This is a genomic window from Mesobacillus persicus, assembly GCF_900109925.1.
Lineage (GTDB): Bacteria > Bacillota > Bacilli > Bacillales > Cytobacillaceae > Mesobacillus_B > Mesobacillus_B persicus.
The window spans coordinates 57,415-113,349 of sequence record NZ_FOBW01000015.1; the positions used below are offsets into that span (position 1 = coordinate 57,415).

At 39.8% G+C, this 55,935-nt stretch carries 64 protein-coding genes, 1 pseudogene and 2 other annotated features (2 of these 67 cut by a window edge); of the genes and pseudogenes, 26 read left to right on the plus strand and 39 right to left on the minus strand.

The window, feature by feature from the left end:
• On the minus strand, nucleotides 1-1,195 hold the 5' portion of the coding sequence (locus tag BMX30_RS18265) for a PAS domain S-box protein (RefSeq protein WP_244532653.1). Its footprint begins 980 nt before the window's first position; only the first 1,195 of its 2,175 coding nucleotides appear in the window; its start codon is at nucleotides 1,193-1,195; the stop codon falls past the left edge of the window.
• A 266-nt stretch (nucleotides 1,196-1,461) separates the two neighbouring features.
• Between BMX30_RS18265 and yhfH the strand changes: the two genes are divergently transcribed.
• From yhfH to BMX30_RS18285, 5 genes are all read left to right on the plus strand, one after another.
• Nucleotides 1,462-1,593 (plus strand): protein YhfH, encoded by a 132-nt coding sequence (gene yhfH / locus BMX30_RS18270; protein ID WP_090749008.1) that lies wholly within the window; start codon nucleotides 1,462-1,464, stop codon nucleotides 1,591-1,593.
• 99 nt (nucleotides 1,594-1,692) lie between these two features.
• Entirely contained in the window at nucleotides 1,693-1,815 is a 123-nt protein-coding gene (locus BMX30_RS24130; RefSeq protein WP_280139987.1) for a hypothetical protein, read from the plus strand.
• Between the two features lie 803 nt (nucleotides 1,816-2,618).
• Nucleotides 2,619-2,804 (plus strand): hypothetical protein, encoded by a 186-nt coding sequence (locus BMX30_RS18275; protein WP_090749010.1) that lies wholly within the window; start codon nucleotides 2,619-2,621, stop codon nucleotides 2,802-2,804.
• A 28-nt stretch (nucleotides 2,805-2,832) separates the two neighbouring features.
• On the plus strand, nucleotides 2,833-3,075 hold the full coding sequence (locus BMX30_RS18280) for a transcriptional regulator SplA domain-containing protein (protein WP_090749011.1): 243 nt from the start codon (nucleotides 2,833-2,835) through the stop codon (nucleotides 3,073-3,075).
• A 65-nt stretch (nucleotides 3,076-3,140) separates the two neighbouring features.
• Complete coding sequence (locus BMX30_RS18285) at nucleotides 3,141-3,620, plus strand: PaaI family thioesterase (RefSeq protein WP_090749013.1); 480 nt, start codon at nucleotides 3,141-3,143, stop codon at nucleotides 3,618-3,620.
• A 150-nt stretch (nucleotides 3,621-3,770) separates the two neighbouring features.
• Here BMX30_RS18285 and BMX30_RS23640 read toward each other — a convergent pair whose 3' ends face one another.
• From BMX30_RS23640 to BMX30_RS18300, 4 genes are all read right to left on the minus strand, one after another.
• The gene (locus tag BMX30_RS23640; protein ID WP_170843932.1) at nucleotides 3,771-3,929 is read right to left on the minus strand and encodes a hypothetical protein; all 159 of its coding nucleotides are present in this window, start codon (nucleotides 3,927-3,929) and stop codon (nucleotides 3,771-3,773) included.
• Between the two features lie 13 nt (nucleotides 3,930-3,942).
• Nucleotides 3,943-4,455, minus strand: coding sequence for a DUF3231 family protein (locus tag BMX30_RS18290; RefSeq protein WP_090749015.1), 513 nt, complete (start codon nucleotides 4,453-4,455; stop codon nucleotides 3,943-3,945).
• 149 nt (nucleotides 4,456-4,604) lie between these two features.
• Nucleotides 4,605-4,817, minus strand: coding sequence for a YozQ family protein (locus tag BMX30_RS18295; RefSeq protein WP_090749017.1), 213 nt, complete (start codon nucleotides 4,815-4,817; stop codon nucleotides 4,605-4,607).
• A gap of 108 nt (nucleotides 4,818-4,925) precedes the next feature.
• Entirely contained in the window at nucleotides 4,926-6,098 is a 1,173-nt protein-coding gene (locus BMX30_RS18300) for an MFS transporter (RefSeq protein ID WP_090749019.1), read from the minus strand.
• Nucleotides 6,099-6,226: 128 nt separating this feature from the next.
• Here BMX30_RS18300 and BMX30_RS18305 point away from each other — a divergent pair, with 128 nt between their 5' ends.
• The 3 genes from BMX30_RS18305 to BMX30_RS18315 all read left to right on the plus strand — a co-directional run bounded on the left by BMX30_RS18305 (nucleotide 6,227) and on the right by BMX30_RS18315 (nucleotide 7,969).
• Nucleotides 6,227-6,397 carry a XapX domain-containing protein gene (locus BMX30_RS18305; RefSeq protein ID WP_090749021.1) on the plus strand — a complete coding sequence of 57 codons (171 nt, stop codon included), beginning with the start codon at nucleotides 6,227-6,229 and terminating at the stop codon, nucleotides 6,395-6,397.
• A gap of 222 nt (nucleotides 6,398-6,619) precedes the next feature.
• Nucleotides 6,620-7,321, plus strand: a complete 702-nt coding sequence (locus BMX30_RS18310) for a Crp/Fnr family transcriptional regulator (protein WP_090749023.1) — start codon at nucleotides 6,620-6,622, stop codon at nucleotides 7,319-7,321.
• Between the two features lie 48 nt (nucleotides 7,322-7,369).
• On the plus strand, nucleotides 7,370-7,969 hold the full coding sequence (locus BMX30_RS18315; protein WP_090749025.1) for an SCO family protein: 600 nt from the start codon (nucleotides 7,370-7,372) through the stop codon (nucleotides 7,967-7,969).
• A 153-nt stretch (nucleotides 7,970-8,122) separates the two neighbouring features.
• Here the strand turns inward: BMX30_RS18315 and BMX30_RS24135 are convergent, their stop codons facing one another.
• Nucleotides 8,123-8,257 carry a hypothetical protein gene (locus BMX30_RS24135; protein WP_280139988.1) on the minus strand — a complete coding sequence of 45 codons (135 nt, stop codon included), beginning with the start codon at nucleotides 8,255-8,257 and terminating at the stop codon, nucleotides 8,123-8,125.
• Between the two features lie 300 nt (nucleotides 8,258-8,557).
• Here BMX30_RS24135 and BMX30_RS18320 point away from each other — a divergent pair, with 300 nt between their 5' ends.
• Nucleotides 8,558-10,174 carry an ABC-F family ATP-binding cassette domain-containing protein gene (locus tag BMX30_RS18320; RefSeq protein ID WP_090749027.1) on the plus strand — a complete coding sequence of 539 codons (1,617 nt, stop codon included), beginning with the start codon at nucleotides 8,558-8,560 and terminating at the stop codon, nucleotides 10,172-10,174.
• A gap of 44 nt (nucleotides 10,175-10,218) precedes the next feature.
• Here BMX30_RS18320 and BMX30_RS18325 read toward each other — a convergent pair whose 3' ends face one another.
• A complete protein-coding gene (locus BMX30_RS18325) occupies nucleotides 10,219-10,353 on the minus strand; it encodes a YuzL family protein (protein ID WP_211482086.1) in 135 nt (44 codons plus the stop codon).
• Between the two features lie 110 nt (nucleotides 10,354-10,463).
• Between BMX30_RS18325 and BMX30_RS18330 the strand changes: the two genes are divergently transcribed.
• The 7 genes from BMX30_RS18330 to BMX30_RS18360 all read left to right on the plus strand — a co-directional run bounded on the left by BMX30_RS18330 (nucleotide 10,464) and on the right by BMX30_RS18360 (nucleotide 17,199).
• Nucleotides 10,464-10,715, plus strand: a complete 252-nt coding sequence (locus tag BMX30_RS18330; protein WP_090749029.1) for a YkuS family protein — start codon at nucleotides 10,464-10,466, stop codon at nucleotides 10,713-10,715.
• 97 nt (nucleotides 10,716-10,812) lie between these two features.
• Nucleotides 10,813-11,592: a molybdate ABC transporter substrate-binding protein gene (modA, locus tag BMX30_RS18335; RefSeq protein WP_090749031.1), complete on the plus strand. Its 780-nt coding sequence runs from the start codon at nucleotides 10,813-10,815 to the stop codon at nucleotides 11,590-11,592.
• Nucleotides 11,593-11,599: 7 nt separating this feature from the next.
• Nucleotides 11,600-12,256 carry a molybdate ABC transporter permease subunit gene (modB, locus tag BMX30_RS18340; RefSeq protein ID WP_090749033.1) on the plus strand — a complete coding sequence of 219 codons (657 nt, stop codon included), beginning with the start codon at nucleotides 11,600-11,602 and terminating at the stop codon, nucleotides 12,254-12,256.
• Between the two features lie 227 nt (nucleotides 12,257-12,483).
• Nucleotides 12,484-12,936 (plus strand): cupredoxin domain-containing protein, encoded by a 453-nt coding sequence (locus BMX30_RS18345; RefSeq protein ID WP_090749035.1) that lies wholly within the window; start codon nucleotides 12,484-12,486, stop codon nucleotides 12,934-12,936.
• 419 nt (nucleotides 12,937-13,355) lie between these two features.
• Nucleotides 13,356-15,581, plus strand: a complete 2,226-nt coding sequence (gene pflB, locus BMX30_RS18350; protein ID WP_090749135.1) for a formate C-acetyltransferase — start codon at nucleotides 13,356-13,358, stop codon at nucleotides 15,579-15,581.
• Between the two features lie 80 nt (nucleotides 15,582-15,661).
• Nucleotides 15,662-16,402, plus strand: a complete 741-nt coding sequence (pflA, locus tag BMX30_RS18355; RefSeq protein WP_090749036.1) for a pyruvate formate-lyase-activating protein — start codon at nucleotides 15,662-15,664, stop codon at nucleotides 16,400-16,402.
• 212 nt (nucleotides 16,403-16,614) lie between these two features.
• On the plus strand, nucleotides 16,615-17,199 hold the full coding sequence (locus BMX30_RS18360) for a biotin transporter BioY (protein WP_090749037.1): 585 nt from the start codon (nucleotides 16,615-16,617) through the stop codon (nucleotides 17,197-17,199).
• Nucleotides 17,200-17,452: 253 nt separating this feature from the next.
• On the opposite strand, the gene BMX30_RS18370 is transcribed toward BMX30_RS18360, so the two are convergent.
• The 3 genes from BMX30_RS18370 to BMX30_RS18380 form a co-directional block, all read right to left on the minus strand.
• Nucleotides 17,453-17,659, minus strand: a complete 207-nt coding sequence (locus BMX30_RS18370) for a DUF6501 family protein (RefSeq protein ID WP_090749039.1) — start codon at nucleotides 17,657-17,659, stop codon at nucleotides 17,453-17,455.
• Nucleotides 17,660-17,712: 53 nt separating this feature from the next.
• A complete protein-coding gene (locus tag BMX30_RS18375) occupies nucleotides 17,713-17,937 on the minus strand; it encodes a hypothetical protein (RefSeq protein ID WP_090749041.1) in 225 nt (74 codons plus the stop codon).
• A gap of 415 nt (nucleotides 17,938-18,352) precedes the next feature.
• Entirely contained in the window at nucleotides 18,353-18,622 is a 270-nt protein-coding gene (locus BMX30_RS18380; RefSeq protein WP_090749043.1) for a hypothetical protein, read from the minus strand.
• A 273-nt stretch (nucleotides 18,623-18,895) separates the two neighbouring features.
• Here BMX30_RS18380 and sda point away from each other — a divergent pair, with 273 nt between their 5' ends.
• On the plus strand, nucleotides 18,896-19,030 hold the full coding sequence (sda, locus tag BMX30_RS18385; RefSeq protein ID WP_090749045.1) for a sporulation histidine kinase inhibitor Sda: 135 nt from the start codon (nucleotides 18,896-18,898) through the stop codon (nucleotides 19,028-19,030).
• A gap of 280 nt (nucleotides 19,031-19,310) precedes the next feature.
• Here the strand turns inward: sda and odhB are convergent, their stop codons facing one another.
• From odhB to BMX30_RS18460, 13 genes are all read right to left on the minus strand, one after another.
• Nucleotides 19,311-20,594, minus strand: coding sequence for a 2-oxoglutarate dehydrogenase complex dihydrolipoyllysine-residue succinyltransferase (odhB, locus tag BMX30_RS18395; RefSeq protein WP_090749049.1), 1,284 nt, complete (start codon nucleotides 20,592-20,594; stop codon nucleotides 19,311-19,313).
• A gap of 14 nt (nucleotides 20,595-20,608) precedes the next feature.
• Nucleotides 20,609-23,428, minus strand: coding sequence for a 2-oxoglutarate dehydrogenase E1 component (gene sucA, locus BMX30_RS18400; RefSeq protein WP_090749051.1), 2,820 nt, complete (start codon nucleotides 23,426-23,428; stop codon nucleotides 20,609-20,611).
• A 274-nt stretch (nucleotides 23,429-23,702) separates the two neighbouring features.
• Nucleotides 23,703-23,939, minus strand: a complete 237-nt coding sequence (locus BMX30_RS18405; protein WP_090749053.1) for a hypothetical protein — start codon at nucleotides 23,937-23,939, stop codon at nucleotides 23,703-23,705.
• 347 nt (nucleotides 23,940-24,286) lie between these two features.
• A complete protein-coding gene (mnmH, locus tag BMX30_RS18410) occupies nucleotides 24,287-25,360 on the minus strand; it encodes a tRNA 2-selenouridine(34) synthase MnmH (protein WP_090749055.1) in 1,074 nt (357 codons plus the stop codon).
• A 234-nt stretch (nucleotides 25,361-25,594) separates the two neighbouring features.
• Nucleotides 25,595-26,164, minus strand: a complete 570-nt coding sequence (locus tag BMX30_RS18415) for a hypothetical protein (RefSeq protein WP_090749057.1) — start codon at nucleotides 26,162-26,164, stop codon at nucleotides 25,595-25,597.
• Nucleotides 26,165-26,470: 306 nt separating this feature from the next.
• Entirely contained in the window at nucleotides 26,471-27,235 is a 765-nt protein-coding gene (gene trpA, locus BMX30_RS18420) for a tryptophan synthase subunit alpha (RefSeq protein ID WP_425283778.1), read from the minus strand.
• Nucleotides 27,222-28,445 (minus strand): tryptophan synthase subunit beta, encoded by a 1,224-nt coding sequence (trpB, locus tag BMX30_RS18425; protein WP_090749061.1) that lies wholly within the window; start codon nucleotides 28,443-28,445, stop codon nucleotides 27,222-27,224. The genes trpA and trpB overlap by 14 nt, the downstream gene beginning before the upstream one ends.
• Nucleotides 28,446-29,063, minus strand: coding sequence for a phosphoribosylanthranilate isomerase (locus BMX30_RS18430; protein ID WP_090749062.1), 618 nt, complete (start codon nucleotides 29,061-29,063; stop codon nucleotides 28,446-28,448).
• Complete coding sequence (gene trpC / locus BMX30_RS18435; protein ID WP_090749064.1) at nucleotides 29,060-29,848, minus strand: indole-3-glycerol phosphate synthase TrpC; 789 nt, start codon at nucleotides 29,846-29,848, stop codon at nucleotides 29,060-29,062. Before trpC ends, BMX30_RS18430 begins: the two co-directional genes overlap by 4 nt.
• A gap of 1 nt (nucleotide 29,849) precedes the next feature.
• Nucleotides 29,850-30,875, minus strand: coding sequence for an anthranilate phosphoribosyltransferase (trpD, locus tag BMX30_RS18440; RefSeq protein WP_090749066.1), 1,026 nt, complete (start codon nucleotides 30,873-30,875; stop codon nucleotides 29,850-29,852).
• A complete protein-coding gene (locus BMX30_RS18445; protein WP_090749068.1) occupies nucleotides 30,859-31,461 on the minus strand; it encodes an anthranilate synthase component II in 603 nt (200 codons plus the stop codon). The genes trpD and BMX30_RS18445 overlap by 17 nt, the downstream gene beginning before the upstream one ends.
• Entirely contained in the window at nucleotides 31,445-32,845 is a 1,401-nt protein-coding gene (trpE, locus tag BMX30_RS18450; RefSeq protein ID WP_090749069.1) for an anthranilate synthase component I, read from the minus strand. The genes BMX30_RS18445 and trpE overlap by 17 nt, the downstream gene beginning before the upstream one ends.
• A gap of 59 nt (nucleotides 32,846-32,904) precedes the next feature.
• Nucleotides 32,905-33,161: a binding site (T-box leader), on the minus strand.
• A 43-nt stretch (nucleotides 33,162-33,204) separates the two neighbouring features.
• Nucleotides 33,205-33,451: a binding site (T-box leader), on the minus strand.
• 90 nt (nucleotides 33,452-33,541) lie between these two features.
• A complete protein-coding gene (locus BMX30_RS18460) occupies nucleotides 33,542-34,195 on the minus strand; it encodes an MOSC domain-containing protein (RefSeq protein WP_139195415.1) in 654 nt (217 codons plus the stop codon).
• Nucleotides 34,196-34,316: 121 nt separating this feature from the next.
• Here BMX30_RS18460 and bcbE point away from each other — a divergent pair, with 121 nt between their 5' ends.
• The gene (bcbE, locus tag BMX30_RS18465; RefSeq protein WP_090749074.1) at nucleotides 34,317-35,576 is read left to right on the plus strand and encodes a bacillibactin exporter BcbE; all 1,260 of its coding nucleotides are present in this window, start codon (nucleotides 34,317-34,319) and stop codon (nucleotides 35,574-35,576) included.
• A 604-nt stretch (nucleotides 35,577-36,180) separates the two neighbouring features.
• Here the strand turns inward: bcbE and BMX30_RS18470 are convergent.
• Nucleotides 36,181-36,939: an alpha/beta fold hydrolase gene (locus BMX30_RS18470; RefSeq protein ID WP_090749076.1), complete on the minus strand. Its 759-nt coding sequence runs from the start codon at nucleotides 36,937-36,939 to the stop codon at nucleotides 36,181-36,183.
• A 274-nt stretch (nucleotides 36,940-37,213) separates the two neighbouring features.
• On the opposite strand from BMX30_RS18470, the pseudogene BMX30_RS18475 reads away from it, so the two are divergent.
• Nucleotides 37,214-37,579: pseudogene (locus BMX30_RS18475) on the plus strand (ester cyclase); the annotation flags it as partial.
• A gap of 59 nt (nucleotides 37,580-37,638) precedes the next feature.
• Here the strand turns inward: BMX30_RS18475 and BMX30_RS18480 are convergent.
• The 4 genes from BMX30_RS18480 to BMX30_RS18495 form a co-directional block, all read right to left on the minus strand.
• Nucleotides 37,639-38,439 (minus strand): DUF2935 domain-containing protein, encoded by an 801-nt coding sequence (locus tag BMX30_RS18480; protein ID WP_244532655.1) that lies wholly within the window; start codon nucleotides 38,437-38,439, stop codon nucleotides 37,639-37,641.
• Nucleotides 38,440-38,601: 162 nt separating this feature from the next.
• Nucleotides 38,602-40,482: a PTS fructose transporter subunit IIABC gene (locus BMX30_RS18485; RefSeq protein WP_090749082.1), complete on the minus strand. Its 1,881-nt coding sequence runs from the start codon at nucleotides 40,480-40,482 to the stop codon at nucleotides 38,602-38,604.
• Nucleotides 40,483-40,494: 12 nt separating this feature from the next.
• Nucleotides 40,495-41,409 (minus strand): 1-phosphofructokinase, encoded by a 915-nt coding sequence (pfkB, locus tag BMX30_RS18490; RefSeq protein ID WP_090749084.1) that lies wholly within the window; start codon nucleotides 41,407-41,409, stop codon nucleotides 40,495-40,497.
• A complete protein-coding gene (locus BMX30_RS18495) occupies nucleotides 41,406-42,158 on the minus strand; it encodes a DeoR/GlpR family DNA-binding transcription regulator (protein ID WP_090749086.1) in 753 nt (250 codons plus the stop codon). The genes pfkB and BMX30_RS18495 overlap by 4 nt, the downstream gene beginning before the upstream one ends.
• Before the next feature lie 328 nt (nucleotides 42,159-42,486).
• Between BMX30_RS18495 and BMX30_RS18500 the strand changes: the two genes are divergently transcribed.
• Both BMX30_RS18500 and BMX30_RS18505 read left to right on the plus strand, forming a co-directional pair.
• The gene (locus BMX30_RS18500; RefSeq protein WP_090749088.1) at nucleotides 42,487-42,963 is read left to right on the plus strand and encodes a hypothetical protein; all 477 of its coding nucleotides are present in this window, start codon (nucleotides 42,487-42,489) and stop codon (nucleotides 42,961-42,963) included.
• A complete protein-coding gene (locus BMX30_RS18505; protein ID WP_090749090.1) occupies nucleotides 42,960-43,454 on the plus strand; it encodes a hypothetical protein in 495 nt (164 codons plus the stop codon). The genes BMX30_RS18500 and BMX30_RS18505 overlap by 4 nt, the downstream gene beginning before the upstream one ends.
• A gap of 82 nt (nucleotides 43,455-43,536) precedes the next feature.
• On the opposite strand, the gene wrbA is transcribed toward BMX30_RS18505, so the two are convergent.
• On the minus strand, nucleotides 43,537-44,148 hold the full coding sequence (wrbA, locus tag BMX30_RS18510; RefSeq protein ID WP_090749092.1) for an NAD(P)H:quinone oxidoreductase: 612 nt from the start codon (nucleotides 44,146-44,148) through the stop codon (nucleotides 43,537-43,539).
• Nucleotides 44,149-44,390: 242 nt separating this feature from the next.
• On the opposite strand from wrbA, the gene BMX30_RS18515 reads away from it, so the two are divergent.
• Complete coding sequence (locus BMX30_RS18515; protein ID WP_090749093.1) at nucleotides 44,391-45,497, plus strand: FUSC family protein; 1,107 nt, start codon at nucleotides 44,391-44,393, stop codon at nucleotides 45,495-45,497.
• Nucleotides 45,498-45,502: 5 nt separating this feature from the next.
• Here the strand turns inward: BMX30_RS18515 and BMX30_RS18520 are convergent, their stop codons facing one another.
• Complete coding sequence (locus BMX30_RS18520; protein WP_090749095.1) at nucleotides 45,503-45,745, minus strand: hypothetical protein; 243 nt, start codon at nucleotides 45,743-45,745, stop codon at nucleotides 45,503-45,505.
• 176 nt (nucleotides 45,746-45,921) lie between these two features.
• Here BMX30_RS18520 and BMX30_RS18525 point away from each other — a divergent pair, with 176 nt between their 5' ends.
• Complete coding sequence (locus BMX30_RS18525; RefSeq protein ID WP_090749097.1) at nucleotides 45,922-46,533, plus strand: class I SAM-dependent methyltransferase; 612 nt, start codon at nucleotides 45,922-45,924, stop codon at nucleotides 46,531-46,533.
• A 344-nt stretch (nucleotides 46,534-46,877) separates the two neighbouring features.
• On the opposite strand, the gene map is transcribed toward BMX30_RS18525, so the two are convergent.
• The 3 genes from map to BMX30_RS18540 form a co-directional block, all read right to left on the minus strand.
• Nucleotides 46,878-47,618 carry a type I methionyl aminopeptidase gene (gene map / locus BMX30_RS18530; protein WP_090749099.1) on the minus strand — a complete coding sequence of 247 codons (741 nt, stop codon included), beginning with the start codon at nucleotides 47,616-47,618 and terminating at the stop codon, nucleotides 46,878-46,880.
• A 267-nt stretch (nucleotides 47,619-47,885) separates the two neighbouring features.
• Nucleotides 47,886-48,605, minus strand: coding sequence for a YebC/PmpR family DNA-binding transcriptional regulator (locus BMX30_RS18535; protein ID WP_090749100.1), 720 nt, complete (start codon nucleotides 48,603-48,605; stop codon nucleotides 47,886-47,888).
• A 442-nt stretch (nucleotides 48,606-49,047) separates the two neighbouring features.
• Nucleotides 49,048-49,254, minus strand: a complete 207-nt coding sequence (locus BMX30_RS18540) for a cold-shock protein (RefSeq protein ID WP_170843933.1) — start codon at nucleotides 49,252-49,254, stop codon at nucleotides 49,048-49,050.
• A 336-nt stretch (nucleotides 49,255-49,590) separates the two neighbouring features.
• On the opposite strand from BMX30_RS18540, the gene BMX30_RS18545 reads away from it, so the two are divergent.
• Entirely contained in the window at nucleotides 49,591-50,220 is a 630-nt protein-coding gene (locus BMX30_RS18545) for a LysE family transporter (RefSeq protein ID WP_090749104.1), read from the plus strand.
• Between the two features lie 178 nt (nucleotides 50,221-50,398).
• On the opposite strand, the gene BMX30_RS18550 is transcribed toward BMX30_RS18545, so the two are convergent.
• Nucleotides 50,399-51,757 (minus strand): amino acid permease, encoded by a 1,359-nt coding sequence (locus BMX30_RS18550; protein ID WP_090749106.1) that lies wholly within the window; start codon nucleotides 51,755-51,757, stop codon nucleotides 50,399-50,401.
• Nucleotides 51,758-52,063: 306 nt separating this feature from the next.
• Between BMX30_RS18550 and BMX30_RS18555 the strand changes: the two genes are divergently transcribed.
• Nucleotides 52,064-52,360, plus strand: a complete 297-nt coding sequence (locus BMX30_RS18555; RefSeq protein ID WP_090749108.1) for a DUF6509 family protein — start codon at nucleotides 52,064-52,066, stop codon at nucleotides 52,358-52,360.
• Between the two features lie 223 nt (nucleotides 52,361-52,583).
• Here the strand turns inward: BMX30_RS18555 and BMX30_RS18560 are convergent, their stop codons facing one another.
• The 5 genes from BMX30_RS18560 to ku form a co-directional block, all read right to left on the minus strand.
• Nucleotides 52,584-52,931 (minus strand): cytosolic protein, encoded by a 348-nt coding sequence (locus tag BMX30_RS18560; RefSeq protein WP_425283779.1) that lies wholly within the window; start codon nucleotides 52,929-52,931, stop codon nucleotides 52,584-52,586.
• Nucleotides 52,932-53,037: 106 nt separating this feature from the next.
• Nucleotides 53,038-53,535, minus strand: coding sequence for a metallophosphoesterase family protein (locus BMX30_RS18565; protein ID WP_090749111.1), 498 nt, complete (start codon nucleotides 53,533-53,535; stop codon nucleotides 53,038-53,040).
• A 35-nt stretch (nucleotides 53,536-53,570) separates the two neighbouring features.
• Entirely contained in the window at nucleotides 53,571-54,095 is a 525-nt protein-coding gene (locus tag BMX30_RS18570; RefSeq protein ID WP_090749113.1) for a hypothetical protein, read from the minus strand.
• Between the two features lie 191 nt (nucleotides 54,096-54,286).
• Nucleotides 54,287-54,475 carry a hypothetical protein gene (locus BMX30_RS18575; RefSeq protein ID WP_090749115.1) on the minus strand — a complete coding sequence of 63 codons (189 nt, stop codon included), beginning with the start codon at nucleotides 54,473-54,475 and terminating at the stop codon, nucleotides 54,287-54,289.
• A gap of 10 nt (nucleotides 54,476-54,485) precedes the next feature.
• Nucleotides 54,486-55,340 (minus strand): non-homologous end joining protein Ku, encoded by an 855-nt coding sequence (ku, locus tag BMX30_RS18580; protein ID WP_090749117.1) that lies wholly within the window; start codon nucleotides 55,338-55,340, stop codon nucleotides 54,486-54,488.
• Between the two features lie 152 nt (nucleotides 55,341-55,492).
• On the opposite strand from ku, the gene BMX30_RS18585 reads away from it, so the two are divergent.
• Nucleotides 55,493-55,935, plus strand: the 5' end (the start) of a protein-coding gene (locus BMX30_RS18585; protein WP_090749118.1) for a DNA ligase D. 1,393 nt of this gene lie beyond the right edge of the window; 443 of the gene's 1,836 nt are visible here — the first part of the coding sequence; its start codon is at nucleotides 55,493-55,495; its stop codon lies beyond the right edge, outside the window.

The window sequence follows — 55,935 nt, forward strand, 5'->3', positions numbered from 1 at the left end:
CATCCGTAAAGGCGACTATGGCCGACTGATCAATTGCAAATTTATAATCACTAACTTCCTTCAGTGTATCCTTTAAATTTGCTTCAGCCATTTTACGACTAGTAATATCCGAACGTATGGAAACATACTGATATGGCCTTCCCTTTCGATTGAGGAACGGAACAATCGTCGTATCTACCCAATAATAGGATCCATCTTTTGCTTTGTTTCGAATCTCACCTTTCCACTTTTTCCCTTTACCAATGGTAGCCCACATTTCTTTAAAAAATTCTTTAGAGTGGTACCCGGAATTTAGAATTGAATGGTTCTCGCCAATTAGTTCGGCTTCGGTGTATTTTGAAATCTCAACAAATTTATCGTTTACATAAGTAATGTTCCCTTTTGGGTCCGTAATCGCAACAATGGTTGAAACATTTAAAGCATCTGTAATATCCTTCAAATCCGTGTCACTCACGGCCAATCTTTTGCTCATCAATGCACTCGAAGTAATCAACCCACCTAGGATGATCACAGATACAAACAAGATAATATAGCCGATAAGCGATTCAGGGATCGTGATTCTATGGACCATTTCATCGTTAATCGAGTAAAGAGTCGTTGCTCGAGTGAGCAATAAATGCCCTTCAACAATAGCGCCCGTGGTTACAAGAGCCGTAAGTGGTTTTAGCCAGACATGACTTGACTGCGAAAAACTCTTTGCATAGAAAAGAATCCAAAATGAAAACAGAAAAGAACTAAAGACAAGTACTAATCCAACAATTAAGATGAACGGTTGATAACGAAAGCCTACATTCATCGAAAACATTCCAATAATATGGACGGCCACGATGGCTATGGTCATAAACAAACTACTCAAAAGTAAACTTCGAGTTCTTATTTCATCAACTGACAAGGATAAAAAAGCCATGGCAGTAAAGATAATCCCTAAAAGGATAGCAAGAATATTGATGGGTACTTGATAAGATGCATCACCAGTAACATTCATAGATAAAATACCGAAAAAATTTAAAACCCATATTCCAATACCAAGTGAAAAAGATGCACCTAAAAATAATAACCGTTTATTTTTAACAGAGGTCTTAATCAAAGTAAAAAGATCTAAGGCTGTATATGAAGCCATCATTGTTAGAAGTATAGCTACAACTAATAGGACAGGGTTAAATGATAATTCTAGTGTTCCCATTTTCAGCATCATTCCCCATTTAATTTGTATTTAGTTTGATTGTATGACAAACCAGGAAGGATGGAAAGTGAAATATATCAATTTTGTAAGAAAATCGCCACTTTAACACCTTGACAAAAAGAAGACATTCCCCTTTACCCTTCCACAGAAGCCCTTTAATTATATATTTTAGAATTTTTCAAAAAAGCCTACACAAATTTGTTTATTTTGTTTATACTGTACTATAACAGCATAACAGATAATAAATTGTATTATAAAAGATAAGGAGTGGTACAAAAATGATGAACCCAGTTGAATTTTTTAGATCCTTACCAAAGAAGGTTTGTCCAGAATGCGGTCAACACGTTGAGGAACAGGCTGAATCTTATTTAATGGAATGCGAAAGATGCCTTGCAAAAAAGATAGAATAGCAAAAACCCGATAGCATAGTGGCTATAGGGTTTATTAATCAAAGAAAGAAGCTCCGATAAATCGGAGCTTCTTTCTTTAACACCTTAGGAGACCCAACCATGGCACCAGCTAAACTTCCTAAGCGCCTTGGGATGATACCCTTCCGGATAATCACCTGGGCGGTTCAGCCGATGTATGCTGTTCCGCAGAAGAATGTCCATTCTTTTTCGATTCATTCCTGATCAAAAAGTATGAATTCTTCTTTTTTTACATGCGGTATAATCACCGCGAGACTCATTTTCCTTACCTGATTGTAGCCAATCGGTTTAGAGGGTGTTGGATTCAAATAGCTTTGGAGTCCGAATTAAATCGTTTCCGATTTTCGAAGGCACCTACTCAAAAGGTTCACCATACTTCATTCTAGTATTAAAAGGCTTCCTTCATGCTTCTACAACCCTTTCCTTCTAGCTAAACTTACTTTTTAGTTAGAAGTATTACTGCTTTTTAATCCCAAATACTATTTCTAAATTTCCCTTATGATGAAACCCCTTTTAAAAAGTTCATCACGATTTCCATTTAGTAACAGGATTCTTTTGGTTAAGAGCTAGCATTCTGACTATGGTACCTTGATAGGCAGGACTTTCACTCTTTTCCTTTTGGATTTTAGAGCATTGAAACGGTGCTTTAGTCACTGGAATTTTCTAATACTTGAAGAAAAGTACTTGCCTTAGATTAAAATCTTTAGCTAGGTGAACTTCCATAGCTTTTGATCACCACACTTGCAATCGCTTACAATACAGCAATAGAACAATGTTTCTTCGTTCACCATTACGGAACGAACAATGATGGTTGAGCCTCCTAAAGTGTTAAGTTATTTTGTTTTTCTTTACACTTTTATTATAACCCTTTTTATCCGTTATAAATGCCAGAATTGTTACAAAATAGTGAAATCTACCATCTTCATTTTGGGAAAACTTGAAAGGATATGGTTTCGAATATGCACCACTACAACGGTAAAGATTAACCATAGAAGGAGTTGTTTAATATGAAGAATAACGAAAAGCGAAAAGATCCTAAAGAGAAGGAAATGGCTCCTCCTAGTTCTTATGGGGGTATGTCCCCAAACGCCAGTAAAATTCCTGGGGATTCCATCGATGAGCACCGTGAGATTGAAACAGCAAACATCATGCTCACAGGTGATGAAATTAGGCAACAAAATGAAAATCTCTAATACCAAATAAAAGATAAGGAGGGAAACAATGGATACACTTGAACCAAATCAAATCAAATCAGGGGACGAGGTTTATGTCATTTACCGAAATCCCCATGTCCCAACAGTCGCGAACATTAAAGCAGCAGAAATTGTTCCACATCCAAGAGATGAAAACTCCCTAGCGTTATTCCTAAATGAAACGTTTCATGTCATCGAAGACGACGATGCACTATTTGCGAGCGAAGAGGCAGCGAAAAAGGCTTACGAAGACGTGTACGGATTAGAATAATTTAATATAAATAATTTTTCCTCCTTTTGAATATGTTAAAATATTCTAATAAAGGAGGGATTTTTTTGGACAAGATTTTACATGCGATTCAAGACGATTATGCCGATGATTACTCTTGGTGCTTTGGTTGTGGCCGTTTAAATGAAAGCGGTTACCAGTTTAGAACTGGATGGGATGGTAAAAGGACGTTAACCATTTTTGAACCTAATCGTGTACATATGGCAATCCCTGGTTTTGTATACGGCGGTGTTGTTGCCTCGCTAATTGATTGCCATGGAACAGGCTCCGCCTCTATTTACTTGCATCGAAAAAACGGTCATGAAATCGGTGATGGAATCGAGCCGCCAAGGTTTGTAACAGCGTCACTTCATGTAGATTTTAGAAAGCCCACTCCGCAGGAAGTAGTATTAAAAGCTTATGGAGAAGGGGTAGAAATCCATCCTAAAAAGTGGAAAATAGAAACTGAAGTGTACGCAAACGAAACGCTTGTGGCTACAGGAGAAGTCATCGCAGTTGTTGCCCCTAGTACTTTTCTAAACAAGTAAGGCGCCGATGTTAGAATAGTTATCAAGTATGTATAGATGTTTATATTTCCCATTTCCACCTCCTCTCAGACTGCAATCCATCATACAAACCAATACTTAAACAGAACAAAAGGGCTGTCACCATTGCGAAGTGACAGCTCCTCTTTCCTTCTATAGGTCGGATCTCATGCCAGGTTCTTCTTTACCACCCGTCTGGTTTCCAGTGGTCGCAGTGTATCCTACCCGATAAACAAAATCTTTCTTTTGTTTAAGGGCATTCGGCATCTTATACTGTGACTCATTGCTTTGAAATTCACCTTGTTTTGACATGGAATTCCCCTTCCTAACAATCGGTTTTATCAATATGAAGTGGCGGAGGGATGAGCCATCCTTTATCCTTCAGAAGCCTTAATGCCTTACCCGCTAACTGAGCTTTTTTCGCATGGAAATTCGCATACATCATCGCAATGTCTTCTCTAATGCATTGCCCCATAACGGTACTACAGCTGACAAGCCCAGCAGCCAAGTCCCCACTCACCTTAATGGCAATTTCCTGATCTAAAAACCTTGCACCAGCCGGAATATTTTCCAAACACGCTTCCGGACGTTCTGGGGGTGTTGGTGGTTGCCCTACACCATGATCTTTCAAAAGGGTTTCTATTTCTTCAATTTCTGGCTTACAAGTATCTTCGAGGACATCTTGAATCAATTTTTTTAAATCCTCATCCCCTGTATGGTTAATCAGTGTTTCGTACGATGCCACACAAGCCTTTGCTGCACTTAAATGCACCCATGTTGCATAGACCTCACCATAATGCATTGGCTCTTCTTTTGGATTTCCACTTAAAATGCCCATTAACATCCCCCTTAGTTTGAACATCAATACGCCCCTTCTCTGACGGTGGCAATAATATTATGCTATCGCTGGGAAGCTTTCATGTAAGGGAATGAGTGACAAATTTCTAAACAAGAAAAAACACCTTCAAATATGAAGGTGTAAAAGAATCATTCGTACCCTTTTCGGGGAATTTCTATTTCTTTCCCATCATCCGTATTATCAATCGTTGCCAAGATTTCTCCTTCAGAATAAACATCACTTACTTGTTCATGTGTCATCGCAAGCCCTGATGAAAGTTCATCTTGACGATCATAATCCTTTGTATGGTACTGGCGCCCCGCCAGTTTTAAGGATTCTTTGTTTTCTTTGTTATTAGCCATTCATCTGTTCCTCCTTTCTGCACCTACTGTTACTTTCTTCTTTTGCAGAAAAACCATACAGGGAAAATTATGATAACAGATGGTTTATTTTACTAAGGGCTGTACTCGTCAGGATATAGCATTCATTACTATTGGCTGTTTTTTCTCAAGCCTTATCAGCCACCCAGTTAGAATTACGCCAATAAAAGACATTGCACCAAAAAATAAGTACACAGCAAAGATTGAAAATTCTTCAAAAATCATGCCGCTTATAAATGTACAAAACCAGTTTCCGAACCCATTTCCAATTGCTGAATACAAAGTTACCGCTGTTGCTGTCATTGTAATCGGAGAAACCTCACGAACATACTGAATGCCAGCTGGAATAAATAAGCCCAGTGAGAAGCCTTGGATAATCGTTGTTGCATAAATTAAACCAATTCCTGGTTCTAAAAAATAAAACAACCATCTTACTAAAGAAGCCACTCCAGCTATTAGTGCCACTTGCAGCAGGCCAAGCTTATGAATCCAAGCTCCGGCTACCCTCATAAAAGGAATTTCTGATAAAACCGCAAGCAGAAACGCAATCCCTATGCCTGTATAAGTTCCCCCGCTATATTCAATAAACAAACTAAAATAAAAGTTATTCGCCAAATTCGGTCCAAATATTAAAAAGGTAATCAGTAAAAACACGACAAATCTCCGTATCGCCAATAAATCTTTCACTCCCGAAAAGAGGTTAACCTTTGTCTCTAATGGTTTCTCTCTTGGAAGCGATAGTGACAAGAACGCCGCAATCGTTAACACAATAAAAAAGGCATAAAAAATCACATCCGGAGAAAACTCTGAAAGCCATCCCATGACGAAGACGGCTAATCCAAACCCTAATGAACCGAAAAGTCTTATATTTCCATAATTCACTTTCACTCTGTTCGCATACTGAATTGAAATACTATCAGAGAGTGGAATAATCGCACTTTGAAAGACCCCTAAAATAATCGCAACAAACAAAAACCAATAATAGCCACCAAAAGCCAAGTACCCTAGACCTGCTATTCCTGCAATTAATGTGGTGATCATCAGTAACTTGTGATGAGCATTTTTTAAATCAGCCAATATGCCCCATATCGGCTGAAAAAAGATCATCATTATTGGACCAATGGAGAGTAAAGTCCCCACCTGGTATCCATTTAGATTTTGGACTTCACTAAAATAGACACTTAGCAGTGGAGAAATGCTCCCAACGCCGAAAAAAGTTAACAGATAAAACCATTTTAAATTAGTTAAACTCTTATTTTTCATGATATTTCCCCCAAAAAATCCCAACATAACGTCTTATTCTACCATTATTTTCTGGTTATGGAAAAACCATTTTAACCAAATTATATTAGTGAACTCGTTCAGTTCTAAGGTAAAGGGCGGTGTTATTAATGAAAGAAGTGATTTTATCATTATTTGCCGGACTTTTTGTAGGAATTCTCTTTAAGTTGATTAAACTTCCCATTCCTGCCCCACCTGTACTAGCTGGGGTAATCGGAATCGTTGGTGTTTATTTGGGAGGAATCGTCGGCGACTGGATACAATCCTATTTCCGTGGTTAAAAGATGGAAGCTTAAACAGATATTCTGTATAAGCTTCCATCTTTTATTTTTTTGTTGATAAAAATGAACGAAATGTGACGCTTCCATCTTGTTTTGCACAAATCAAAGAATGTTCATATTTTCTCTATTGACCTAGTGTAAACATTTCTTTTTAATGTACATAGATAACTTTGGCGCGCGAATTTTTCAAGGGGAAAAAGGAACTCGAAAAGGTGGGAGAAAATGGTCAACAAACAATATAAAAGTGCTCTTTCTTACGAGTTAGGGGAATTGTTAAAAAATACGAATAGAAAAGTAAAATTAAAAAAGGGCTTATTTTTATTCCAAGAAGGCCAACCAGCTAAAGAAATGTATATCCTTCTATCTGGAAAGGTACAAATTTCGAAGATGAATGCAGAAGGGAAAGAATTGACGCTCCGCTTATGTACCCACAATGATATAGTTGGCGAGCTTACCCTATTTACGGTCGATCCTCAGTATTTATTTAATGCAAAAATTGTAGAATCTGGAGAAGCAGCCGCAATTAACATTGAGGACCTTGAGCGAATCCTTTTCAGTAATAGCCAACTTGCCTATGAATATATGAAATGGATGAACGATCACATTCGTAAAACCATCACAAAGTTCCGTGATCTTGTCCTTAATGGAAAAAAAGGGGCACTTTATTCAACACTTATTCGTCTTTGTAACAGTTACGGCGTTCTCCGTGGAGATGGAATCTATATCGATGTATCCTTAACCAATCAGGATTTGGCTAACTATTGCGGTACAGCAAGGGAAAGTGTGAGTCGAATGCTAGGCGAGCTCCGTGATGAAGGAATTATTTCGGTAGAAAGAAAGAAGATTGTTGTTCATAACCTCAATTATTTAAAAGCAGAGATTGACTGTGAAAATTGCCCGATTGAGTATTGCAATATTGAATAAATACGGAGGTTATTTATTGATCAATAATAGAAACGGAGCTGGTCGCTTATGAAAAAAATCTATATCATCTGCAGTTTAATTGTCTTTATTGGCATCGCTTCCGGGATTTCATTTTTTGTGCTTAGGGATGCGAATGCGCAAATACCAGAGGACATTACCCTTGTTACTCACGAACAAGAAGACTATCGTTTCGGTGATGCAGATAAGAAATTAAAGCTTGTTGAATTTATTTATACTCATTGTCCTGATATTTGCCCAACCACCACTCAAAAAATGAAACTACTAAAACAAGACCTCGAAGCTGAGGGGGTTTACGGAGATAAAGTTCAGTTTATTACTGTGACAATCGACCCTTATCGTGATACACCCGAAGTCATGCACAAGTATATGGATGCTTTTGAAATCGAGGATGATGACCAGTGGTTAATGTTAACGGGAGATCCGAATAAGTTAAAGGAAGAGCAACAAGAAATTAGAGAACTCGCTGATACCTTCCAATTTCAGTACCGCGACCCAGGAAATGGCTTTTTTGTCCATACTACCTTCACGTATTTAATTGATGAAAATAACAAATATATTAAAAAATTTCCAATGGGCATTGAATTTAATAAAGATGAAGTATTTGATAAAATCATGAAAGAAATCTAACCATATTTTCCTGCTTAGGGCTGTGGATTCCTGCCCTGAAGTCCAATAAAGCAATATACATAAAAAAGGCGTGGGATGAAATGTCATCTCACGCTTTTTTTATTAAGTATAGAATGCAACAGAATCCCCAAACATCTTAAAGGGGAAGTTCAATTAATGTGAATTGACAGTCGGATGTTTCTCAGCCTGTTGAAGAGAGAAAAATTCAGACTTTGGTTTCGTAAAGCTGACTTTTATCCCTGACTCTCTCAGACGGTTCACAAAATCGACCAGCTGCTTTTTCGCCATCGCAAAAACCCCTTTAACTACCTGTTTGAATTCATTTTACATCATAAATTTGAAAAATGTGTGAAGATGAGCAAAAAAATTGAAAAAATTATCTGCTTCCATCATAATTTTTACTTCCTTATAAAATCCTTCATTTTAACAGACCCTCTTTTTCAAAAAATCTGTTTCACCCCCAGAACATGTATTCCCCCTTAAATTCAATAAAAAAACCTCTTTTATCATCAAGATTCTTCCAAACCATTCACGTTGTATCCGACAATATGGTATAATGCTTTGGATAATTATAAATGGAGGCTTTAAATGATTACAGTTAATAATGTGGGTTTACGATATGGTGATCGTAAACTTTTTGAAGATGTTAATATTAAGTTCACTCCTGGAAATTGCTACGGACTAATTGGTGCCAATGGAGCTGGGAAATCAACGTTTCTTAAAATCCTCTCTGGAGAGATTGAACCACAAGCTGGAAATGTTCATCTTACTCCTGGCGAGCGCCTTGCTGTTTTAAAACAGAACCACTTTGAATATGAAGAGGTAGAAGCGATTAAAGTGGTCATTATGGGTCACGCAAGATTGTATGAAATCATGCAGGAAAAAGACGCTATCTACATGAAAGCTGATTTTACCGATGAAGATGGTATGAGGGCTGCTGAGCTTGAAGGGGAATTTGCAGAGTTAAATGGATGGGAAGCTGACTCTGAAGCAGCCATCCTTTTAAAAGGTTTAGGGATTGGCGAAGACCTTCATGATAAGAAAATGGCTGACCTAGATGGTGCGGAGAAAGTGAAAGTTCTTCTAGCACAAGCATTATTTGGAAAACCTGATGTCTTGTTATTAGACGAACCAACAAACCACCTGGATATCCAAGCCATTCAATGGCTTGAGGAATTCCTAATTAATTTTGAGAACACGGTTATTGTCGTTTCCCATGACCGTTACTTCTTAAACAAAGTTTGTACTCATATCGCGGACCTAGATTTCAGTAAAATTCAAATCTATGTTGGTAACTATGATTTCTGGTATGAATCTAGTCAATTGGCATCTAGATTGACACAAGATGCGAATCGGAAGAAAGAAGAAAAAATCAAAGAACTCCAAGCGTTCATTGCCAGATTTAGTGCAAATGCATCTAAGTCAAAGCAAGCAACATCTAGAAAAAAACTACTAGATAAAATCTCACTTGATGATATTAGACCGTCTTCTCGCCGTTATCCATACGTTCAGTTTGCGATTGAGCGCGAAATCGGCAATGATTTACTTCGTGTAGATGGTTTAACGAAAACCATTGATGGGGTTAAGGTACTCGATAATCTTTCATTCATCATGAATAAAGAGGATAAAATCGCTTTAGTCGGTAGCAATGAGCTGGCGAAAACGACTTTATTTAAAATTCTTATGGGTGAAATGGAGCCGGACAGCGGTAGCTTTAAATGGGGGATTACAACCTCTCAAGCCTACTTCCCGAAGGATAACTCTCAATACTTCGAAGGGTCTGATCTAAGCTTAGTTGACTGGTTAAGACAGTTCTCTCCAAAAGATGATAGCGAAAGTTTCCTTCGCGGATTCCTTGGTAGAATGTTATTTTCAGGTGACGAAGTATTGAAAAAAGCAAGTGTACTTTCCGGTGGAGAAAAGGTACGCTGCATGCTTTCAAAAATGATGTTATCAGGTTCTAATGTTTTATTACTTGATGAACCAACCAACCACCTTGATTTGGAGTCAATTACGGCATTGAACAACGGGCTAATCAATTATAAAGGTTCCCTGTTATTCTCTTCCCATGACCATCAGTTCGTTCAAACGATTGCCAATCGAATCTTTGAACTAACTCCATCCGGATTGGTTGATAAACAAATGACTTATGATGAATACCTTGAAAATCAGGAGATTCAACAGCAAGTTGCAAAAATGTATTAATGGGAAAGAGCTCGGATTTTTTGTTCCGAGCTCTTTTTTATTACCTAGTCTTGTTTCTGCTTATTTCTAGATGATGGAGCCTTTACTTTTCCGGTTTCATGATTGGTCGTTCCCTGTCCTTCTACCTGTGAAGAGTTCAGTCCAATAGTTGCTGGGTTCGCTTTACGTTTAGACATCATTTACACACCTCCCTACTTACTTTTCACTTTCTAACAATGTATTTATACAAGTGAGTAACGAATAATTGTTTCCATTCAAGGAGACCTTAGAATCGGAGGAGGTGTTACATATGACGAAAGTTGGCGTAGAGCAATCCCTTAGCAATGTCTCAGCAGCACTTCGCGAAAAAGGATATGACGTTGTAGACCTTAAGCAAGAGAACGATGCCCAAGGCTGTGATTGTTGTGTTATTAGTGGACTAGACTCAAATATTATGGGCATGCAAGATACTATAACTCAAGGATCTGTTATCGAAGCAAATGGCCTCTCAGCAGATGAAGTTTGCCAGGAAGTTGAACAAAGGTTTGGCAGACAACAATAATTCTTTAAAAACTGCCCACTGGGGGCAGTTTTTTTATTTGGACTTCGTTATAATAGGAAAAGTATCAATATTAAACGTTCAAGGATGAATATATTAAATGAACAAATTACTTTCTATATTTAGCTTCTTCCTGTTCCTTGCTCTATCTGGCTGTTCACCACAGACACAAAACAATGAACAAATTGAAATAACAATCTCTGCAGCAGCTAGCCTGACGGAGGTTCTTTCAGAGCTTGAGGTGCTGTATGAAGAAGAAAAAAATCATGACATTAACCTACTATTTAATTTCGGTGGCTCAGGTTCATTACAACAACAGATTCTCCAAGGGGCACCCGTTGACCTATATTTTTCAGCTGCGGAAGATAAATATAACCAACTCTTAGAGCGCGGCTTAATTGATGCGGACTATAGTAGTGATTTTATTTCAAATGAACTAGTATTGATTACTCCTACTGGAACTTCAAATGAAATGAGGGATTTTTCAGACCTTGTCTCAGATGAAATATCACGAATTGCTATCGGGACTCCAGAAACAGTCCCGGCCGGTCAATATACGAAGCAAGCTATGGAAAACATGGGGATTTGGGACAAGCTATCAGGAAAAATCATTCCCACAAAGGATGTTAGACAGGTCCTCTCTTATGTAGAAACCAATAACGTCGATGCGGGCATTGTTTATAAAACAGATGCTCTTGTATCAAAGAAGGTCAAAATGGTTACAACAATTGACACCAGCCTCCACAATCCAATTGTCTATCCTGTGGGTGTCCTCAGTACCAGTACACAAAAAGACGAGGCGATTAACTTTTTTAATTACCTTCAAACCGAGAGTGCTATTGAGATATTTAAAAAATTCGGCTTTGAATTAGTAAGGTAGGCTTATCATGAATATTCAATTTTGGTCTCCCGTCCTCTTGTCACTGCAAACAGCGGCTGTCGCATTGATAATTGTCGTTATTTTAGGCGTCCTTCTGGCAAAGTGGATGATCGCGAAAAATTTCAAAGGAAAAATTATCTTAGAAACTTTATTATTACTTCCTTTGGTGCTCCCCCCTACCGTTGTAGGCTTTTTACTTATCATTATTTTTGGGAGAAATAGCTGGATTGGCTCTTCTCTTGAACAGCTCCTAGGGCAACCGATTATGTTCACCTGGCCGGCTGCCGTAATCGCGGCTTCCGTAGTTGCCTTTCCAATGATGTATCAATCGGCAAAGACCGGGTTCCTTTCAGTAGATAAAGGAGCCGAAGAAGCCAGTCGTATCGATGGTGCTAGTGAATGGCAAGTGTTTCTCTTTATCACCTTGCCATTATCGATAAAGGCACTTACCGCTGGGGTGATTTTGAGCTTTGCACGTGCACTAGGTGAATTCGGGGCTACGTTGATGTTTGCTGGGAACCTCCCTGGTAAGACACAGACCATGCCGACAGCTATCTATGTCGCATTTGAATCTGGGAACATGGAGTTAGCTTGGCTATGGGTGAGTGTAATTATGGTTATTTCCTTTTTCATGCTCCTTGCAACTAGATTTCTACACTCTTGATAGGGCGTCCATAAAGAGTGATTCAGTTCCGTGTATTTTTCAAAATTCCAGTGGTACCAATAGGTGCCGAACAAAAAACTCGTCCATTTTTGGCGAGTTTTTTCTATGATGACAATACCTCGTCCACCTCGTTATTCATTCCAAACTTCGGTCCACAAAATAGTAGACAAGTTTTACCTATGGGTGCGCATATGATAGACCAAGGACAAGTTAGAGGAGGTGAGTCGATGCGTTTTTATATAATCAAAAGGCAATATTTATATTTGGCAATCATCTTGGTAATTATGGCAGCAAGTGCCTCCTTATGGTTTCTGCGCTCTCCGGATGCGAAGACCGTTGCGACCCCGGAGGTTGTGGAAAATATGCGGGAAGTTCATCTAGTTACAGGTGAATTTAAAACGGTTACAGAAGCGGGAAAGGAAATTGAATCCTATCGCTGGGATCCAGGAGTCGTTTTTCTTGAAAAGGATGAAAAAGTAGCTCTTAAAATTTACGGCATCAATGGGATGGAGCACCCTTTTGAAATTGAAGGGACCGACATTAAAGGCACAGTAAAAAAAGGGGAAGAAACAGTTGTTCCACTTCAATTTAAAAAAGAAGGAGTCTATCGGTTAATTTGTTTAACTCATCAAGATAAAAACAACAACGGACCTATGATTGCTTATATTGTGGTGGATTAACCAATTGCTAATCCTTCACACCACCTAACATCATACTTACTACACAAAAACAGGAGCTCTTTCCTGTTTTTTGTGTTTTTAATCACTTCTTTTCACAAAAGGTTCATAACCAGCTTAAAACCGTGCAAACATTGTTTGTTATAATTTAGTTATATCAACAGGCATAAGAAAGATTAGCCTTATACTTCTATATAACAGAATTAGAACTCCAGTAAACAATTATAGTACAGATTGTATTTATTACTCATTATCAAAAATAAAAACCCTTTAATTTTCTACGTTGTTCATAATTTCACAGAATCGTCACAGCAAATCTGTTTCATCCGTAGTATGATAAAAGTGTAGCAACTGTTATATATTTAAAAAACGTTATTTCGAGGTGAAGTGAAATGGTAAAAACATTAGTTCGAGAAGAAAAAATGGAACAATGGAAAGGTTTTACAAGCGGAACATGGCAGAAGGAAATCAATGTTCGTGACTTTATACTCAAAAACTTTACACAATATAACGGGAATGAAGAATTCCTAGCTAGCGCAACGGATGCAACAAACGCTCTATGGAAGCAAGTGATGGAATTAACGAAAAAAGAACGCGACAATGGTGGTGTCTATGATATGGATACCGAAATTGTCTCAACGATTACATCACACGGACCTGGGTACCTTGATCAAAATAAAGAAACCATTGTCGGCGTACAAACAGATGAGCCATTTAAGCGCTCCATGCAGCCTTATGGTGGAATTAGAATGGCAAAAGCTGCCCTTGAGTCCTATGGCTATGAGTTAAACGAGGAAGTTGAAAAGATTTTTACTGATTTCCGTAAAACGCATAACCAAGGTGTATTTGATGCCTATACAAAAGAAATGATCCTTGCCCGTAAAGCTGGAATCATCACAGGCCTTCCAGATGCTTACGGCCGTGGCCGCATCATCGGCGACTACCGTCGGGTTGCCCTTTACGGTGTTGACTTCCTTATGGAGCAAAAGAAAAAGGACCATGAATCCACTAGCAGTGTGATGACGGAAGACACAATCAGACTTCGTGAAGAAATCTCTGAACAATACCGTGCGTTAAACGAATTAAAGAAACTTGCTGAAAGCTACGGCTTTGATATTTCAAAACCAGCGACAAACGCAAAAGAAGCATTCCAATGGGTATATTTCGCTTACCTAGCTGCGATTAAAGAACAAAATGGTGCAGCAATGAGCCTTGGCCGTGTATCTACCTTCTTAGATATTTATGTTGAGCGCGACATTGCAAACGGTACTATGACAGAGGAAGAAGCTCAAGAGCTTGTCGACCATTTCGTCATGAAGCTTCGTCTTGTTAAATTTGCAAGAACACCTGATTACAACGAACTATTCAGTGGTGACCCAACTTGGGTAACAGAATCGATCGGTGGTATGGCACTTGACGGACGCGCACTCGTGACAAAGAGCTCTTTCCGTTTCTTGCATACTCTTGATAATCTTGGACCAGCTCCAGAGCCAAACTTAACGGTCCTTTGGTCTACTCAGCTTCCTGAGAACTTCAAGAAGTATTGTGCGAAAATGTCAATCAAAACAAGCTCAATCCAATATGAAAACGATGATATCATGCGTCCAGAATACGGCGATGATTACGGTATTGCTTGCTGTGTATCCGCTATGGAAATCGGTAAACAAATGCAATTCTTTGGCGCCCGTGCCAACCTTGCAAAAGCTCTACTTTATGCAATCAATGGCGGCGTAGACGAAAAACTAAAAATTCAGGTCGGACCTAAATTCCAACCAATTACTGCTGATGTATTAGATTATGATGAAGTAATGGAAAGCTTCAATAATATGATGGAGTGGCTTGCAGGTCTCTACATCAATAGCTTAAACGTCATTCATTATATGCACGACAAGTACAGCTATGAGCGCATTGAAATGGCGCTTCATGATACCGAAGTTTTACGTACAATGGCTACTGGTATCGCAGGACTAAGTGTTGTTGCGGACTCTCTAAGTGCCATCAAACATGCGAAAGTAAAAGTGATCCGTGACGAGAACGGTCTTGCTGTTGACTTTGAAACGGAAGGCGATTTCCCTAAATACGGTAACAACGATGATCGCGTTGACAGCATCGCTGTTGAGCTTGTTAAAAACTTCATGAAGAAGTTACGCAAGCATCCAACATACCGTGGGTCCATGCACACGATGTCTATCCTTACGATTACTTCTAACGTGGTCTATGGTAAGAAAACAGGAAATACTCCTGACGGACGTCGTGCAGGCGAACCATTCGCACCAGGTGCCAACCCAATGCATGGTCGTGATACTAAAGGAACCCTTGCTTCCCTATCTTCTGTAGCGAAGCTGCCATACGAATATGCACTAGATGGAATCTCTAATACCTTCTCAATCGTACCAAAAGCACTTGGGAAAGAAGAAGAAGCTCAAACTAGAAATCTTGTAGCTATCCTTGACGGTTATGCTGCCAAAACTGGACACCACTTAAACGTCAACGTCTTTAATAGAGAAACTCTGTTAGACGCGATGGAGCATCCAGAAGAATATCCACAATTGACCATCCGTGTTTCTGGATATGCAGTTAACTTCATCAAGCTGACTCGTGAACAACAGCTTGACGTCATCAACCGTACATTCCATGATACGATGTAACAGATCAAAATAATTCACTTAGGAGTCCCTCCCCCACCGATAAGGGGGGCCTCCTAATTTTTTGAAAGGGGTTTTTCATCATGATCGGAAACATTCATTCTATCGAAACATTAGGCACAGTGGACGGGCCAGGTATCAGATATATCATTTTTACACAGGGGTGCTTACTTCGCTGTCAATTCTGCCACAATGCCGATACGTGGGAAATCGGAACCGGTAAACAGATGACTGTTTCCGAAATCATCGATGATTTAAAAACCTATCTTCCTTTCATCGAAGCATCAGGCGGCGGAATTACCGTCAGTGGCGGTGAGCCTCTTCTACAAATTCCGTTCCTGATTGCCCTCTTTAAGGAATGTAGAAAGCTTGGAATTCATACGACCATCGACTCCTCTGGAGGTTGTTATTCAACAAACGCTCACTTTCAAGAGCAATTCGAGGAATTATTGGAGTACACCGATTTAATTCTGATGGACTTGAAACATATAGACAAAGAAAAACATAAAAAATTGACAGGATTGACGAACGAACATATTCTAGCGTTTGCCCGTCACCTCTCCGATAAAAATGTACCTGTATGGGTCCGTCATGTGCTAGTACCAGGAACAACCGATGCCCCAGCGGATCTCGAACAGCTCGGAAAATTCATTGGTACTCTCAAGAACGTTAAAAAGGTAGAAGTCCTTCCCTACCACAAGCTTGGGGTTTACAAGTGGGAAGCTCTCGGACTTGAATATCCATTGAAAGATGTAGAGCCACCTTCCGAAGCTTCAGTGGAGCAAGCATACGAGCTACTAACTGCTGAAGTCGAATATATTTAATTTCTGACAGTAGGGGTCACAACTTAGTTGTGGCCTCTACTGTTTTTATGTAGGCTTACTTTCTCACCCTTTGGCAGCTCCTACACTCAAACTCAAAATGTAACCCTATTAAAAAATAAGTTGACATATTTTTCAGTTAACAGTAAAATTCTAATATGTTAACCTATTAAATTTTAAGTTTACTTAATACTGACAAAGGGGGAGAAACAAAAATGACTTCAGACAGACTCAAACTAAGAATGATGATTGTCACAGCTTTGTTTGCAGCAATTATTGGTATTCTTGCACAGCTAACCATACCGTTGCCACTAGTTCCGATTACAGGGCAAACATTAGCCATCGGCCTAGCTGCCACGATTCTTGGAGCTAAGTTCGGAACGCTATCGGTTCTTCTTTACATATTAATCGGCGCTGCGGGCATCCCTGTGTTTGCCGAAATGTCTGCCGGACTATCTGTTCTAGTTGGACCTACTGGTGGGTTTCTAGTCGGATTTATCCCTACCGCCTTCTTTATTGGCTGGATGCTTGAAAAAACAAGCTTTACTTTTAAAAACGCAATGATCGCCAATACCATCGGAATGCTTATTACCTTAAGCTTTGGCACATCCTGGCTAAAGGTTGCCGCGGAGTTATCGTGGAGTGCAGCATTTATGAGCGGGTTTGCACCTTTCATCATCGTTGGGTTGATTAAAGCAGCATTGGCTTCATGGGTTGGCGTAACGGTTAGGCAGCGACTCGCAAAAGCGAACCTTCTCTATTCCGTTCAAGAGCCAAGAAATCTTTCAAAAACCGTATGACTAGCTAGCCATGGAATTCTTCCATGGCTTTTTTGATGAAACTTTTTCTCCGGTGATGATTGTGACGATATCCCTAAATGCTCCAGCAGCTCTCCCTCTATATTGGACAGTAGGTGGAGTGTTCTTAATTTTCCAGAACCTCCTATCAAGAAAGCTCTATAAATTAAAGCCGAAAGATTTAAAGACACAAACAGAGTAAATAAGAAAAGGGTTCCGAATCGTTCGGAACCCTTTTCTTATTGATATTCCCCTATTACTTAGCTTCAATAAAATAATCTTTATAATAGCCTCCAACTTTTCCGGAGTTATCGATAATAAAATAAAACTCTTCTGTTTCATTCTTCACTTCATATTCTTTTTCTGGAGTTAAAACACGGTTCACAATGTATTTATTTGCATCTGTGTGCACACATTTCACCTTTTTTAATGTTTGACGATCTTGCCAGTTTAAATGAATCATTCTAGACACTCCTTTATACTCGTTAACATATAGTATAAAGAAGATTGCAGCACCTACGCAACTGTATTTTCCTTAGTGCCAGTTCTACTTGCCCCACTTATTTCACGAATACCGACAATCCCTGCCTGCTCAAAGGTAAACATCTCACCAGTTAGGATATTTTTAAGAGTTAGATAACAAACATCACAAATCTCATCCATTCTTATAAACCGTAAAAAGGAAAAGTGAGTGCCTCGATAAACCACTTCATAAACTCCATCCTCAGTAAAAAGGTTCATATTCGATCCCTCTTCTCCAAATTTTCCTTCGTTAGTTGTATGGTTCTTTACCACAATCCTTGCTTGTTTTAAACCTGTACAAGCCTAAAAGAATGAAAATCGGTCCCAAATTACTATTTTTTTTTTAAAAAGCTGTATTATTCCGTTATATTTGGTCTTTGAATCGCACAACAGATACTAGGAGAATATTTCTCCATGTCTTCCCTAGTTCTATTTAATGTTTGTCCTCTGAAAGGAGTGCTATGTTTGATATGAATTGATTCTAATAAACTATCGATTGATTCTCAGAAGTTATGCATTGATTATCTGAAGAAATGGATTGATTATCGGAAGTTATTGAAAAAAATCGTGACTATTTTGTGACAGCCCCTTTTTCCAAACAACAAAAAAAGCCCAGACAACTTTCATCCAGACTTTAAACGATTGGGTGCTTTTTCTCTTTTTGTATATTTAATTTAATTGCGACGTTAATAGCTACTAAAATTGGAATCGCTGCTGCAATGGTAAACCCAAACGCATAGCTAGGGATTCTATCTTTCAATACTCTATCGATAATCTCAACACCTAAAAAACTTATCCCAATTCCATTCCCATCTACCTGATCCAGCACCGTCCATAATTCAATGCCTTTTCCCAAAAACAGGAGGCCGAACATAGATAATAGAACAACTAGAAACCATTTCATTCGGTCTACCCCCTAGCTAACAATATAACCACTATATATATATCATTATTATAGTCATAACCCCTCTGGATTCCTATAGTTGTCACAATATGTTCACATCTATTGTGAAAGTTATGTAAACAGTAATATTTTTAGATATTTCATGTAATCCAGCCAATAAAAAATTATAAAAATGATAAATAAGGGTTTTCAAAACCTGTGTAAACCTTTACAATGAACCTAAACTTAATAAATTTAGAAAATTCATTCCATTCTTACTGAGGAGGACTGCAAATGAAAATTATGAGCAATGAACAATTGGTGGTCTCATATCGTGATGCATTAAAGTCAGAACAGGACAAGGAATGGGCAAGACTTTTAAAGGATGAAATTTCTAGACGAGGATTAAAACCATTTAAAAACCGTTAATTCTAAAAACCAACTAACGATCTGGCCGCATTTGCGGCCTTTTTTATCGTCAGGAAATTATAAAAGTTAAGGGTGTGGATAACTGTGTTCGTTTTCTGCATCCAGCTCCAGCGCCTAGCCCCTCGGGTCATAAGCCAATCCGTCAAGAAGGTTAAAGAGCAACCTTCTGGCCGGCTCGTCTTATGCCTGTCGGGGCTGTTCAAGGCGCTTGCGCTTTTGTTCTTTCCACGAAACCCCAACAAAAAGCCCCAGCTATAGAAGCTGGAGCCTTTCTATCTTATTAACTTCCAAACAATAATGATTCAGGGTCTTCAATTAATTCTTTCACCTTTTTCAAGAACGTAACAGCTTCTTTCCCATCGACAATCCGATGGTCATAAGAGAGAGCAATGTACATCATTGGTCTATTTTCCATCCGTTCCTTATCAATTGCGACCGGACGAAGCTGAATCGTATGCATTCCTAGAATCCCAACTTGCGGTCCATTTAAAATTGGAGTTGAGAGTAATGAACCGAAAACACCACCATTGGTTATTGTAAATGTACCACCTTGAAGATCCCCTAAAGAAAGTTTATTGTCTTTTGCCTTCTCGGCAAGTTCGACTAGGTTTCCTTCGATCTCTGCAAAGTTCTTACGGTCTGCATCACGAATGACTGGAACGACCAGACCTTCATCTGTAGAAACCGCTACCCCGATATCATAGAATTTCTTCATTAGAATCTCATTGCCTTGAATCTCTGCATTCAAATAAGGCGTCTTCTTCAGGGCTGCGACAACTGCCTTGGTAAAGAAAGACATGAACCCGAGACGAACATCGTTCTCCTCATAAAAACGATCTTTCCACCTTTTACGCAATTCCATAACAGCTGTCATGTCGACCTCGTTAAAGGTGGTTAGCATCGCTGAGTTTTGTTGAACCTCGACAAGTCTGTTAGCAATTGTTTGGCGGCGGCGCGACATTTTTACACGTTCTACTGGTTTGCTAGAATCGGCTGGTACTTTCTCAGCCGGTTGTTTGTTTTGGGACGCAGAAGCTGCTGGTGCTGCGGTGGCTTCTGACTTCACTTGTTTCGGATCATAATTGGATACGTCCTGCTTACGAACCCGACCTAGTGGGTCAACAGCTGGTACTTGACTTAGGTCGATTCCCTTTTCCCTCGCCAACTTCCTCGCGGCTGGAGAAGCAATAATGCGTTCATTGCTCTTTGTATCCGAATCATTATTTTCTTGCTGTACGTTTCCGCCAGATTCCGATTCTGGCTGAGGTTGTGCCTCGGCAACCTTTTCCTTCGAATCATCAGTTGGTGCGTCGCTTTTTCCGCTAGTTCCACCTTCGTTCACAACGGCAATAGTTTCTCCAACTTGCACGGTATCGCCTTCCTCAGCTTTTAATTCAGCTAGAATGCCGTCATGCTCCGAAATGATTTCAACATTGACTTTATCCGTCTCAAGTTCTACCACATATTCCCCTTTGCTTACATGATCGCCCGGCTTCTTCAACCACTGGGCGATTGTACCTTCCGTAATTGTTTCTGCTAGTTCTGGAACCTTGATCTCTGGCACCTGTGTCCTCTCCTTTACTCTCTGGTTAATGCTTCCCCAATAATACGAGCTTGCTCGATCTTATGAATATCTGGTTCTCCTTCAGCTGGACTAGACCTTCTCCGGCGACCAATATAAGAGACCTTCAACTTACCTTCTAGAGTTTCATTGATACGAGGCTCAACAAAGGTCCATGCCCCCATATTTTTCGGTTCTTCTTGAATCCAGCAAACTTCCTTTAAGTTAGGGAATTGCTCGAAAATTTCCTTTAGATTTTCAAATGGAAACGGATAAATTTCTTCGATTCTAAGAATCTGCAGCCATTCATATCTCTCAGACTCAACTTTAGCCGCTAGATCAATCGCAATCTTCCCTGTGCATAAAACAACCTTCTCTACCTTATTGGGTTCAGAACCTAAACCAGGCTGTTTAATAATCGACTGGAATTCCCCATCGCTAAATTCTGCAGGGCTAGATGCCACACTTGGGTTCCGTAACAAACTCTTTGGCGTCATCAATACAAGAGGGCGCACGGCCTCTTTTTCAAGAATCGCTGCTTGCCGTCGTAAAATATGGAAATATTGAGCAGCCGTGGTCAGGTTAGCAACGGTCCAATTGTTCTCCGCTGCCAGAGTTAAAAACCGTTCAAATCGACCACTTGAGTGTTCAGGACCTTGCCCTTCATATCCATGAGGAAGTAGCATCACAAGACCTGATTTCTGACCCCATTTTGCCCGACCTGCAGCAATAAACTGATCAAAAACCACCTGGGCCGCATTGGCAAAATCTCCATACTGAGCTTCCCATAAGACAAGTGTTTCCTGCGAAAATACGTTGTAGCCATATTCAAACCCAAGCACACCTGCCTCCGAAAGTGGGCTATTATGAACCGCAAAGGAAGCCTTTGCATTCGGTAAAGTGTGTAAAGGAGAGAAATGGTCACCTGTTTCTCGGTCATGTAGAACAATGTTACGGTGCGCAAATGTCCCTCTTTCAGAATCCTGACCAGAAAGTCTAACTGGCGTACCATCCGCAATAATCGATGCAAATGCAATTGACTCAGCAAGTGCCCAGTCGACTTTCCCTTCTCCACTGAAAGCTCCTTGCCTTCTCTTTAAAATACGCTCAAGCTTTCCAAACACTTTAAAGCCTTCTGGCCAATTAAGTAGATCTTCGTTCATTTGATTGAGCTCACCAATGGGAACACCCGTCACAATCCTTGGTAAGCCTTTTTCAACGATTTCCGGGACTTCCACTTCACTTAAGTCATGATGATTATCTGTCGGGACTTTCTCAAAGGCAGCTGATAGTTTCTCAAGAACCGCTTCTTCCATTCCCTTTATTTCTTCCTCTTTCAAAACTTTAGCTGATTTAAGCCTCTCTGCGTAAACTTCCTTTGGAGTAGGATGCTTATGCACCAATTTATACAAGCGTGGATTCGTTGTCATCGGTTCATCCATCTCGTTATGTCCGTACCGTCTATAACCAATCAAATCGATTAGGAAGTCCTTACCAAACTTAGCTCTATATTCGACAGCAAAAAGCGCAGCCATTACACAAGCTTCAGGATCATCGGCATTGACATGGAGAATTGGAATCTCAAAACCTTTGGCTAAGTCACTTGCATATCTCGTTGAACGCGAATCAGTGGACTCGGTTGTAAAACCAATCGTATTATTCGCGATGATATGGATAGTCCCACCGGTGTTATAACCATTTAATCTGCTTAAATTCAAGGTTTCAGCGACAATCCCCTGACCTGGAAAAGCTGCATCCCCGTGGATCAAAATTGCCATAGCCTTTGAAGGGTCTTGTACTGGATATCCAGCTTCTTCCCTTTTTTCCTGAGCTGCTCGTGTAAACCCTTCAACAACAGAACCTGCAAATTCTAAGTGACTCGGGTTATTCGCTAATGTTAAGCGAACGTTTGCAGTGTTCTCAGTTCTAATTTGGCGGTCCAAGCCTAAATGATATTTCACATCACCCGTCCAACCAAAGTTAATGCCAATCGACCCTTCTGATGGTACAAGCTCCTTGTTTGGTGCATGCTGAAATTCAGCGAAAATCATTTCATAAGGTTTTTCAAGGACATGCGCCAAAACGTTTAGACGTCCCCTATGGGCCATCCCAATATTGACCGTTTGGACTCCATCTTTGACTGCTCCTGATATCACCTCATCAATGAGCGGTACCATTGCGTCAAGACCTTCAATCGAGAATCGTTTTTGACCGACAAAGGTTCGATGTAAAAACTTCTCAAATTCTTCCACTTCGGTTAAACGCTTTAATAAAGCAAATCGTTTTTTATTATTTAGAGTAGGAATCAATTGACCATTTTCAATTCGTCGACGAAGCCAATTTTTTTCCTCTTCATCATGTACTTGATGGTATTCAAATGCAATCGTACTAGTATATACCAACTTTAAATGCTCAATCGCCTCCGCACCATTTTGAATATTTGGTGGTGCATCTGGACAAATAAAGTTAGCTGGAACTTTTTCTAAATCTTTTTGCGTAAGCCCCCATTTTTCAAGTTCCATTCGCGGATCCTTTTTGGGAGTTTCTAAAGGATGAACGTTAGCAGATATGTGTCCATACCCTCGAATATGGTCCGCCATCCGAATGGCAGCAATTATTTTTTCAGTATTGCTTTCTTGCAATGCACCACCGCTTGATTCTTCAGGTGGTGCTTCCGTTTCAAAGGTAGGAACATTTCCTTCATCAAAATATTCCTTTACTTCAGGATCAATCGAATGAGGATCCTCAAGATACCTTTCATATAATTCAACAATATACCCTAAATTTGGACCGTGAAAACCAGACAAGCTTCCTCGACTGGTGTCAGGTTTACTCATAGAAATTTCCCCTACCATTTCGTATAAAGTTGATCGCAGCATCCCCACTGTAAGCAAAAATATGAATAATGTTAAAATTCAGGGGATAACCGTTTTCATAAGCCATTTTACCACTGCTCCACTTGAATCACAAAGGTTTTGAACTTAAACATAGTGAAAACCTAAATACGATTAATTCTTATGGTAAAAAAGCTTTATGAAATTTAAATAATATTAGGCTGATAAACCTACTCTACAAAATAAAATCCCGAACAATATGCTCGGGATAAAGGGTTTAAAAGTTTATAAGATTTAGATAAAGGCTTTTCGGCGTTTGGGATTCATTCCTTTTTTCAACTAGGGATGCAATCATTACATCCATGTGTTCAGAAGGGGCCTCCATATGGCCGCAGCTAATTGTTTTTTGAAAACGAGCTCCAGCTACAAAGACATTGACTCCGTCATCCGTCATAAATCCAAGATTCTCTTCATGGACGGAAAAGCGGTGGTGACAGTTTTTTGATTCGCGCATTTTCTGTTTTCAATCCTCCTAAAAGGTAAGTGATATTTTTATTATATACTAAAAATTCCGACTTTTTATGTTACAATTTCTTGACTTTTAACAGGGTCTATTTAACTTTTCTATGATATCGCTCCAGGCACTTAGTATAAAAAGGCTGTTTTCGTAAAGTTTGTTGCTAAAATCCTAAAGCCGATTTTAGCGTAAGGACAGTTAGTTATTAAGGCTTGAATTCGTTTGCAAGCTCTTTTCTCATTAGTGATTACTAGTTTTGCACCTTAAAAGCAACAAAGTTTGAGAAAAGAGCCTACAAAAAAGCGTAGAGCATCACTTGCCCTACACCTTGACATCAGTCTTGATTATTCTGCCTTTACTTTCGCTTCCGCAACTTGAAGCTTTTCGAGATGCTTGGCAATTTCAACCGCTGCCAAAGCCGAATCCTCGCCATTGATTTCGGTGAAATCCCCTGAGTAATCTTTAATGGTATGGTTGTACCTTGGATCATAATAATGCTCTAGTAAAATGGAAATGACCGTTTTGTAATCCTTGTTAAAGGTAGCCACTTCGATTGATTCGATAAGCTCAGGTTTCTTTAAGCGTTTTTCAATCTTCTTTACTTTTTCCAAAACTTGATCTTGAAACCATTGCTCTTGTTTATAAGGTGAAACATATTCATTATAAATTCTATCTACTCTATTTTGTAGGGAACATTGAATTAAAAAATGGATCCCTGTTCTTTTTTGATCCATCATGCAATCATGCTGTGCTGCTCGACCAATCCGCTTGCTTTCGGCTTCAACAATATAATAGTTTGACCCCTTAAGTTCGTGTAATCGATTGAATAATAAGGCATCAAAGGTTTTTTGGTTATGTCCGTTTCCAATTCCAATGGTACCAAACAGGGACCCTCGGTGATTCGCCATCTGCTCTAAATCTACTACAGGATACCCCTTCTCCTGTAGATTTTTTAAGATATCGGTTTTGCCCGTCCCCGTTAGTCCGTGTAGAATGACGACCTTTTCCGGTATCAATGTATGCAGGTTTTCAAGTATATACTCACGATAGGCTCTATAGCCACCGTCAAGTCGAACGGATGGAACACCGGAAAGTTCTAAAAACGAAGCAACTGATTTGCTTCGTGACCCACCACGCCAACAATGAATCACAGGCTTCGCTCCTGTATTCTCTATATCTCGGATTTCATTAAGCAAAGTGGGTAACTTAGGAGAAACAATTTCCATTGCTCGCCATTTTGCTGCCTGACTTCCGGCCTCTTTATATAAGATGCCAATTTCTTCTCGCTCTTCATTCGTAAATAAAGGAATATTCACGGATCCAGGAATGGAAGCTTCTTCATGTTCAATTGGCGCACGTACATCGATTGGCAAATATTCCTTAGAGCGGATGAGTTCCTCAACTGTAATGTCTAACATATATACATCAATCCTCCAGGGGAGTAAAAAGTCTCCGCTAAACTCTACTATTTTACACCTATACTGAAAAGATTGCAAGAACAGGCTCCACTTACTGAAGGACGCCGAAAAATTCTAGATAGTCTATATTAGGGTACCGAAAATCGGGCCCCACCCAAAAAGCACATAGCCATGATGACCAGTAATCGAATAAAAGGACGTTGTTCAATAGCACTAGTAAAATAAATTAGAACTTTAACACAGATGAACACCCGTAAGTTGGCTCATTGACCGACAAAACCTCTTCCATTCTTTTGGAAAAGAGTCTAACCCTTCCCTTACGAATGTCTCTCCCTTCGTTTCTAAGACAACAGACCAACTCGTCCCATCCACAATGATTCCATCTATTTGATAATCCTTTTCCCAGTCCCAAATATGGAGAGAATAAAGGTCCTTTTTAAACTCCTCTACACTACCCAGCTGTTTAACTGTCGATCTTGGTACTCTACCTTTGAGATTAAAGTGCCATTCAAAAAAAGTAAATGTACCTTTAATAAAATCTACAGTTACTTTTACTTCAGGTCCGGGATACCCGCTTAATTTAAAGGTTAATTTCACTGGATCCCTTTCAGGACGAATCGACACTAGATCTCCATTTAACATAAACCATTCTCTTTTAAGGCCTATAATAGATTCTAGGTGGACAATGTCTAAATCCTCATCTCGAGTGATTGTCATTAGTTTATTCATTTCTTCCCAAATTAAGTGAATCGTAGCCGGTCCTCTTTTTTCAAGGATCATGATAATCGCTTCATAATAATTCATTGCCGTTCACTTTCCTTCTATACTTTCTTCTCTCTTAATAGATTCGTCAACACGTATCTGCAATTTTAAGTTAAGTATAATTAATCGCCTAGAATCTAACTGTAACAAACTGCACGTTTTACACGAAAACTTACCGTCTAATTTCGACATTCTCCTCTTATTCCTTGCGCTTTAGCAAAGAATCTTGTATGTCTTTGTCTGTTTATGCGCTTTCCCGAGAAATAATGTTAAAATTAATCCCACAATTCATTTAAATTCAGACAAAAACAGCCGGGGTTTCTTCCCGGCTGTTAATTTAGGATTATTCTATTTTGCAGCAGCAATTAATTGTTTGATTTCTTCTAAATTGTTTTCATGGAAAAGCTCGACAATTTTACTACCGACAATAACGCCGTCACAATGCTGGTTCATCTCACGAACATGCTCCGGTGTCGATATCCCGAAACCTGCTAAGACAGGAAGTTTGCTGGCCTTCTTGACTTTTGCAAGAAAGCTCCCTAACTCGGAATGGAATCCCGACCTAGCTCCTGTTATCCCAGCAACCGTTACGGCGTATACATAGGCATTCCCTTTTGAAGCAATCTTTTCAATCCGCTCTTCGGGGCTTGTCACTGTCACTAGTCTAATCAGCTCTATTCCCGCTTTCTCTAAGGAAGGAGCAAATAGGTCCTCCTCCTCAATTGGAAGGTCTGGGATGATGCAGCCATCAATTCCGGCGAAAGCGCACTTTTCAGCAAATCTTTCTACGCCAAAGGCAATGACTGGGTTCGTATAGGTCATTAAGATAAGCGGAATGGTGATTTCTTCCTTGAAAGACTGAACCTCCTCCAAGACTTGTGTTAACGAAACACCAGCGCTCAAGGCGCGAATACCTGCCTGTTGGATGGTTGGACCATCGGCCACAGGATCGGAAAACGGAACGCCAATTTCGACGGCATCCACTCCATTTTCCTGTAAAAATAGCAATTTATCTTTTAGTGTCTCAAGGCCGCCATCCCCAGCCATAATGTATGGAACAAAGGCTTTTTGGTTCATCCCTTGAAAGGCCTTCTGTATTCTACTCATGTAAATCTCCTCCCAGGCGCTCTCTTATCGTCTGTACATCTTTATCCCCACGGCCAGATAAGCAAATAACGATTCCTTCTTCCTTGCTCATAGTTGCCGCCAACTTGACTGCATAAGAAACAGCATGGGCACTTTCAAGAGCAGGGATGATGCCTTCTAGCCTTGACAACAATCGAACACCATCTAGTGCCTCATCATCCGTGATGGATTCATAGTTTACTCGTTTAATATCATGTAGATAGCTGTGCTCTGGACCAATCCCTGGATAATCAAGTCCGGCAGAAATGGAATGAGCTTCTTGAATTTGACCATCGTCGTCCTGAAGCAAATACATCATCGCGCCATGCAAGATTCCGGGTTTGCCTTTTGTGAGCGAAGCCGCATGTCGGTCTGTATCCACTCCTAGTCCAGCGGCTTCTACTCCGTACATCTTAACAGTTTCGTCATTGACAAAGGGATGGAACATGCCCATTGCATTACTTCCACCACCGATACAGGCGACAAGCGCATCAGGGAGCTTCCCTTCCTTCTCGAGAAATTGATCCTTTGTTTCTTTGCCAATTACGCTCTGGAAATCGCGGACGATTTTCGGGAAAGGGTGTGGGCCCATCACTGAACCTAAAATATAATGCGTATCGGCCACATGTGTTACCCAGTAGCGAAGCGCCTCATTTACGGCATCCTTTAATGTGCCGCTCCCAGAGCTAACACTGACCACTTTCGCTCCTAAGAGTTCCATACGGAAAACATTTAATTGCTGCCTTCTAATATCTTCTTGGCCCATAAAGATGACACAATCTAGGTTTAACAAGGCACATACGGTTGCCGTCGCTACCCCATGCTGGCCTGCTCCCGTTTCAGCGACAATCTTTCTTTTCCCCATTCGCTGTGCAAGCAGCGCCTGGCCAATAGTGTTGTTGATTTTATGAGCACCTGTATGGTTTAGATCTTCTCTTTTCAAGTAGATTTTTGCACCACCAGCATACTTAGTGAGATTTTCAGCGTAGTAGAGGGGTGTTTCTCGCCCGACGTACTCTTTCAACAATTCATTTAACTTTGCATGAAATTCGGGGTCAACCTGAGCTCGGTCATACTCTTGTTCTAATTCAATGACCGATTGCATTAATGTTTCAGGCACATATCGACCACCGTAAGGTCCAAAATGCCCCTTTGAATCTGGAAGTGAATATACTGGAGTTTCTGTTTCTGCTTTCACCTATTTTTCATCCTCTCTAGTTCCTTTAGCTTCTCTTATAAATACACTGATTTTCGCTAAGTCCTTTTCTCCCTCCGTTTCCACCCCACTACTCACATCGACCATAAAAGGATGTACGGTTTGTATCGCCGTTTTGACATTTTCGGGATTCAAACCACCCGCAAGGATGACTCTGTTGCGTACTTCAAGACCAGCAGCCAGTTCCCAATTGAATTTCGTTCCGTTTCCCCCTTTATAATGCCCTGGGGGACTGTCAAGCAAAATATAATCAGCCTCGATCTGACGAATTCTGTCGATATCTTCTTCTGTCTTGATGCTAACAGATTTAATTACTTCTTTGCCCTGTTTTCGATACAGACTGGTCTCTTCCTCCCCATGAAGCTGGATATGAGTAAGACCTGCTATTTCAGCGATTTCAGCAATTTTCTCTGGAGTCTCATTCACAAATACGCCAACCTTCCAAATCCCCTCAGGTAGCTCTTGGATGATTTCTCTTGCTTGCTCCGCATATATTTGCCTTTTGCTTCGCGCAAATACGAATCCAAGAGCATCGGCGCCTTCGTGTGCCGCATGCAGTGCTGCTTCAACTGTTTTAAGCCCACAAATTTTCACTTTCATCGTTGACTCACCGTTTCTAATGGAATTTTAAAATCCTCAAACGCCCTCTGTAGGTTGCTTGCCGCCATAAATGTTTCGCCAACTAAAACCCCATTCGCCCCCGCCTTGGCGGCGCGTCGAACATCCGCTTGCGTTTTCATTCCGCTTTCACTAATTAAGAAAGCGCCTGATTGCCGAACGATAGGCCCAAGCTTTTCGGTTGTCTCAAGCTTGACTTCAAAGGACTTTAGATCGCGATTATTGATCCCTATTAAATTCGCTCTAACCGCTAGCGCCTTTTCAAGGTCCACCTCATCATGAATTTCGACAAGTGCCTCTAGGCCGATTTCATTCGCATATTCGAATAAATCATACATGTCTTGTTTACCAAGAACAGAAGCAATCAATAAAACCAAGTCAGCACCAGCTGCCTTTGCATGACTGATTTGCTTTCGTTCGACGATGAAATCCTTACAGAGAATCGGTAGTTCAACAGCAGAACGCACCTTTGCTAGATCCGCTAACCTACCTTGGAAGTGGCGGTCCGTTAGAACAGATATCGCCGACGCACCGTTGCTTGCATAAAGAGCTGCTTGTTCAGCAGGATCCAAGTTTGCATTAATGATTCCCTTTGACGGGGAAGCCCGCTTAAACTCTGAGATAATCGCCATTTCTGTTGCGTTCATCAGTCCGTCAATAAAGGAACGCTCTTTTTTAAAACCACGAATCTCTTCACGAGACAAGTCTTTCACTTCTTTTATATCCTCACGCTTTTGAGCAATAATTTTGTCTAAGATGGTTGCCATTTTATATCACCGCTTTCTTATACTGGGCACTCTTTTCAATTAGGTAATGAAGCTTACCAAGTGCAGCGCCAGAATCGATGCTTTCGATTGCACGGAAGACGCCCTGTTGAATGGTTTCTGCTCTTCCAGCAGTAAAAATCCCAATACCAGCGTTAAGTAACACGGTATCGCGACAAGCACCTTTTTCTCCTTTGAGGACATCCAATAGGATGGCTGCATTTTCCTTTGCATCCCCACCAACAATTTGGCTATTATCGACAACGGAAAGGCCAACATGTTCTGGATGAAGCGTTTCTCTCGAACGAACCCCGCCGTCTAAAATAACCATTTGATTTTCCCCCGCAAGGGATGCCTCATCCATTGAACCGGCCCCATTAAGAACAACCGCTCGCTTACGCCCCAATGTGTTCAAGACATCAGCAAAGATGTCAAGCATATCGCCACGATTGATTCCGAGAAGCTGATAATCAAGTTCCATCGGATTGGTCAAAGGTCCGATGAAGTTAAAAATAGTCGGGATTTTCAATTCTTTTCTTACTTTCATAATCGACTTAATCTTCGGATGTACATGGGGAGCAAACAGAAAAGCAATGCCGTTATCCTCAAGAATTTCTTCTGTTATTTCTGGAGGTAAATCCAAGGAAACACCCAGTTCTTCTAATACATCCGCACTTCCTGTTTTACTTGATATACTACGATTTCCATGTTTTGCCACCGTTATCCCCGCTCCAGCCATTACAAAGGCTGACGTGGTACTAATATTAAAGCTTTTCGATCCATCTCCGCCGGTGCCGCAATTATCAATCATATTTGGTAGCTTCTTGGAGAACGAAAGGGAATTTTTTCGCATTGCTTGAACAATCCCAGCGATTTCGTCAACTGTCTCACCCTTGGTCTTCAAACCAATCATGAATGCGGCGATTTCACTTTCTGAAATCTCGTCTGTGAAAATTTTCCCAACCGCTTCTTCTGTCTCCTGCTGGGTTAAGTTTTCCTGAGCCGCTAATTTTTCAAGATAAAACTTCATAAATACCGTTCTCCTTTCTGGTTTCAATTAAAAAGTTTTCTAATAACTTTTTCCCTTCCTTTGTCCCGATTGATTCAGGATGAAACTGAAGACCGTACAGTGGGTAATCTTTATGTTTAACTGCCATGATCTCCTTATCATCGGTAGCAGTAGCCAACACCTTTAAATCGCTTGGTACGGAGTCCTTCTCGATCACGAGTGAATGATAGCGCATGACTGAAAGACTTTCCTGGAAAAACTTAAACAGCGAAGTCCCGTTATGAGAAATTTCCGACACTTTACCATGCATAATTTCTCTCGCGTGGATAATGTTTCCTCCAAATGCATACCCAATCGCTTGATGACCAAGGCAAATTCCGAGAATCGGCACCTTTGAAGCAAAGCTTTTAATTAACTCAACACAAATTCCTGCATCTTCTGGTCGCCCAGGTCCTGGTGAGATGATGATTGCCTCTGGTTTCATCTCCTCAATTTCGGTTATCGTAATCTGGTCATTTCTCACAACCTTAGGTACTTTGCCAAGTTCACCCAAGTACTGGTAAAGGTTATATGTGAAAGAGTCATAATTATCAATCAATAGAATCATTAGCTGCCTCCCTTAATGCCCTTAATTTATGGGCCGTTTCCTCGAATTCTTTTGCTGGGTCAGAGTCATAAACAATCCCAGCCCCGGCCTGTATATAGGCTTTGTTGTCTTTAATCACCATCGTTCGAATCGCTAAAGCAAAATCCATGTTTCCGCAGGCAGAATAGTAACCAATTGCTCCGGAATAGACCCCTCTTTTGATGTTCTCAAGCTCATTGATAATCTGCATCGCACGAATTTTCGGGGCACCGGATACCGTCCCTGCAGGAAGGCACGAAGCCAACCCTTCTAAAGCCGTCATTCCCTCCTCAAGCTCTCCACTTACCTCTGAAACGATATGCATCACATGCTGATATCTTTCTATATTCATGTATTTATCGAGTTTGACCGTCCCAATTTTACAAATGCGACCAAGATCATTCCGCCCAAGGTCCACAAGCATTCGATGCTCAGCGAGTTCCTTTTCATCATGAATCAAATCTTTTGCAAATGCCTCATCTTCCTCTGTTGTTATCCCCCTCGGCCTTGTGCCAGCAATCGGATTGGTCATAATTTCAGGCCCCCTTGCTTTTACAAGACTTTCAGGCGATGCCCCAGCAATCGAATAGTCACCATAATCCAAATAGTACATATAAGGTGATGGATTATTGACTCTTAATTTCCGATAAAATGTGAACGGATTCCCAGTTATATTTGCCTCTAATCTTCTTGAAAGGACAACTTGAAAGATATCCCCAGCCTCAATATACTGTTTCGCCTTCAAAACCATGTCTTCATATTCATGCTTCGTGAGGTTCGATTCAAATTCAGACAACGCGAACGTGTCATCGCTGCGATATTCCATTTCTCTTCTTAGCTCTTGTTTCCGCCTTTCGATCCTTTGCTTTAGTTCTCCCTCGGCAATCCCCTGAAGCGGTATACCTACAATAAACACTCTTTCTTTTAAGTGATCAAAAACAATGATTTCATTAAAGAGCATTAAATGAGCTTCAGGCATGTTTAATGGATCTTGATTTTCCGGACCAATTTCCTCATAGTCCCGAATGATGTCATAGCCGATATAGCCAACAGCTCCACCGATAAACGGAATTCCAGGAATCTCCTCAATTTCAGGAAGGTAATTCTTGACCACATCGATGACTCTATCTTGTTTCGTTTGTTCTCCAGAAGGCCCGTGAACCGTAACACTCCCTCGATGTCCTTTTATTTCATAGACCGGATCAGCACCAATAAACGAGAACCGCCCCGACTTTTCATGTTTTAAAGAGCTTTCTAGCAAAAACTTCTGCTTTCCTGAAATTTTTTGATAAATGGCGATTGGTGTCAGCGTATCCCCTTCAATCTCCTCGACTATTGTTCGTGCCGCCTGGTTATTTAAGACCATGTAAACCCAGCCCCTTTCGAATAAATAAAAAAAGTCCCCTATACGCACGTAAAGTGCATATAGAGGACGATTACGTTTGACCGCGGTGCCACCTCAATTGAAACCACTTCTGGTTTCCTCTTTTCAGGTACAAGAATGCAATTTTAATTAGCATTTATACCCTATCCTTTTAACGGTGGAATTCCGTGCCTCCCTACTAAATGTTCAGGATGCCTCTTGCAAGCCCATTCCAATGGCCCTTTCGTACCGGTTCACAGCTCCTCCGGCTCTCTGAAACGAAATTGGCCAATGTACTCCTCTTGCGCAACGATTTAGCTAGTTATTTTTTTATAAAATAAAAAACGGGTCTCTCTCCTATGAATAAGGACGAGAAACCCGTGGTGCCACCTTTTTTAGCCGAAAAATCGGCTCGCTTAACGGTATCAAAGCTACGCGCTTGAATACCTGCCTCTTGTAACGATGAGGCTGTTCGCCAGAGCCTACTGCCTAAAGGGTTCGGTCTAGAGCTCAGAAGTCCATTCACTGTAACATCCATACTGGTTTGCACCAACCACCAGCTCTCTGAAATTTCCGTTCCAGTTACTTACTCTTCTTCAACGCCAACTGCATTATTATTGTCTTTAATGATATGTAGAAATCCACAGAATGTCAATCATATTTTTGATAATTTTCGAATATTCGTTTAATGCAACCGTTTTACCTTGCTAAGATTTTATTAAATCGTCCTCTCCATTCATCCGACAACGCCTTCAGCTGAAGCATTTCTTCGATTGCAGCAATATTTTCCTGTTCATGAAACAAAATTTGATTTCCTCTTAGAATTGAATAGTTCTCTTGAACACGATCCAGTAATTTAATTTTAGCATCGGCAAGGATGTTACCTTCTTCAATCACTCTAAAAAAATAGCCAGTAAGACTTGTTTCGACAATCCTGTTTAATAAAGGGTTAATCCCATTGTGCTTAGAAATGGTTGAACATGGCACTCTTCCTTGTGTTACCTCAATAACAGCCTCCCCCAATTGAACTACATCACCAATATACATTTCCTTTTCAGTCATCCCAACCGTGGTGATATTTTCTCCAAAAGCGGGGATTGATAACCGTTGTCCAAACTCTTTTTCCCATAATGTGTAATGCTCATAGGGGTAAAGGCATACCGCCCGATCTGGTCCCCCATGAGCTTTTGTATTGGCTACACCATCTGAGGCAAAGCCAGCTTTTGAAAGATAGACTTCTGCTACCTTGCTTTTTCCGATGGCAGATTGCTCAACTTGATCTTTCCATACGTATTCTTTTGGTTCTCCCACATTTAATTGAATTAAGGTCGCTTTCACAGGACATCCCCCCATTATCATTCATTTTAACTTGAATCCAAATTCTTTCCAACGGGTTTTTCCATAAAAAAGAAGTGCTTTTTTCTCGCCTTTTGGCTAACTCTATAAACAGTATGAATTAAAAGGCGGGTATGAGATGAATTACGTGGAAAAATTGTTCACTGGGTCTGAAGAAAAATCTTCAAAGAAAAAATCTGGTACAAGCAGTAAGAAATGGGCAATTTTATCCATTTCGTCGATTCCATTAGTTATGACGCTAGGTAATTCCATGTTGATACCGGTATTGCCCATACTCGAAAGAGAAATGAGGATCTCCTCATTTCAATCCAGCTTAATTATTACTGTTTATTCCGTTGTCGCCATCTTCCTCATTCCGATTGCAGGCTATTTATCCGATCGGCTAGGGAGAAAAAAGGTGATTATCCCTAGTTTGATGCTAGCAGCAATAGGGGGATTGATAGCCGGATGGGCTACGTGGCAAATGACAAACGGCTATTGGCTAGTCCTTGTTGGCCGTGCACTTCAGGGAGCAGGGGCCGCAGGTTCTTTCCCAATTGTTTTACCACTTGTGGGGGATATGTTTAAAAATGAAAAAGATGTGAGCAGTGCCTTAGGCGAAATAGAAACCTCCAATACGTTAGGAAAAGTCCTAAGTCCTATACTTGGATCGTTTTTAGCTGGTATCATATGGTTTTTACCTTTCTTTTCTATTCCGGTCTTCTCTGCCATTTCTATCATTTTAATGATATTCTTGGTAAAAAGTCCGAAAAAGAAAGAAGAAGAAGCCCTCCCATTTAAAGATTTTTTGAAAAAGATTAGGATGATTTTCACAGAAAACGGTCGTTGGCTATATGGAATCTTTTTTATCGGAGTTATTCTGATGTTTGTATTATTTGGCATTCTCTTCTACCTTTCAACAATCCTTGAAACCAAGTATGGAATTAAGGATATGAAAAAAGGGTTATTTCTTGCATTGCCTCTTGGAGCACTTTGCCTTGCTTCATTCATTACTGGGAAAGTGATTAAACAGAATCAAGTTCTAATGAAATGGATTTCTTTTAGTGGGTCGCTCCTGCTTGGTCTTTCCATCGCGATCCTTGGATTTTCTGATAAGCTTTGGTATCTCATCAGTGTCTTTCTAATTGGGGCCATTGGTATTGGCATTTCTCTTCCACCTCTTGACTCACTAATTACAGAGAGCATTGAAAAAGAAGAGCGTGGAACGATTACCTCCATCTACAGTTCGATGAGGTTCGTCGGAGTCGCAGCTGGACCACCTATCATTGCAATCATGATGAAGAATTCCGAGCAAATGTTGTTTTATTTGTTAACGGGATTAAGCTTAGCGGCATCAATTGTTACTTTGCTTACAATCAAGCCTACTAAAAAGGGCTAAGAACAAAAGCGAACGGGTTCCGTTAACTATCGCAAACATTAAAAATGTAATGCAAAATGACCTTCAAATTGTATGGTAATTTGGAGGTCTATTTTGTGATATAACGGAGATTTAGATCATTAGCTGCAAAATATACTATTACATACAAAATGATATACATAAAAATTAAGATTGGTCTCTGCTTTAATTAGGTCGTTGTTTTGACAGTGTATGAAAATAAACGGAAGAATTCCGGCTAAATTGGGAAATCCGCATATTTCCCTTGAATTAAGCGGAGTTTTTCCGCTTATATTAACCAAATCTTTGAATTTTGTCTTATTTATAGCAGTTAACCGGAAATCCTCCGCTTATTTTCGCTTTTTTAGCTTCCTCTATATCAATAACCGGAAATTCTCCGCCTATTAAGATTCTACCTACACAAAAACCACTACGAAGAAGGGGTAAATCGTTTTAAACTTCTTAAAAAGCGAAGTAGCAAGGGAATGACCCCATGCTGTTTATCATGTTTCCCCCTGTATTTTATAGTGTAAAAACGATTATATTTCGGGTTGCATTTTCCTAACAAAAAGCCCCACTCCTTGATGAGTGGGGCTTTCATGATTGGTTACAAATCCTCAACGATTCTGGTTAAAGCGTCATTGAACTGCTTTGGCTTCTTTGTAATAATTTGATGAGCCACTTTTTTTATAACTATCGTCTTAACACCAGGTACATACTTTTTATATATACGAATATGCTTGTTTGTAAAATCTCTTGCACCATAGAATAAGTAAAGAGGTACAGCTAACCCTTGTAGCCGGTCCAAGCAGCTAAAATGTAAAGAGTCATGATAACAGTGATACCATGTATTTCGATTTACCTTCATCATGTGATGATAAATCATATCCCTAATATCCTTTTCATGTGTATGCGCCGTGGCAATTCCTTTTGCCAATAAATGCGGATGACGTTTTACCATATACATTCCGGCAATATGCTCATATTTTAAAATATAAGAATAAACCTCAGGAAACCCACCACATAAAACCGCTGCGCTAGTTCTTTCAGGATATGTCAATGCAAATTCTTGTACAACATTACCACCTGATGAATAACCGCAAATTACCGCCTTATCAATCTGCAAATGATCGAGCAGAGTTAAGATTTCCTTCGCATAATCACTTGTGGAAAAGACGGTTTTGTCCGTTTGTGTATCCCCATGTCCACCAAGGTCAGGCATGATTAAACGAAACCTATCCCCTAGTGGTCGCTGATAATGGAAAACCTTCCGTCCCATCGCAGGAGGGTGAATCATAACGATTGGCTTCCCCTCCCCAAAATCATCGTAATACATTTTTCCGTAATCCAACTGACAAAATGGCATCTTTGCGGCACTCCCCTTAGAGTCATTTCCGATTTGATAGTGTATAAAATTATCATGCCACACAGGGTTTATTCCATCCCAAAAAAACCAAACTCTATCCTAATGATTCAGTTCCCAATATATAAATTTTAGAAAACCAAAAAACTTTTCAGAAATTTGTTAAAATTGAAGCACAGAACTTAACAGATATTTGAAACTATATAGACGATGAAAAAGGAGATAAAGAGATGGTTAGTTTCGAGAAAAAAATGATAGCGGAAAATGGTTCAGCGAATATTTTACAAAGGGAAATCTAGATATTCTAGATGAACTTACTGCAGAAGATTTTGTTTATCATTCAAGAAATGGTGAAAACACAAGTGATAAAATGAAGGAATTCATGAAATGGTATCGCTCGGTCTTTCAAGACGATGAGTGGGTCATCGAGGATATAATAGAGCAAGGACGTTACACGGGCTGGATGACATACATAGGCGGTTGGTTTGATATTCCGTCAGAAAACCAACGTGTTAAAGAAACGGGGATTATGATTTTTGCTTTTGAAAATGGAAAAGTCAAAGAGCTTTGGTGTGAGAACAGCGATGCAGCTATTTTATTTGAACTAGGCGCATTAAAAAGAAATACTCATGAGGTATTTTAGAAATCCAAGCGAGGCCTTAGCAAAAAGTTTGAGCTTGGGAAAATCCCAAGCTCTTCTTTTTAATCCGCTTCAACTCGAGGTTTCCCTGGATCACAGTTCGGTCCTTGGCTTCCGGTTGATTCTGCGACCTTCGTTAGGTAATAACATTCTTCCCGATACATATGGTCCGCCATCAATGGAGCGATGGCCCCTAGTACCTTGTGGCTCAATTGCATTTCCTCGATCTCATCTAGAAACCCCATAAACAATTGCATCTCAAGTGATACCTCGGTATTCATTCTTTCTAATGCAGGAAACGAAGAAAGATTGGTCCGTAAAAACCCTGCCATCTCGACCGCTTTCAGATAAAAGGCCTCAAAATGCTTTGTATAAGTATCACTAGTTTCTTTTAATTGCTTTTCCGTCCGGTCAAGATTATCTGAAATGGCCCCGGCATGACCAGCCGCATCGAGCAGCCACACTAAATGATGATGCAACTCATGAAAGATCGGGGGCACTTGTGATTTCTTTAAGTATTCCAGTACTTGAAGATACTCTTCCACCTCATTTACCATATGATTAATAAAGCTTGCGGTAAATTGAATCGTTACTTTCCCCAATAACATTTTCTCAATAAGCTCTAATTTAAACGCCCGAATCTTTTTCGCTTCTTCATCGGCTTTTTTGCTCAATTGAACAAGATCCGTTGTATCAACACTTTGAAGCAGCCGATCAAAGGTATAAATGAAATAAGTAGCCATATCGATTTCCTTTTTCTCACTAGGAGCCAACGCATCACGAATAAACCGACCGTGATCCCCTAAAACCTGTAGCCAAAAACGATGTTCAAACTTAGCTGCACTCTCAAAATTCTTAGCCAATTCAAGTCTCCTCCTTTTCACCTTCATAAAAGAATATGGTCGGTATCACTAATTATGCCAGCAAACTGGTAGAACCCTGGAAGGTGCCAGGCACCTTCCAGGGTTCTTCCATAAAAAAGAGTGCCAATGGAAAACATTGGCACTCGCGACGGATTACATTTTTTATTTTTCTACTGGCTTTTTCAACAGACCTAGCATAATAGCTGTTACGATTGAACCTATCACAATCGCTAACAGGTACATCAACCAGCCACCTTCTACTAATGGGACAACAAATAGTCCACCATGCGGTGCTCTTAGGCTGATATCAAACATCATTGTTAATCCACCTGCTACAGCCGCACCGACCATTGCCGACGGAAGGACACGTAATGGATCCGCTGCAGCGAATGGAATCGCACCTTCAGTTATAAAGGAAAGACCCATAATATAGTTCGCTTTTCCAGCATCACGCTCTTGCTTGTTAAATTTAGTTTTGAATAAGGTTGTTGCAATCGCGATTCCAAGTGGTGGAACCATTCCGCCTGCCATAATCGCAGCCATCGGCTCATACACACCATTTGCTAATAAACCTGTTCCAAATACATAAGCTGCTTTGTTGACAGGACCACCCATATCAACCGCCATCATTAACCCTAAAACAGCACCAAGCAATACTGCATTCGCTGTTCCTAAACCAGATAACCAATTTGAAATCCCTGTATTCAACGCCCCTACAGGTTCATTAACAAAGTACAACATAACAAAACCAGTTAACGCTATACCAAATAGCGGATAAAGAAGAATGGTTTTTATTCCTTCAAGTGAAGCCGGTAAGCTAGCAAACAGCTTCTTCAATCCAACAACTAGATAACCAGCAAGGAAACCTGCCACTAGACCACCTAAGAAACCTGCTCCACCTGTTGCCGCAAGCAAACCACCAACCATACCAGGTGCAAACCCAGGTCGATCGGCAATACTCATCGCGATGAAACCAGCAAGAACTGGAACAAGCAATCCGAACGCACCTGCACCGCCACCAATATCCATCAATGCTTTTGCAATTGGATGGAAGGACGGATCATTTGGATCAGATGAGTTATACCCAAACATAAATGAAATTGCAATTAAAATTCCGCCTCCAACAACAAATGGAAGCATGTTCGATACACCGTTCATTAAGTGCTTGTAAATCGTTGAACCTACAGATTTATTGCCTTCATTTTTCCCTTCTTCAGAGGAATGTGCACTTGAGTCCGCTTTATAAATTGGAGCATCCTGCTTAAGGGCACGTTCAATTAATTCCTGTGGCTTACGAATTCCACTTGCTACAGGAGTTTCAATCACTGGCTTCCCAGCAAACCTTGCCATTTCCACTTTTGTGTCAGCGGCAACAATAACACCCACTGCATTTTTAATATCTTCGTCTGTTAGAATATTTTTTGCTCCACCAGAGCCATTTGTTTCAACCTTAATATCGACACCTAGTTCAGCCGCTTTCGCCTTTAACGCATCTGCCGCCATATAGGTGTGAGCAATTCCTGTAGGACAAGCTGTTACTGCAACTACATATTTTTTGCTATTGGAAACTGTTGTTTCCTGCTCATCTTCTTCATCATAGCTATTAATAATGTCAATTACTTCGTTTTCCGATTTAGCAGCCATCAATTTTTCACGAACTTCTGCACGCATTAATATTCCGGACAAACGTGCAAGTGCTTCTAAATGAGTATTGTTCGCACCCTCAGGAGCTGCAATCATAAAGAATAAGTGTGCAGGCTGGCCATCAAGAGATTGATAGTCTACACCTTCCAACGATTTCCCAAAGACAATCGCTGGGTGTTTCACGGACTTTGTTTTTGCGTGAGGAATCGCTATCCCGTCGCCCACCCCCGTTGTGCTTTGCTCTTCTCTTTTTAGAATCGCAGCTTTAAAGTCTTCACGGTTATCAATTTTTCTCGCTTTTGCTAATACATCTACTAAGCTATCAATCGCTGCTTCCTTGCTTTTGCCTTTCATGGAGAGAAGGATGGTGTCTTTTGTTAATAATTCTGTTATTCTCATCGTTTTTTCCTCCTATACACTCTCAGTCAGCTGTACTTGTGGCAATAATTCCTCTATCTTTTCTCTTGAAGCTAGACCGATAGAGAAAGCTGTTGCACTTCCAGCTGCTACACTGTAGCGAAATGCTTCTGTTAATTTTCCATCATTGATGCTTTTTGCAAGAAAAGCGGCAACCATTGAATCACCAGCACCTACTGAGCTTTTTAGTTCTCCTTTTGGTACTGTTGCGATAACCGCTAGTTCTGAATTGATAAAAACCGCGCCCTTTTCCGCTAGTGAAACGATGACATTTTTCGCTCCCTGCTCCACAAGTTTCTTTCCATAAAATAAAGCATCTTCACAAGACTGAATTTTTTTATCAAAAAACTGTCCAAGCTCATGATGATTTGGTTTGATTAGGTATGGTCGATAGGCAAGTACTTTCTGTAAGATACTACCTTCTGCGTCAACCACAAACTCCGCACCTGAATCTTTACAAATTTGAATTAAGTCTTCATAGATACTCTCAGGTAGCTTAGAAGGAATGCTTCCTGCTAAAACGAGAACATCTTTGTTAGTCAATTGACTCACTTGATCCTTTAATTTCTGAAGATTTTCTTCTGTCAAATTAGGACCTTGACCATTTATTTCGGTTTCTTCAGAAGCCTTGAGCTTGATATTGATTCGAGTATCTTCCTCAACCTCAACAAATGCTGTTTCAATCCCTTCTTTTTTCAAGGAATCTTTGACGTAGGCTCCCGTAAACCCACCTACAAAACCTTTTGCAGTACTGCTAACCCCTAAAGTCATAAGAACACGAGAAACATTAATCCCTTTTCCTCCAGGAAACTTTACCTCTGTCTTTGTCCGATTTAATTGTCCTAAATGCACTTCGTCTACACTGACGATATAATCGACTGATGGATTTAGTGTTAGAGTATAAATCATGATGTCACAACCTTTATGCTAGTTTTACTCTTATATTGTTTTAAAGTATCATCATCAATCGCATTCGTAATAATAGTTGCCTCATGCATATCTGCAATTTTGGCGAATGCTATTTCAGAAAACTTTGTACTATCCGATAAAACAAAAACCTCTCGCGACAATTCCACCGCCTTCTGCTTAATTAATGCTTCTTCTTGATCAGGAGTCGTATAACCAAATTCAGAATGTACCCCATTTACACCAAGAAAGCACTTATCGAATCGGTATTGTTCAAGAGATGTTAAAGCTCCTCTACCGATAATCGCCTTTGTTTTATGCTTCGCGAACCCACCGATTAGATAGGTGGTGATTTCTCTCTCCAACAATGGACTCACATGCATTAGACCATTCGTCACAACGACAATCTCTTTATTCGGTAGGTAGTGTATCATTTCGAGCGTTGTGGATCCTGCATCAAGATAAATACAATCCCCTTCTTCAATAAGACTTGCCGCATATTTGGCAATCTGCTGTTTTTCTTGAAGGTTTTTGGTAGCTTTTTCATTCATGCTCGGTTCCTGCAGCTTCCCTTGAAGTCTTGCCGCCCCACCGTGCACTCGTTTTAAATGCTTTTCTTGTTCAAGTTGAGTTAGGTCACGACGAATCGTTGATTCAGAGGTTCCTGTAACATCAACCAGTTCCTGGATTTTCACCACCGACTTTTCTTTTATCATTTGAAGAATCAGCCGCTGGCGTTCAGGTGTTAACATGAACAACACCCTTTCTTGCGTTTATAGGTTTATTATATTGTAACCGTATTCACAAATCAATCATTTTCTTTCAAAAACAATCAATTTCTATCATAATATAATATTTTCATGACTAGTTTTGACTGTTTCCTACCCCAATAAACTCTCTACTAACCAAGGTGTTGTTTTCCACTCCAATAACTATTAGCAAACTCAGCAATGTCTTTTAACCACCAGATTAACTGAAAATAAGTATATCCTTCACAGAGCAGCTCCTTCAAAAGTAATGTAGTATATTTGTTTACTTGAAAACAAATAGTATAAAAAAAGTACTTTCTGGAGGAAATGCATGGGTTTCTCAATTTTCTTTTTACTCACTTGGTTGTTCTGTGCAGTTTTTACTGTTATCAAGAAACCACTCTCAATAATCGAAAACACAGCCGTTTATTTAATCATCCTCATTCTCAATATCAATTTTGCCTGGATTGTGAATGAAGAGCTAAAGTTTGTTACCGTAACTAAGGTTGGAATTGATTACGTCCCTTTCTTAATGAACAGGAGCATTTTAATGCCGTTGATTTTATTGATCTATTTAAATTTTCTTTTACGCCTGGACAAAACATCTTATAAAGCAGTGGTCCTTACAGTTGCATCGGTGAGTATCATGCTTGGGCTAAGTTTTCTTGCAACGTTTTTTAAAGTAACAGAATATACCAAATGGACTCATGGATATGACTTAATCTTCTTTTTAGTTCTCCACCTTATCGCTTTCTATACTTACAAATGGTTTAGACAGATTTCTAACAAAGTGGTGCATGACCTATGATGTTGTGGGAGCAGTTTGATAAGAATGAAATATATATACTTGTTATGTTAGTAGTTGCCTATGCTACTTTTTTCATCCTTCCTAAAAAACTTCCGCGTGATATCACGTTGTTATTTCTCATCTGGGGGTTCTCCAGCTCGACTTTATTTGATTTTACAATCGGTGGAGGCTTAATGGATTTCTATAAAGTAAATGACTCGAATAAATATGAAGTAACTGACCTTCTTACCTATATTTTATTTGCTACCTTTGGTTACTTTTTTGTTTACTTCTATCAAGTACTCAGAATTAATAAAAAAAGGTTTATCCCTTACGTACTTGGGTGGACTGCCATTGGTTTAGTAATGGAGACCGTCTCAAAATGGATGGGCGTCACTCATTATCAGCATGGGTATATTCTCCCCTATTCCATCGCCGTTTTTTTAGTCGTCCAAACAACAACAGGACTATACTTCGAACTCATTAAGAGGAGAATGAATCTTGGAAAATAGGATTTAGGATACACTAAATTAATCAGACAAAAAGAAAGAGAAGAGCGGATCCATAAATAATGGAATCAGCTCTTCTCTCCAATTATTGATTGCCTTTCTTCACCCATTCAGCCACAGTAACTGTACGTTTCGCCTGGTGCTTTACAGCTGCCTCAACATCTTCAATCATCTTCCCATCTTGGTCGACTGTGACGCTCGTTCCATAAGGGTTCCCTCCTGCTCCAAAAATAACAGGGTCCGTGTATCCAGGTGATGCGATAATCGCACCCCAGTGCATCATTGAAGTATATAAGGATAGAAGAGTTGCTTCTTGACCACCATGTAGATTTTGTGCTGAGGTCATCGCACTGACCACTTTGTTCACGGTTTTTCCTGTAGCCCAAATCCCTCCTTGGATATCTAGGAATTGTTTCATTTGGGAAGGCATGTTCCCAAATCTGGTTGGTACACTAAAGATAATCGCGTCAGCCCATTCAATGTCGTCTGATGTTGCAACTGGGACATCTTTCGTTGATTCCACCGTTGCTTTCCATACTTCGTTTCTTTCGATAATAGATTCTGGTGCTAATTCCTCTACTTTTAATACCTTCACCTCAGCACCTATTTCCTTTGCGCCTGCTTCAGCCCATTGAGCAAGTTGATAGTTTGTCCCACTCATGCTGTAGAAAACCACAGCCAACTTTACATTTGTCATAACGAAAACCTCCTTATTCATTGAGTTCCCAAGGAATACGTTAGGAAACCTATTTTCCTTACACTCGTCTATTATTACTTTGTTCATAATCCGTATACAATCTTTGTGAAATTTATTATTTATTGGGAATCAACGAGAGACGATTTTTCCAAAAACTCTCCACCTTTATCCGTATTTTAAGTCTGTTAGATATACTATAAAGGCTATACTAGAATTAACTATAAAATTTAAAGGGTAGATTTATGAAGATTCCAAAAAGGTTTAAATTCGTTGGGGGAAGAATTGCAAAAACGGGAATTGCTGTTTTTGTTACAGCTCTTATTTGTCATCTACTGAATTGGCCTGCCATGTTCGCTGTTATCACAGCAATCGTCACGATAGAACCAACGGCAGCCGATTCCATTAAAAAAGCATTTGTTCGGTTCCCAGCCTCTGCTATTGGCGCTGGATTTTCCGTACTTGCTACGTTTTTATTCGGGGACAGTCCGCTATCCTATGCATTTGTATCGTTGGCAACGATCATAACCTGTGACAAACTTAAATTACATGATGGAATATTAGTTGCAACCTTAACTGGCGTAGCAATGATTTCAACCGTTCACGATGAATACGTCTCCTCCTTTTTCATTCGATTAGGGACAACCAGTACTGGGTTAATTGTTTCGTCTTTAGTCAACCTTCTGGTTATGCCCCCTAAATACTCTGCAACCATTAGCAGAGCAATCCATACTCTGTTCATGAAGGCTGGAGATATACTAAATACCATTGGAAATGAATTATGTCATTTCCAGACCAGCGAAAAGGAAATACGGAAAACATTTTATAACTTAGTAAAAGAGATTGAAAAAATAGAGACGCTTTGTACATACCAAAAAGATGAATGGCGATTCCACCGAGTGAAACGTAAAGACGTTGGCTATTTTCACTATGAATATAAGAAATTAAATATCCTTCGTCAGATCACCTATCATATCGGGAACTTAATCTATCTCCCGACGCATCACTTTACATTGGGAAAAACCAAAAACGCGTTGATTTTAGATACCATTCACTCTCTTAGAGCGATTTATTACGACGCCAATTTCACCATTCGAAAAGAGCATCATTCGAAAATATCCGAAATTACTGAATGGTTCGCCGATCAGAAATCCTTTATGGAATTAAGTACCATAAAAACGGAACAGTCCCATCATTTTTCACCGGAGATGGTGATTTTATATGAGTTGCTTTCCATTCATGAATTAACAGAGGAACTAAGCCAAATCCATAAACTTCAAGAACAAAGAGAAAACCGAGTCAAACGAGTAAGTGTTCCAACCAACATACGTTCAAAGAATAGAGGGACGTAGTTTCATTATTTAATAATAAGAACCCGCTTTAACGACTCAAGTTCTGAAGTTGCCATTTCTAAGAACTTGCTATTCGTCAAGATTTTGATATAGCTTATACTACTGTCTAAATGGTCCAAGTCCTCCATTGCTTGCTTGTTATCGCCTTGAAACTGTCCCTGACTCTCTTCCGCGGCCCGAACGACCATTTCTATGTATTTTTTGGTATACGCCAATCGTTTTTTTCCATATTCAAATTCTGTTGTCATTCATATCTCCCTTCACGACTTATTTTTATAGAGAAAGTAAGTTTGAGGCTTATGGATCTTATGGGGATTTCTGAGGTTAATCATCAATATATCACAGCTTCCAAAAAGCGGCAGTTTCCCGTTATGTATTGATCTTTGATATGATAAAAGTAGTTGAATATAGAAAGGGATTTATGATGATTGAATATACAGGAGAACGAGTCATACCCGAGTTAATGAAGCCAACAAATGGACTTCTATTGGAGCATATCGCAAGGTATCACTTTGCGATTCCTTATGCAAAAGGACGTGTACTGGATTTTGCTTGTGGAAGTGGTTTTGGGAGCAATATCATTGCAAAAGCGGCAAAGAAGGAAATCGAAGAAGTGATTGCCATTGACATTGATGAAGAAGCGATTAAATATGCAAGCGGGGCTTACTATCACCCACTCATATCGTTTCAACAAGGAAATGTCATTGACCGCACTTTACCTGAAAAACTGGGTCAATTCGATTTAATCATTAGCTTCGAAACCATTGAGCATGTTCATGAAGAAGAGCAATTTATGAGAAATGTGTATCACCTCCTTAAGCCTGGCGGGAAGCTCGTCATCTCCACCCCTTTTGGACAAGGCCGAGGACAACCAACAAGTGAACCTTTTCATATTCACCAATTAACAATCGTAGAATTCCACGCCCACTTTGATCAGTATCACGAAAAGGAATTTTATTTTCAAAAAGGCGTCCTAGTCGAACCTGGCCGAAAGGATATCCACTATCCGATTGGGATTGCCGTTTGTACTAAATGAAGAACAAAAGCGCAAGCGCTTTGATCCGCCCCGTGAGTCTAGACAAGCCGTCAATAAGGTTGTTTTTTAACCTTCTTGACGGCTTGTACGAAAAGCGGAGGCGACTGTACAGGGATGACAAGCATAAGACGCGCCCTGTAAGAAGGTGCTTTTTACCTTCTGAAAGGGAGTAGCTTATGACCCGAGGGCTAGGCGCTAGGGCTGGATACAGAGAACGAACACAATTATCCACACCCCTTAAAGTTTTATAAATTCCTTAACAATTATAAAAAAAGACACTAATTCGCTGAATTAGTGTCTTTTTGTTGAAGGAATTTACCGACCTTGCCATTCCCTGCTTAAGCTTACGCGGTGATAATTATTGGCCCTTCTTTTGTGACAATAATGGTATGCTCATATTGGGCAACTAAACTACTTTCTGTCACATAGGTCCAACCGTCATCGAGTTGGTACACTTCCTCTTCCCGTGTCGAAATAAACGGTTCGAAAGCGATAACCATTCCTTCTCTTAGAAGTTCGTTATCCCATGGCTCAAAGTAATTATAAATATGATCAGGCTTTTCGTGTATTGTGCGCCCAATTCCATGACCAGTCAGGTTCATAATTACCGTTAGATTATGGTTCTTTGCTGTTTGCATGACGACTTTTCCGAGTGCATTTTTTTTCGCGCCTGGCTTAATCTTCTTTAAGCCGGCTTCAAACGCTTCTTTTGCCACATCGCAAACCTTTGACTTCATTCCGTCGTCTTCGCCAACAACAAACGATACTCCTGTATCTGCGAAATAACCGTTCTTTGAGCCAGAAACATCGATATTGACTAAATCGCCTTCCTGAATTACCCGGCTTCCTGGAATACCATGGGCAACTTCTTCATTTACACTAATACATGTGTATCCCGGAAAGTCATACTCCCCTTTTGGAGCAGAAACTGCGCCTTCTTGCTCAAACAGTTCACCAGCAAGTTCATCTAGTTCTTTTGTTGTGACACCGGGCTTGGCTCTTTGAACCAATTCATCACGAATGCTCCCACAAATCTTCCCAATCTCTTTTAAGGCTTTTATATCCTCTTCAGTCTTTGCAATCATTGATTTTACCACCTATATCTTTTGACTTCGTTTAAAATTGTACAGTTATTATGTACTAGAACGCAAATTAGTTTATGTCACTGATATTTGGAACGTTGGAAGCCCCGTCATTCCCTGATATCCAAGCTTCACACAATTTCAGGGAAACTTTAGACAAATCACGTGTAACACTTTAACCAGTACAATCTAATTGCTGTACTCTGGACCATTAGTAATCTTCATAAAAAAACAGACCCAAATACCAAAACTAGGTCTGCTTTAAAATAATTATTCACCTAAATCGACATTGTGATACACTTGTCTAACGTCTTCTAGGTCTTCTAAAGCATCAATCATTTTTTCAAATTGGGCTTGGGCGTCTGCAGGTAATTCTACTTCATTTTGCGCAAGCATCGTAAGCTCGGCTACAGTAAAATCAGTCACACCAACATTCTTGAATGCCTCTTGAACAGAGTGGAATTGATCAGGTTCTGCATAAATGATGACAGAATCTCCCTCTTCAAGAATGTCACGAACCTCGACGTCCGCTTCCATCAATAACTCCAATACTTCATCCGCTGTTTTCCCTTCTACCCCGAAAACAGCTGTTGCATCAAACATATAAGAAACAGAGCCGCTGACACCCATATTCCCACCATTTTTACCAAAAGCAGCACGAACATCAGATGCCGTACGATTTACATTATTTGTTAGCGCATCAACAATAACCATTGACCCATTTGGTCCAAAGCCCTCATAACGAAGCTCGGAATAAGTCTCGTCATCGCCGCCTTTTGCTTTATCAATAGCCCGGTCAATAATCGTTTTTGGCACATTGTATGTTTTTGCACGCTCAAGTACAACCTTTAAAGCTTGGTTTGCTTCAGGATCTGGTTCACCTTGCTTAGCTGCTACATAGATTTCGAGTCCGAATTTCGCATAAATACGACTCGTATTCGCATCCTTTGACGCCTTTTTTTCTTTAATATTGTTCCATTTACGGCCCATCATGAACACTCGCTTTCAACTTTGTATCATGCAACTTCTTCTAGAGTTTTTTCTATGTAATAAAAACTTCCTATAAAATCGCACACAATCACTCTCATTATACCTTAAATTGGGCAATTATGAGAAGTGAATCATCGCAAATCAATGAAATCGGGGACCATCAACTGATGGCCCAAAGTTTTTATTATTTTACCCTCAATAACCTCAGTCCGTTTAATGTCACAAGGAGCTTGGCACCCATAGCAATCCCCACAGTTGCAGCGGCTGGTGCAGGGGCGTCCCCCTACCAACGCAACATGACCATACGCTTAAAACAGACATTTGAACGTCAATAGAAACGAATCATTTTCATAAAAAAAAAGGTCCACCCAATGGATGAAACCTTCTTTTATGCATACAATAAAAAATCATAAGTTAAAATTCAATTTGTACAGATCTTTCATTATCCAGTCACATTGAAACTGTGGTTGTTGACCACTTCCAACTCTTTTGTTGTTTCTTCCATCGGACTCTTACAAATAGGGCATGCTGGAGTAGAACTGCTTTTAAAGTTGTCACGAACCCAACAATTACATTGATCTGATGTACAAACCCAAATCTTTGTTTCTGCAGTCACAATCTCTTCAGGAGGTTTTCTTCCAAATGCCATTTCCATCACGCTCCATTTAAAAATTTTAAGCTAATATCTTTGCTAATAAAAAAATCATTTATTATAAGTAGCGATAGGAACAGACTGCTTATAATAAATGAATCTTCTCTCTTTTTCAACTCTTCTCCCATCATACCATATTTTGTTTTTTTTTACAAAAATACGACACACGGCTAACTTTATCCAACCTATCAACCCTCTAATAATATGCTCAGAATCCCGAAAAATACTCCTGTTTTTTAAGAAGAATCTCTTGAGTTTAGTTGTACAAGCTGACCTTTCAGAATACATATAGTACGAGCATCAAATATTGGATGGTAATGGGGGTTTTTAGGCTTGAGTGTTTTTCTGAGTTATGTCTTTCTAGGTTTATCCCTAGCTGCACCAATTGGGCCGGTAAACGCAGCACAAATGGATAAAGGGATAAAAAGTGGCTTTTTCCATTCTTGGCTTTTGGGCTTAGGAGCATTAAGCGCAGATATCATTTATATGCTTTCAGTATACATGGGCGTCGTACGATTTCTTGAAACGCCGTTTATGCAAACCTTTCTCTGGTTTTTTGGCTTTTTCGTTCTTATGTATACAGGCATAGAAACAATTGTTGGGGCAGGAAAAGTAGTTTTAAGTAAACATAGACAACCGGAGTCTGGATTAAAGTCTTTTATGTCTGGTTTTTTGATGTCGATTTCAAATCCGCTCACGATTTTATTTTGGCTAGGAATATATGGTTCGGTACTTGCTCGTACAGCTTCTTCTTTTGGGACAGCTGAATTAATTTTATACAGCTTTGCCATCATTTTAGGACTTATTATTTGGGATATAACGATGGCCTTTATATCAAGTAGTTTTAAGAAATTGCTAACCACTCGTATTCTTTCGGTTATTTCTGTTTTTTCTGGGCTTTCACTTATCGGTTTTGCTATCTATTTCGGAATCCAGGCCGTCAAAGTTCTTTTGAATTCATGATGATTTCCTATAATGCTGGCTCTGGTTGATTAATGCATCAATCAACGGTTATAAAATCAGTGCCTTACAGAGACATAAGGATAAAAAATGAAACCGCTAAGAATCATTAACGGTTTCATTTTTTATCGGTCGTCTACAACTGAACTTGTGAGAATTCAGTTTGAACGGAATCCATATTTTATTGAAATCTTGGCCGCGGTACCTTTGTGTTTTTTTTCTTCTTTTTCTTCCCACCTAGTTTGTTCCTAAGTAGAAGGATTGCAGCGATTAGCCCGATAAATCCAAGTGAAATGAAAAAACCTGGACGGGCCATGTGGTCAAATAAAGTTCCACTTACAGCGATAAGAATTAACGCAATTGCTGTAAATCTTTTCACCTGATCAAAAGTGGTTAATTCAATAATATGTTTAAAGGAAAACAAAAGAAATAACCAATTATAAATTAACATGAGCCCAGCCGCTGTCGTTAAGTACTCATAGATTCGTTCTGGCATCGCAAAGGACAAAATAATCGATGAAATTAATCCTAGTGTCGTGAGTCCGAGAGCAAAGTGAGGAACCTTTAGCTTTCCTTCTTTGGCCAATACTTTTGGCGCGTCTCCATCCTTTGACAAAGTGACAATCATACTAGTCACCGCAAATAGTGAAGCACACATTGTCGAGAAGCCAGCAATAATCATCGCTCCATTGAATAGATGCGGGACAAATGGAAGCTTGTAATGATCCAAGGTTGTGACAAAGGGACTCTCTTTTGTTGTGAAATCATTATAAGGGACAAGTAGAACAGCGAGTCCAATCGCGAGAAGATAAATAACTGTTAATAAAAGCAGCATGATTTTCCCCGCTTTCGGAGCGTCTTCTTTATTTTTAAGTCTCGGGGCCATAATTCCCATAATTTCAATGCCACCAAAAGCATAAAAAGCATAGATTAACGCCGTCCATAAGCCCATATAACCACCAGGAAGGAAATGGTCCATTCGATCTGAAACATTCACCTGATGCCCCAGCCCTTTAAAGAATCCAAAAACCGCAAGTGTAGCAAGGACTAAAAACATAAAAATGGCGGCTACTTTGATAATAGCAAAGATATTTTCCATTTTTTCAAAGCCTTTTGTACCAGTCAGGACAACACCTAACCCAAGTACTGCAAACCCCGCAGCAAACACCCACATCGGGATATTAGGAAACCAGAAACGTGAAAACAGCGATAAGGCTGTTAACTGACTACCCATAATTAAAAGCTCTGAGCTCCAGTAAACCCATCCACTCGAAAAGCCTGCCCATTTACCATAGGCCTTTTTGGCATAAGACCTAAAAGAGCCTTTCTGTGGATCCTTAGCTGACATCTTGGCTAGCGCATCAAAAACGAGATAGGTACCTACTGCGGCCAACCCAAATACAATTAGCGCTGATGGTCCTGTTTTTGTAATTGCAAGGGCTGAACCAAGGAAAAAACCTGTACCAATAATACAGCCGATCCCAATCATTGAGAGCTGCCACCAAGCTAATTTCGCTTCTTTCGAGGACTTACTGCTCATTATTATCCCTCCCGTATTTATCTCATTTATTGTTTGAAATGGAGGGATAATTTATGTAAATGAAAGAGCATGTGTAGGCATATCTTTATTATATTTTTAAAATGATTCCCATAAAGGTACTCTATACTTTACAGGAATTATCTAACAACTGTATTTCACCTTGACCATGAGGAAGCTAATAGATGAATCGATGAGCTTTCATATTTAAATTCATTAATAAAATGAATTCTTTGCACCAGATTGGTTGATTGTTCGAGTGACATAAGATATATAATAATAGGAGAAAAATTAAAGGATGATGTAAATATGGAAATCACTGGTCACACAGTAGAGGTATTAGAAGATCCATTTGGCTTACTTGATGGGGAGCGATTTGAATTCTTTTTAAATATTGCTGTTGATGAAGAAGATGAACTGTACACGGAAAACGGATTATTATTGAAGGTTATTTTTACTGCTACAAATGAAGAGTCCAGGATCCTTCAATATTATTTTGTTGAACAATCAACAGAGAAAATCCTCGATTTTGCATTAGAAGATGATGAGGAAAACCTGGTAAAAAGTTATTGCAAAGATAACATCCCTATGGATGATGCAGAGTAGGCAGTCTAGTGAAAAAAGAGCAGGACAAGCTTCCTGCTCTTTTTCTTAGGCTCTTTTCCAAAACTTTGTAACTTTCAGAGCCTAAAAGGAACTTTAAGGCTATGTCTAGCTATAATTTTATGAAGAGAGCTTGCAATCTTACTTAATCGCATCAAATAATCTTTTTCTGTATTAAATTCGGCCCTTGGATTTTAACCACCATCTTTGCGAAAACAGCCTTTTCTTAGGCCTCTAGGTCCTTCCCTTCCTCAATAATATGATAAAGGAGATGAGCTAGATGGTGAATGGGCCCATATTCTTCTTCTTCCTCGTTCACTTCTTCATTGTATTCTAAATCGTTCAGGTATAGTGCCATGAACTCATAGAAATCTTTGAGATCAAACCCATAGCAAGCTTTCGGTTCTTCATTATCCTCCTCATATTGAAGAACGAGATAGCTAACTTTGTCCTCCTGATCCGATGCATCAAAAAAAACAAAGAAACCAATATTGGTATCAAGATCAAATAAGTGTCTTGTTCCACCTTCCGTTGCCTTGTTGTAATCTTCCTCTGACAACTTTTGAACTGTCATTTTTTCTACTTGATCCTCGGCATGGAAATTTACGGTAAAGGACTTCACTAATTTCACTCCTTTAGATAATTATTAACCTCTTTATTCTGTTCTTTAAAAGAGCTAATTAGTCCTTATCAGAATAAAAGATGTGACGGAATTCTACTTGAGGATTGATTGTAATAATTCCGTGTGAATATTGCTTCTGCCGACGCTTATCGGTAGCAGATCCAGGATTAAACAGGACAATCCCGGAATTATTCTTTAATACTGGAATGTGAGAATGACCAAAAATAATGCAATCTACACGATCACCTACAAAGGCACTCATTGCTCGCTTTTCCGTCGTTTTACCTGTCCCATGCCCATGTACAACGCCAATTCTCATTCCCTCTGCCTGAACGATTTCTCTGCTGTTTAATCTTTTACCCAATTCAGGACTATCTACATTTCCGGTCACACCGACAACTCGACCATACTGGCACAGGTCATGGAACACTTCTAGGGTTTGCCAATCCCCAGCATGAATAATTAAATCCGCATACTCCAAGTCATGTATCAGTGTTTGCGGAAATTGCTTTGCTCTTTTTGGTATATGAGTATCAGAAACAACGACAATTTTCATAATTTCATCCTGTCTTGTAATTCAACTAACTTCTATTACCGACCACTTTTATATTCGGTTATATTATAGTGATCACTTGTATCAGTATAGCCATTAAATTCGATATCAAGATCGTGAAAGTATCGATGAAGGTTTCGCAGTGTTTTTGTACTTTGCTCTCCGGCCTGGACTTCCTTTGCATACTGTGTTATCATGTCGAAATCCTGTTTAAGTGCCTCGTTTTCAGTATGAATGTTCTCCATTACACTTAAAATATTTGCAGCTATTTTCTTTTGTTCGGTCCATTTTACAGAGTTAATGCCACCATAGCCCAGAGTTTTATTGTACTTTGTATGGAAATCACCAATAAACCTGCCGACGTTTTCATATTTACTTTGTTCTTCCTCTTCGGTAAATTGTGCGACGTTCTCATCGGTTGGAGTTTTTCCCTCAATCTTCTCTTTGGAAGAAGCTTGATTGCTTGCTGAGTCCGTTTTAAAGATTGAATAGCCATAATACCCCCCAAACACAATGGCTATACAGCCTATAACTAAGAAACCCATTTTCCATGATTTAAACATCCTATAACCCACCCTTTATCCTTACTTTAGCTTTCTGTCTTTTTAGGGATAAGATACCTCCCCGAACAGGAATAAGCATACTACTATTTTGACATAGCATCAGTAAAACCCTCTAAAAAATGCTAATTTCACTTCGTAAAAGATAGAAATCCTTGTTCGTTTCACCTCTATCTCTTATGAAACAGGCTGTGTTAAACGTGGTTGTTGATTTCCGCTCCAGGCACTTCGCGCACCTTAGGGCAGTCAGGAAGCCTCCTCATCGCTTTCGCTCCTGCGGGTCTCCCTTGGCCTTGCACTCCCGCTGGAGTTTTCGTGCCTTCCGCTCCAATCAACCCATGAAATAAAAAAAGAGCGTGAATTCCTAATGAATTCACGCCCATTTTTAACAGCTCAAGCTTCTTTTTTCTTCTTAGTAGTTGTTCGCTTTCGTTTCACTGGTTCCTTTGTTGCAGTAGCCTTTTTAGGTGTTTCAGGCTTTGTTCTGTCAATTGATGCCTGCAATGCTTCCATTAAGTCCGTTACATTTGTGACGGGTTCTTTTTCCTTAGATGTTACAACTTCCTGGCCTGTTCGCTTGCTTTCAATTAGCTCTAACAAAGCAGTCCGATACTCGTCTGTATATTTTTCTGGCTCAAATTCTGTTGTTAGCTGATCAATCAGCATAATCGCCGTATCTAGTTCTTTTTCGGTTACTTTATCCTCACCAGGAACACTTGGGACATCTGCTACGCTTCTTACTTCATCCGGGAAATGAATAGTTTCCATTACAAGCGTGTTTTCATAAACCCGTACAAGTGCTAATTGTTCCTTCGCTCGAATAACGATTTTAGCAATCCCAACTTTTTGTGATTCTTTTAAGGCTTTTCTTAAAAGAGAATATGCCTTACCTCCACCTTCATTAGGAGACATATAATAGCTTCGATTATAAAAAATCGGATCAATTTCATCCATTTTGACAAAATCAATAATTTCAACAGCCTTATCTTCATTTTCTTTTCTTAATTTTTCAAGCTCGTCTTCCTCAAGAACTACATATTTCCCTTTCGTGTACTCATACGCTTTTACAATTTCTTCTGGTTTTAATTCCTCATTACAAACGGAACATACCTTTTCATATTTAACAGGTGAATGACACTTTTTGTGCAAAGTTCGTAACTTAATGTCTTTGTCTTGGGTTGCTGTATGAAGCTTAATCGGAATATTTACTAGACCGAACGAGATGCTTCCTTTCCACATTGTATGCATCGACATTGCTCCATTCATCAATTGATTTTTATCGTTAATTTATGATAAAACAGCTCCGGTCATCCATATAAACATTTGCCAGTGAATGACTTTTTATCTTTTCCGGAAAACTAATGGATATTATACGATTACTAAATGGAAAGGAGCCTGAAATGAAACCAATGTTGCCCACACTCACCTTTGAACGCCCAAAGGGAGAGGAATGGCGTTATGAGGTAAAATTCGATGGGTTCCGTGCCTTTCTTGAATGGGATCAGGACATTAAGTTAACTAGTCGAAACGAAAAATCCTTATTAGAAATATTTCCAGAAATAGAATCATTCTTGCTAAAAAATCAAGAATTGTTTAAACCCTACCTGCCACTAACTTTAGATGCGGAACTAGTCGATTTAGAAAGCCCGTATAAAGCTAACTTTGGTGCACTTCAGATTAGGGGAAGAATGCGCTCATTAGAAAGAATTAAGGAAAAGGCGAAAAATAACCCGTGCCGTTTAATGATTTTTGATGTATTGAGGCTTCGTGGAAAAAGCACCAGCAAAAAGCCATACGATGAGCGCCGTAAAATTCTAGAAGAACTCTTTAAGGAATTAGACCT

Bases quoted from the DNA above. Each gene is read 5' to 3' on its own strand.
- pflA (WP_090749036.1), top strand. From the start codon at position 15,662: ATGATCGGAAACATTCATTCTATCGAAACATTAGGCACAGTGGACGGG.
- BMX30_RS18325 (WP_211482086.1), bottom strand. From the start codon at position 10,353: ATGATGTCTAAACGTAAAGCGAACCCAGCAACTATTGGACTGAACTCT.
- BMX30_RS18445 (WP_090749068.1), bottom strand. From the start codon at position 31,461: ATGATTCTATTGATTGATAATTATGACTCTTTCACATATAACCTTTAC.
- BMX30_RS23640 (WP_170843932.1), bottom strand. From the start codon at position 3,929: ATGTCAAAACAAGGTGAATTTCAAAGCAATGAGTCACAGTATAAGATG.
- BMX30_RS18565 (WP_090749111.1), bottom strand. From the start codon at position 53,535: ATGAAAATTGTCGTTGTTTCTGATACTCATATACCAAAAAGAGCAAAG.
- BMX30_RS18380 (WP_090749043.1), bottom strand. From the start codon at position 18,622: ATGAAATGGTTTCTAGTTGTTCTATTATCTATGTTCGGCCTCCTGTTT.
- trpD (WP_090749066.1), bottom strand. From the start codon at position 30,875: ATGAAGTTTTATCTTGAAAAATTAGCGGCTCAGGAAAACTTAACCCAG.
- BMX30_RS18315 (WP_090749025.1), top strand. From the start codon at position 7,370: ATGAAAAAAATCTATATCATCTGCAGTTTAATTGTCTTTATTGGCATC.
- BMX30_RS18370 (WP_090749039.1), bottom strand. From the start codon at position 17,659: ATGATTCATTTAAACTGGCAAGATCGTCAAACATTAAAAAAGGTGAAA.
- BMX30_RS18470 (WP_090749076.1), bottom strand. From the start codon at position 36,939: ATGCCATTTTGTCAGTTGGATTACGGAAAAATGTATTACGATGATTTT.
- wrbA (WP_090749092.1), bottom strand. From the start codon at position 44,148: ATGACAAATGTAAAGTTGGCTGTGGTTTTCTACAGCATGAGTGGGACA.
- BMX30_RS18525 (WP_090749097.1), top strand. From the start codon at position 45,922: ATGATTGAATATACAGGAGAACGAGTCATACCCGAGTTAATGAAGCCA.
- BMX30_RS18300 (WP_090749019.1), bottom strand. From the start codon at position 6,098: ATGAAAAATAAGAGTTTAACTAATTTAAAATGGTTTTATCTGTTAACT.
- BMX30_RS18295 (WP_090749017.1), bottom strand. From the start codon at position 4,817: ATGGCTAATAACAAAGAAAACAAAGAATCCTTAAAACTGGCGGGGCGC.
- BMX30_RS18570 (WP_090749113.1), bottom strand. From the start codon at position 54,095: ATGTTTAAATCATGGAAAATGGGTTTCTTAGTTATAGGCTGTATAGCC.
- bcbE (WP_090749074.1), top strand. From the start codon at position 34,317: ATGAATTACGTGGAAAAATTGTTCACTGGGTCTGAAGAAAAATCTTCA.
- BMX30_RS18280 (WP_090749011.1), top strand. From the start codon at position 2,833: ATGGATACACTTGAACCAAATCAAATCAAATCAGGGGACGAGGTTTAT.
- BMX30_RS18460 (WP_139195415.1), bottom strand. From the start codon at position 34,195: ATGGGGGGATGTCCTGTGAAAGCGACCTTAATTCAATTAAATGTGGGA.
- BMX30_RS18415 (WP_090749057.1), bottom strand. From the start codon at position 26,164: ATGAATTATTATGAAGCGATTATCATGATCCTTGAAAAAAGAGGACCG.
- mnmH (WP_090749055.1), bottom strand. From the start codon at position 25,360: ATGTTAGACATTACAGTTGAGGAACTCATCCGCTCTAAGGAATATTTG.
- BMX30_RS18310 (WP_090749023.1), top strand. From the start codon at position 6,620: ATGGTCAACAAACAATATAAAAGTGCTCTTTCTTACGAGTTAGGGGAA.
- BMX30_RS18560 (WP_425283779.1), bottom strand. From the start codon at position 52,931: ATGACAGTTCAAAAGTTGTCAGAGGAAGATTACAACAAGGCAACGGAA.
- sucA (WP_090749051.1), bottom strand. From the start codon at position 23,428: ATGAGTAAACCTGACACCAGTCGAGGAAGCTTGTCTGGTTTTCACGGT.
- BMX30_RS24130 (WP_280139987.1), top strand. From the start codon at position 1,693: ATGGCACCAGCTAAACTTCCTAAGCGCCTTGGGATGATACCCTTCCGG.
- modB (WP_090749033.1), top strand. From the start codon at position 11,600: ATGAATATTCAATTTTGGTCTCCCGTCCTCTTGTCACTGCAAACAGCG.
- BMX30_RS18375 (WP_090749041.1), bottom strand. From the start codon at position 17,937: ATGAACCTTTTTACTGAGGATGGAGTTTATGAAGTGGTTTATCGAGGC.
- BMX30_RS24135 (WP_280139988.1), bottom strand. From the start codon at position 8,257: ATGGCGAAAAAGCAGCTGGTCGATTTTGTGAACCGTCTGAGAGAGTCA.
- pflB (WP_090749135.1), top strand. From the start codon at position 13,356: ATGGAACAATGGAAAGGTTTTACAAGCGGAACATGGCAGAAGGAAATC.
- trpE (WP_090749069.1), bottom strand. From the start codon at position 32,845: ATGGTCTTAAATAACCAGGCGGCACGAACAATAGTCGAGGAGATTGAA.
- BMX30_RS18290 (WP_090749015.1), bottom strand. From the start codon at position 4,455: ATGGGCATTTTAAGTGGAAATCCAAAAGAAGAGCCAATGCATTATGGT.
- sda (WP_090749045.1), top strand. From the start codon at position 18,896: ATGAAAATTATGAGCAATGAACAATTGGTGGTCTCATATCGTGATGCA.
- BMX30_RS18535 (WP_090749100.1), bottom strand. From the start codon at position 48,605: ATGGGCCGTAAATGGAACAATATTAAAGAAAAAAAGGCGTCAAAGGAT.
- BMX30_RS18540 (WP_170843933.1), bottom strand. From the start codon at position 49,254: ATGGCATTTGGAAGAAAACCTCCTGAAGAGATTGTGACTGCAGAAACA.
- BMX30_RS18275 (WP_090749010.1), top strand. From the start codon at position 2,619: ATGAAGAATAACGAAAAGCGAAAAGATCCTAAAGAGAAGGAAATGGCT.
- BMX30_RS18515 (WP_090749093.1), top strand. From the start codon at position 44,391: ATGAAGATTCCAAAAAGGTTTAAATTCGTTGGGGGAAGAATTGCAAAA.
- BMX30_RS18500 (WP_090749088.1), top strand. From the start codon at position 42,487: ATGGGTTTCTCAATTTTCTTTTTACTCACTTGGTTGTTCTGTGCAGTT.
- BMX30_RS18495 (WP_090749086.1), bottom strand. From the start codon at position 42,158: ATGTTAACACCTGAACGCCAGCGGCTGATTCTTCAAATGATAAAAGAA.
- ku (WP_090749117.1), bottom strand. From the start codon at position 55,340: ATGCATACAATGTGGAAAGGAAGCATCTCGTTCGGTCTAGTAAATATT.
- BMX30_RS18360 (WP_090749037.1), top strand. From the start codon at position 16,615: ATGACTTCAGACAGACTCAAACTAAGAATGATGATTGTCACAGCTTTG.
- BMX30_RS18320 (WP_090749027.1), top strand. From the start codon at position 8,558: ATGATTACAGTTAATAATGTGGGTTTACGATATGGTGATCGTAAACTT.
- BMX30_RS18305 (WP_090749021.1), top strand. From the start codon at position 6,227: ATGAAAGAAGTGATTTTATCATTATTTGCCGGACTTTTTGTAGGAATT.
- BMX30_RS18505 (WP_090749090.1), top strand. From the start codon at position 42,960: ATGATGTTGTGGGAGCAGTTTGATAAGAATGAAATATATATACTTGTT.
- BMX30_RS18555 (WP_090749108.1), top strand. From the start codon at position 52,064: ATGGAAATCACTGGTCACACAGTAGAGGTATTAGAAGATCCATTTGGC.
- pfkB (WP_090749084.1), bottom strand. From the start codon at position 41,409: ATGATTTATACTCTAACACTAAATCCATCAGTCGATTATATCGTCAGT.
- map (WP_090749099.1), bottom strand. From the start codon at position 47,618: ATGATTGCAAAGACTGAAGAGGATATAAAAGCCTTAAAAGAGATTGGG.
- BMX30_RS18485 (WP_090749082.1), bottom strand. From the start codon at position 40,482: ATGAGAATAACAGAATTATTAACAAAAGACACCATCCTTCTCTCCATG.
- BMX30_RS18520 (WP_090749095.1), bottom strand. From the start codon at position 45,745: ATGACAACAGAATTTGAATATGGAAAAAAACGATTGGCGTATACCAAA.
- BMX30_RS18345 (WP_090749035.1), top strand. From the start codon at position 12,484: ATGCGTTTTTATATAATCAAAAGGCAATATTTATATTTGGCAATCATC.
- trpC (WP_090749064.1), bottom strand. From the start codon at position 29,848: ATGGCAACCATCTTAGACAAAATTATTGCTCAAAAGCGTGAGGATATA.
- BMX30_RS18430 (WP_090749062.1), bottom strand. From the start codon at position 29,063: ATGAAAGTGAAAATTTGTGGGCTTAAAACAGTTGAAGCAGCACTGCAT.
- BMX30_RS18575 (WP_090749115.1), bottom strand. From the start codon at position 54,475: ATGGGCGTGAATTCATTAGGAATTCACGCTCTTTTTTTATTTCATGGG.
- BMX30_RS18550 (WP_090749106.1), bottom strand. From the start codon at position 51,757: ATGAGCAGTAAGTCCTCGAAAGAAGCGAAATTAGCTTGGTGGCAGCTC.
- BMX30_RS18405 (WP_090749053.1), bottom strand. From the start codon at position 23,939: ATGCGCGAATCAAAAAACTGTCACCACCGCTTTTCCGTCCATGAAGAG.
- BMX30_RS18330 (WP_090749029.1), top strand. From the start codon at position 10,464: ATGACGAAAGTTGGCGTAGAGCAATCCCTTAGCAATGTCTCAGCAGCA.
- modA (WP_090749031.1), top strand. From the start codon at position 10,813: ATGAACAAATTACTTTCTATATTTAGCTTCTTCCTGTTCCTTGCTCTA.
- yhfH (WP_090749008.1), top strand. From the start codon at position 1,462: ATGATGAACCCAGTTGAATTTTTTAGATCCTTACCAAAGAAGGTTTGT.